This is a genomic window from Atopobium sp. BS2 (assembly GCF_000565075.1).
Taxonomy (GTDB): domain Bacteria; phylum Actinomycetota; class Coriobacteriia; order Coriobacteriales; family Atopobiaceae; genus Lancefieldella.
The window spans coordinates 1-57,671 of the sequence record NZ_JDFG01000040.1 but is presented as its reverse complement, the minus strand read 5'-3'; the positions used below and the strand labels follow the sequence as shown (position 1 = coordinate 57,671).

Sequence of the window (57,671 nt, the reverse complement as noted above, 5' to 3'; positions counted from 1 at the left end):
CTTCTTTGTAAAAGCCATGTCACTCCTTTAAATACGTTTCCAACAAAAGAAGGCGCGATCGCGGCAGATGCTGCGACCGCGCCTAAGGCGTCTATGTAACTAGAACTTAAGCAACGAACTTCTCGAAGTACTTAATGGTGCGGACCATCTGAGAAGTGTAGGAGTTCTCGTTGTCGTACCAAGAGGTGACCTGAACAAGAGTGGTGCCGTCGCCAAGGTCAGAGCACATGGTCTGAGTTGCGTCGAAGATGGAGCCGTGGGTCTCGCCGACGATGTCGCGGGAAACAATGTCATCCTCGTTGTAACCAAAGGTCTCTGGGATAGTCTCTGCATATGCCTTCATTGCAGCGTTGACCTCGTCAACGGTGACCTTCTTGTCAACAACAGCATAGAGGTTGGTGAGGGAGCCAGTTGGCGTAGGAACGCGCTGAGCAGCACCAATGAGCTTGCCGTTGAGCTCAGGAAGAACAAGACCAATAGCCTTTGCAGCACCGGTGGAGTTAGGAACGATGTTCTCTGCACCAGCACGGGAACGACGGAAGTTACCCTTGCGCTGTGGGCCGTCGAGGATCATCTGGTCACCAGTGTATGCGTGAATGGTGGTCATGATACCGGACTTGATAGTTGCGAAGTCGTTAAGACCCTTTGCCATAGGAGCAAGGCAGTTGGTGGTGCAGGAAGCTGCGGAGATGATGTTGTCATCTGCAGTGAGGGTCTCATGGTTAACGTTAAAGACAACGGTTGGGAGGTCATTGCCTGCAGGAGCAGAAATGACAACCTTCTTAGCACCAGCGTTGATGTGAGCCTGTGCCTTGTCCTTAGAAGTGTAGAAACCGGTGCACTCAAGAACAACGTCAACGTTGAGATCGCCCCAAGGCAGGTTGTTAGCGTCTGCCTCCTTGTAAATAACAATCTCGTGACCGTCAACGATGATGGAGTGGTCAGTTGCCTCTACCTTGTGATCGCGGGAATAGTTGCCCTGAGTAGAGTCATACTTCAGAAGATATGCAAGCATCTCTGGAGAAGTAAGGTCGTTGATTGCAACAATCTCGGAACCCTCGTGACCAAACATCTGCCTAAATGCAAGGCGACCAATGCGGCCAAAACCGTTAATAGCAACCTTTACTGCCATACGTAATGCTCCTTTCGGTGACCCAGAGCCATTCTCCGGATTCATTAACATTTAAACCGTACACCGAGTATTTTACCGCACTCGCCGATAACTTATGCATCTTTTTCTAAATCCTGAACGATTTTTTCTAAACGAAGCAGTCGGTGATACATGGCGGACTTGGATACGGGTGGTACAAACGACTCCCCCAACGCTGATAATGACAGCTCAGGGTTATCTTTTCGTGCAAGACAAAAATCTCTGACCGCTGGCGGTAGAGCTCTGAGTCCAACGAGTTTCTCGGCCTTTTCTATAAGCATCAACTGGTCTGCCGCTGCATTTGAAGAGCGTGTTTGATTTGCCATCTCTGCGTTGACAACTCGGTTGACGTTGTTGCGATAATGCTTTTGCACACGCGTAAACGCAATAGCGCGCGCCATAGTAGGCGCACCAATCTCTCGCAAAAACTTGATGATGTCATCAGAGCTCTTAAGGTAGACGGCATAAATTTCTCTGGTACGCATGAGCGCATTGGTATGACGGTTACGATGATTAAGACGCGCCTTGACCCCAATGGATCCCATAAGTTTTACCAGCTCAGTGGCAAATCTTTCTCCCGAGACAGCAATCTCTAAGTGAAAATCTTTTAAGGGATCGGCCAAAAATCCGCCCGCCATAAACGCTCCGCGCAAAAAAGCTCGCTGCGCCTGCTTGGTGCGGATAACGCTTTTAGGAATGCCACTTACCAGGCCTTCTCCCGGTATATAAATGCCAAGAGCGGAAAGTGCTTCTGCAAGCGAATCCTGGTTAGAAATCTCAAGCAAATAGTTGCGTTTTTTATGCATGATAGAGCGGCGGTACTCAACGGAAGTACCCAGATCAAACAGACGGCGAGAAGAACTAATAACCGTACGAGCAACCGTGCCAGTCTCAGTAACAATACGAACGGCAAATTTGCCAGGACCGTGCATCGATAATGTTCCAGAAACACGAATAAGCGCAGAAAGCTGGGCTAATTCACAGTCCGTCTGAATTTCTGGCACGCTGACCAGCTCATTTTTTACCAAGGCAGTATAGGACATGACAGACTAACTTCTACTCAGCCTGCTGAGACTTCTTCTGGGCCGCATCAAGATCGCGATGGAACAGCGTTACGCGGTAGCCCTGGCTGGTAAGGTGCTCTGCCGTAGCACGGGCGATTGCAACGCTTCTATGCTGGCCGCCTGTACAACCTACCGCAATAGAAAGCAAACTCTTGCCTTCCTGCACATAGCCAGGCATTACTACATCAAGCAGCTCAAACCAAGACTTAAGGAATTTCTTAGTAGTGCCGTGCTGAAGGACAAACTGAGCTACTGGCTCATCAAGACCGGTAAGCGGTCTGAGCTCTGGATCATAGTAAGGATTAGGCAGGAATCGCACGTCAATCATAAGGTCAGCCTCAACGGGCAAACCATTTTTGAAGCCAAAGGAAAACACGCTAACATCCATAAGCTGCTGTTCAGCAAGCTCTGAAAATGCGCGACGAAGACGACTCTTGAGCGTATTAGTGCGCATAGATGAGGTATCCAGGACAACATCTGCCAGCGCTTTTATGTCTTGAAGCTGTGCGCGCTCCTTAGAAATTGCAGATGAGAGATTTTCTCCCTCCTGCGCTAAAGGATGACGACGGCGATTCTCGCTATAGCGACGCATAAGTACTTCGTCTGAGGAGTCCAGATAGACAATCTTGTAGGTGAGCTCGTGATCTGCAAGAGACTTCAGCGCTTCAGAAATGTCATCAAAAAGACCTTGCGAGCGCAAATCACAGGTAACAGCCAGATGACGACCAACGCCCGTGTTAATGCCCACAAGGTTAGAAAGCTGCAAAATAAGAGCTGGTGGCAGGTTATCAATGCAGAAATAACCCATGTCCTCAAACACATGAAGCGCCTGCGTACGACCCGATCCAGACATACCCGTAATAATGACAATGTCGGGAATAACTGAAGATGTAGGATCGTTTTTCTTCACAGGCGCTCCTTAAATACGTGACGAGAAAACCTTACCGCTCCAAGCGTTAATCCTCAAGTGCTGCAGCAAACCAAGAAGTAATTGAAGTTGGATGTGTAATGGCTGTACCTGAAACAACTGCCCAAGCGCCTGCATCCAGAGCATCTTTTGCGTCTTGTGGTGTGTGGACGTGACCCTCGCAAATAATGGCAATACCTGGGAATTCAGTAGTTGCCTGCTGGAGAAGGGCAATGTCCGGGCCATCGTCAAGCGTTGTATCAATAGCGGCCTTGTTGTGAGAAAGTGTAGTTGAAACGAGGTCACAACCAGCGGCAACAGCGCGACGGATGTCATCCATAGTCATGCAGTCAGCCATAATCAGCACGTCAGACTCTGTACGCAGAGTTGCAACAGTCTCTTCAAAGGTTCTACCATCAGGCCTTGGACGGTCTGTTGCATCCAGGGCAACAACATCTGCGCCGGCGTGAATACAAGCACGCGCATGACGAAGCGTAGGAGTAATGTAGACACCCTCATGACCCTCTTTCCAGAGGCCAATAACAGGAATTTCAACTCTGCCTTTAATGGCAGAGATGTCAGACAAACCCTGGCACCTAATAGCTGCAGCGCCGCCAAGCTCACAGGCGCGAGCAATCTGAGCCATGGTCTCTGGATGCCTCATAGGCTCACCAGGATACGCCTGGACGCTGACAATGAGTTTTCCTTTAAGTGACTCAACAAGCTCTGAATATGCCACGGTATTCTCCTTACCAGAATGTACGTACGTTAAAAGATATCTGTCTTTGCGACATACCTAGTCAGCAAGCAATTTGCCTGCTGACATGCTTCTGCCTAAAGACGTGTCTCTAAATAGCCAGGTAGAACAAGGTTTTCTGCAGCTCCAATAAGAGGAGCTTCTCCACCAAGCGTGCCCTTCACAAGAGGCGTTGCCTGAACAGGAGGCATTGCCTGCAGCTTAAATGCAGCTTCAAGTGCCTCGTGCCAGTACTTGCCGCACTCTGCAACGGAACCAGACAGAATGATGACAGAAGGATCAAGCATGTTGCACATGCTACCCAAGACCTCACCAAGTGCGCGGCCTGAGCGCTCCTCTGCAGCCTGAGCGATCTTCTCGCCAGCAAGAGCCCTGCGGTCAATCTCTGCGCCATCAAGAGCAGAACCGTCTTCAAGCGTATCGGAGCCGCCAAGACGGACATACTCGCGAATAATGCCAGGACCTGCGGAAACAGGCTCAAGGTGAGAAGTTCCACCACAAGGGCAGTCAACGCCGGCTGCTGCTGGAGTTGCAACGTGACCAATGTGGCCAGCCTCGTCATGAGCACCCAGCATCAAAATGCCGTGGTTCACAAAGGCACCACCAATGCCCGTGCCAACCGCTACGGTTAAAACGCTGTCTTTGCCGTGACCAGCGCCGTGGCGAGCCTCACCCAGGGCATGGGCGTGAACGTCATTGAGGACGCTGCAAGGAAGGCCAAACTCGCTGGTAACTGCTGAGCCAAGAGCGGTTCCGCCCCAGCCTGGCATAAGCTCGTTTGCGTAGGTGATGTCTCCGGTGCGAGGGTCAACAACACCGGCAGAAGAAATACCCACGCCAGATATGGTAAGGCCCAGCTCTTGCGCGCGAGCAAGAGCCTCCCTAATTGCCTGCAGAACGGTAGCAAGAACTTGCTTGCCACCCTCTTTTGCATTGGTAGGAACCTTCTTTACGGACTGAACGTTTGGGGCGTCGGTGCCGTTAAGAGTGACTATGCCACAGGCGATTTTTGTGCCGCCAATATCAACGGCGCAAACATGTGTTGGATAAACAAACTTAGAGTCCATGATGTCCCCGCTTGTTTAGAGAAGGCCGTTTGCAATAAGAACCTGCTTGATTGCCTCACGGTTCTGGCCATCAAGTGGCTTAACAGGGCGAGGCATCTGGTCAGAATCAAAGATGCCCATGAGGTTAAGTGCGCACTTAAATGCACCAACGCCAGCGCCATAACCCTGAACGCCTGTGGTTACATCAAAGATGTGGGAAATCTCGTTGAGTCGGTCCTGCTCACGCTTGACCTCTGCCCAGTTACCTTCCTGAGCTGCCTTCCACATGCGGACGTAGCCCTCTGGCTCAACATTAGCAAGACCAGGAACGGAACCGTCTGCACCAGAAAGAAGAGCGCCGTCAACAACAATCTCGTGACCAGTCAGAAGGGTCAGAGGGTGACCGTTCTTCTCGTTCTCCTGAACAAGATACCTGAAGGAAACGTCATCGCCAGAAGAGTCCTTAACGCCTGCAAGAACACCCTCTGCGCCCAGACGAGCAAGCATCTTCCAAGAAAGCTTAGTGTGAACGCAGACAGGAATGTCATACGCAAACAGAGGTGCGTCCAGCTCCTGGTGAAGGATGCGGAAGTGCTCCTCAACATCAGCTGGGCCGCCAAGTGCGTAGAAAGGAGCGGTTGCTACAAGAGCGTCTGCGCCCAGTGCGAGGGCACGGCGACCGTGCTCCAAGACGCGCTCGGTCTCGGTATCAATGATGCCCACAAGAACCGGAACACGGTGGTCAACAATGCGAACAGCCTCGCGCACAATCTGATCACGACGCTCATCAGTTGCAAAAACAACCTCGCCAGAAGAGCCAAGGAAGAACAGGCCGTCTACGCCAGCCTCAATGAGACGATTAATAGAGCGCTCAAACGACACAACATCAAGCTGATGGTCTGGGGTATCTGGGGTTACAACTGGTGGAACAACACCGCTAAATGGTACGTTACTGGACATGCTTTATCCTTTCACACGTTGGAAAATCCAACTGGTTTCATACAACAATGTACTGAAGTAGCCGACCAAAGCATTGATCAAAAGCAACTTCAAAGAACCTACGTAATTATAGTCCGCTTAGTTATGACAAAGCCCTGATATAACCTCACAGAGATAGTTGATTTGCTCGTTCTCAAACTGATTAATGCGCTCGTGGCCATACTTGGGGTACACGCGCATTTCCTTCTGTCCTGGCAGGCGATTGTACAGCGCAAACGTTCCCTCTGTTGGCGCGCTCTGGTCCAGCAGGGCCGTGCCGATAAGCGCAGGCACACGCACCAGTTCTGCCGCGCACGCGCTGTCGAGAAGACCGACCGCGTCGATAGCTGTATCTGACTGCGGGGTGTCTCCGCACCCGACAACCGTACGCAGGGTTGTTGCGTTGTCGGCAAAGAGTGGGTTCAGTGCCATGGTAACGCTCACTTCCTTGGGCAGAAGCGCCGCCGTAAACAATGCTTGCGAGCCGCCTAGACCTTCTCCCCAGGTGACGATTGTGCGCCCGAGGAAGCGCGATGCAACCGCGGTAGTTACCAGCGCGTCATCGATGAGCTGCTTGAGCGTGGAGGATGCGGCGTCATCTGGGTTGATGAGTGCGTGAGCAAGCTCCTCTGCGGTAAAGGTTCCCCTCCAAGCGTCTTTGAGCTGGGGCTCGCACGGACGAGCCTCCAGGGCCACGACGGGCAGACCAAGCGCCGAGAAGCGCAAAAGGTGCAGCCAGCTGCGCACTCCCCGACCAAGATCAGAGAAGAGCACCACCGCTGGCAGCTCTGTCGTTGCTGACGGCTCAGCCGCTGGCAGGGCCTCCACTGCGGTGGTCAGCTCTGCTGCCGATGCGGCTGCTGGAAGGATGACGCGAGCACGCAGCTGCGTCTGGTCAGTTGAGGTGAATGTGATGCGCTTAAACGTTGCCACCTGGGTAGCAGACGGAAGCTCAACCACACTTTTTACCTGCGCATTTTGTGCAAACGTTACCGACGTCTCCCAAAATGATTCAAAGTTTGATGGTCTAAGCCACGCACCGCGATAAGAACGGGCATCTTCAAGCCTTTGTGTTAAGCCTCTCATGCTTTCACCTCGCCTTCTGCTTGAGCAGGAAATGACGAGTCCAACTCTTCAAGAGCTTGCTCTCCCTTGTCTGAGCAGAAGAAATCAATGATCTTATCGTCAAAATCGCCAATCTCTTCATGCGCATATCCGGGATAAAGAAGATGTCTCTTTGGGCAGGTCAAGGCATTGTAAGCCGCAAACTGAGCCTCGGGAGGAACTACCGGATCATCAAGTCCGGTGCCAAAAAGCACAGGACAGGTAACCAGGCGTGCAAAATTAGCTGAATCAATATAGGCAAGCTTTGCAAAAACCTCATCAACGCGAGAACCATCTGCGTCAAACCAGCGGGAATAATAACGGATGCCCTCGTAGGCAACCTCATCAGCATTAAGCTCCCACACACACCTAAAATCAGTGAGGAAGGGATAAAGAATTGCTGCCCTATTAATCAGCTCTTGATTGAGTGCGCAGGTAGCAAGACCAATACCGCCTCCCTGCGAGGCGCCGTTGACAAAAACGCGATCTGTATCAATTCCTTCAAGCTGTCTAACAATTCTGCAGAGCAAGCGAATGTTCTGATACAGATGAACAAAGTAAAGGTCCTCTACAGGTCCATCCAGTCCAAGCACCAAGTGACCAGAGACGGTAGTGCTCTTGTACGAGCTTCCGTCCAAACTACGGCCACCCTGCCCAGGATTATCAAGCGCAATCAGCGAGCAGCCCAAGCCCAAAAATGAGCTCTGCTCAAACCAACTGCGAGAAGATCCTGGATAGCCATGAAACTGTAAAACAAGCGGAGTTTGTACATCTAAGGCAGTCTGTGGACGCAGGTACTTTGCGTAGACTTCTGCGCCATCAATACCCACAAACGTTAGGTCAAAAAAGTGAGCTGAAGCAGTTGACGTGACCTCTGTTGAAGGAACAATCTGCCAGCTTAAAGGAGCATTATCTGCTTCCTCCATACGTGCCTTCCAAAACGCCTCAAAATCTGGAGGATAGGGCGTCAGAGCATGAGCTGCCTTCAATTCTGCAAGCTCAAGCGTTTCTTGGTGCATTTCTCCACCTAACAAGCTAAAAGAGCGCAGCCTAAGCTGCGCTCTGGTCAAACAAAAACGTAAGCGCTACTCACCCAGTTTAGGATGAAGCAGAGATGGTGCAGCACCCAAAAGCGTCTTAGTGTAAGGATCTGTTGGATGCTCAAAGACCTGCTTAGCAGGACCATCTTCCATGATCTGGCCGTGGTTCATAACAATGATGCGGTCAGAAACATAGCGGACAGTCTGGATATCGTGCGAAATAAAAATCATCGAGAGACCCAGCTCAGACTTGAGGTCTGTAAGCAGGTTCAAGATCTGCGCGCGAACAGAAACGTCTAGTGCGGAAGTAGGCTCGTCAGCAATGATTGCCGATGGATTCAGAGAAAGCGCACGTGCAATTGCAACACGCTGACGCTGACCACCAGAGAGCTGACCAGGAAGGGCGCGAAGTGCTGAATGTGGAAGTCCAACCAGTCCAACAAGCTCATTGATACGGGCTTCTCGCTCCTCTTCTGTTCCTACCTTATGCACGAGCAGTGGATCCATGAGCTGATCTTTAACAATCATGCGAGGGTTAAGAGCAGTTGCTGGGTCCTGGAAAACAACGGAGACAACGCGGCCAATCTGCTTTCTGAGCTCTGGAGTACGCTTGGTAACATCCATTCCCTTGAAGTACACATGACCGGACGTCGGTGACTGAAGGCCACACATGACATTTGCAGTAGTGGACTTTCCGCAGCCAGACTCACCAACAATACCAATGGTCTCGCCAGGCATAAGCTTGAGAGAAACATTCTGTACTGCGTGAACCTTATTAGGCTTAAAGATTGAACCCGTACGTGTTTTAAACGTAACCGAAATATCATCGAGGAAGATAATTGGCTGTTCTTCAGTTGTTGTAGCCATTTACCTCACCTCCTTTTGAGAACGCTCAAGGTAAGGCACAAGACCATGCTCCTTCAGATACTCATCAGGCAGCTCGGAGAAACGATGGTGCTTACCAGGAATCTCTTTAATAACAGGATGTACCTCAAGACCCAAGTCTGGGTGGCTTGAACGAGGAGCAAACCTATCGCCTGTTGGGAAGTCCTCTGGAGAAGGAACAGAACCTGGTACCTGGTGAAGCCTGGTGCCGTCCTGTGCACCTTCCTCAATGGAAAGAACAGAGCCGAGAAGACCGCGGGTGTACTCGTGAACAGGATTGGTCAGAAGCTCAGTAGTAGCTGCCTGCTCAATAACCTGGCCTGCATACATAACGGTAATCTCAGAAGCAACCTCTGCAACAAGTGCAAGGTCGTGGCTAACAAAGATCATTGCGAAGCCAAGACGACGCTGAAGGTCATTCAAGAGCTTGATAACCTGCTTCTGAACAGTAACGTCCAGAGCGGTTGTTGGCTCGTCGCAGATAACCAGTGAAGGATCGCGGGTTAATGCCATAGCAATCAGAACACGCTGACGCTGACCACCAGAAAGCTCATGTGGATAAGACTCGAGCGTACGCTTTGGATCCAGGCCTACAAGCTCCAGAAGCTCCTCTGCGGAACGAGTGCCTCCCCTACTGGTTAGCTGCTTCATCTGAGAAGAGATAAGCATGGAAGGGTTCAGTGAAGACAGAGCATCCTGGTACACCATTGCAAGCTCGTGACCAAGCAGCTTGCGGTGCTCTTCTTTGGAGAGCTCCAGGAGGTCTTGGTCTTTATAGAGAACCTGACCAGTAATGGTTTCCTTTGGATCAGTCAGACCCATGATGACCTTGGTGGTAATTGACTTGCCGCAGCCAGACTCGCCAACCAGTGCCATGCACTGACCAGGACGAACATCAAAGCTTACGTGGTCAACAACCTTAACGTCTCCGTGAGACTCAAAGCTGATGCAAAGATCTTTAACACTGAGCAATGGAGCAACATCAAAGTCTGGCTTACGTCTGTCTGTTCTAGACAGCTCAACCTCTTTGAGTGCATTAAGCCTGCGCTCAAGGGACTCTGCCTGCTCTGCATATGCACGAACTGGATCAGATGCCAAGATGTCATCTGCACGCCTGGAGTCAGAGTTCTCTGTATCTACAGGAGCTCCAGGTGCTGCTGCCATAGCGTCAGTAAGACCCTCGGAGAGGATGTTCAGTGCCAGGCAGGTCATCATAATAGCCAGGCCTGGGAAGAATGCTTGCCACCAACGGCCAGCAAGAACGCCAGCACGGGCATCAGCCAGGATATTACCCCATGTAGGAGTTGGCTCTGCAATACCAGCGCCAATAAAGGTCAAAGATGCCTCAAAGATAATTGCATCTGCTACCAGTGTAACGGTAAAGACCATGATGGGAGCAATGCAGTTACGAAGAACGTGCTTCCACAAAATCCAAGGTGCACGAGCACCAGAAACAATGGTTGCCCTTACGTAATCCTCGCCGTACTCACTTACGATGTTTGCACGAACAATACGCGCAATCTGTGGCGTGTACATAAAGCCAATGGCAAAGATGATTGAAGGAACGCTGTTACCAAGAATAGAAACAAAGACTGCTGCAAGAGCAATGCCTGGGAACGACATAATAATGTCGAGCACACGCATGATGACCTCAGAGACAGCCTTCCTAGAAACAGCGGCAATAGCACCAATAATTGAGCCACACAGTAGCGCCATACCTGTAGCACCAAAACCAATGACCAGTGAATACTGACCACCATGGAACATACGAGAAAGAATATCGCGGCCCTTATCGTCAGTACCAAAAATAAATCCATTGCCTGGAGCCTGACGAGCGTTAAAAATCTCAAGTGGGTTATGTGGAGCAATAAAGTTTGCAAAGACAGAAGCAAGAACAACAAAGACAAGAATGACAAGAGCAATCTTGGAAGCTGTCTTCATCTTCTTAAAGCCACCAAAGGTTGAACCCTTTGCAGCAGCTTCTTCGAGCTTCTCGACTTGTTTTTTTCTCATTTGTACCATCGCACTACACCGTCCTAATGCGTGGGTTAATCAAGATGTACAACATATCAACAACAATGTTGATGATGATGAAGGACAGTGCAACGACAACAACAACGCCCTGAACAAGCATTGCCTCGTTACCCTGGATGCCCTCAAGAATTGCGGTACCCATGCCAGGAAGGTTAAAAATAACCTCAATGACAACGGCGCCACCCATGAGGTAACCAATCTTCAGACCAAGCGTGGTTACAGGGGTAATAAGAGCGTTGCGAAGTACGTTTCTTGCGATGACAATTCTCTCTGGAATACCAGCGCCGCGAGCAGTGCGGACGTAGTCCTTATCCAGCTCCTCAACCATTGCGGTACGAACAATACGGGTCATCTGACCAGACATTGGAACCGCAAGTGCAAATGCCGGCATAATCATACGAGCAAAGTAGCCGCCAAGATTTACCGTAGGATCTGGTAGTGCTCCAGAGGCTGGTAGCAGTTTAAGCGTAGACGCAAAGACCAGAATCAAAAGAACTGCCAACCAAAATGATGGCGTTGCAAGACCGGCAATTGAGAATACGCGGATGATTTGATCGGGCCATTGATCTCTATAGAGAGCCGCAATAACGCCCAACGTAAACGAAACTATTGCGCCAATAAAGAGACCCATAAAGGTCAACTGCATAGTTACTGGCAGAGCCTTTGAAATTCTTTCAGCAACTGAATAGTGAGAAGTGCCGTAGGTACCCAAGTTTCCATGAGCAACATCACCGATATAGCGTACATATCTCACAGGCCATGGGTCATCAAGGCCATTCTCAATGTGATACTGCTGGATAGCTTCTTCAGAAGCAGACTCTCCCAAGGCATTGTATGCAGGATCAACATGCGAGAAAGACATTAGGAAGAATACGAGAAAGGTGACGCCTAAAGCCATAATCGGCAGCGCAATAAGACGGCGTCCGATAAGACGTAATAGGTTGTTCACTATCTCCCCCTCTCTCTTTAAAACAAACCGTACAAATAAAATTTGATGAGACTTTGTGCACCTCAAGACTAAATTTTGAGCACAAGAGCCCGAGCGTTATAAGTAAAACGCTCGGGCCCCAATGTATGAGATGCTAAGCGCGTGACGACAACAAATTAGCTAGCAGTAACTGTGTTGACATCAATGAAGGACATACCGGTAGTTCCGATGCCCTTGAAGCCCTTGAGAGCAACGCCGTTGCTGTTTGGCTTCTCGCTCCAAGAAGCGGTGAAAGTCTTAGCAAAGAGAACTGGGTACAGAGGTACGTTCTCAGCGATGATGTCGAAGCACTCGTTCCAAGTGGACTGCTGATCAGCACCAGACTGGCCAAGAGCCTTGGTCATAAGGTCGTGGAGCTTGGTCCACTCAGCAGACTCCTTCCATGGGCAACGCTTGGTCATCCAGACGTTATCGCCATACCACCAGTTAAGCAGCAAGTCGACGTCTGCGCCGAAGCAGGAAGGATCGCCAGGGGCAAGCAGGATATCCCAAGAACCGTCAACTGCGTCGATTGCAGCATAGGTTGCAGGAGAAGTATCGGAAACGATGCTTACGTTAAAGCCAAGTGCGTCGAGATCGTTCTTGACCTGAGTTGCCATGGACTTAACCTGCTCGTTATCGGTGGTGCGGAGAACAACATCACCTGGGGTAATACCGGACTCAGAAATGAGCTTCTTAGCCTTATCTACATCGTGTGCATAGACAGTAGATGCCTTGTGATAGTTAGCAAAGGAAGAAGGAAGGTAGCTGGTAGCAACCTCTGCCTGACCAGAGAATGCGTTTGCAAGCATCTTATCTGTATCAAGTGCATAGAGGCATGCCTGGCGAACCTTAACGTTGTCCCAAGGAGCCTTGCCAAGGTTGAACATTGCAAAGCGGACACCAAAGCCCTGAACAGCGTCAACGGTGCAGCCTGCGCCCTTGAGCTGGTCTACAGCGTCTGCAGGGACCATTTCCATAGCAAGGGTGGTTCCGTCCTGCTGTGCGGTCAGACGAGCGGTTGGATCCTTAAGGACGTCATAGTGGAGCTTATCGTCCTTAGCAGGAGTTGCGCCGTTGTAGTTTTTGTTAGGAACAAGGTCAAGAGTGTTGTCAGAGATGGACTCATACATCCATGGACCAGAACCAACTGGCTGCTTCTTCATCTCATCCTGGGAGCTGCTTGATGGAACAACGCGAACAATGGACAGGCGCTCCTTGAGGAGGGAGAAGTTAGCAATAGTAGTCTTAACGGTGACAGTCTTGTCATCCTTCTTCTCTACGGAAGCAATTGGAGAGAGCATTGGGACGTAAACGCTACCCTTAGCAGCGGAACGGTTGAAGGACTCAACAACGTCATCTGCCTTTACCTCGTTACCATCAGAGAACTTTGCGCCGTCACGGAGGGTAATCTCAAAGGTGTAATCGTCAACCTTCTTAGGATCAGCAGTAGCAAGCTCATTGAAGGTGGAATAGTCGTGGAAGTTAAGACCATAGAGACCCTCAACTACCTGCCAGTTAACACCAAGGGCAAGTGCTGATGAAGTAGTAGATGGATCATAGTTCTGGGTTGAATAAGCGGTACCAGCAGTAATTGTGCCGCCGCCTTCCTTTCCAGATGGAGCCTCAGCTGCCTTCTGCTGCTGACCACCGCAAGCGGTGAGACCAAGGCCAGCTGCAACAGTTGCTCCACCAAGGAAGCCGCGACGCGAAAGTGGACGGTTAATAAACTCGCTCATTTCTGCCTCTTTCTAAAAACTCTCCTTGCCACAACGTGGCACCAATGCCACTTGTGTGGCTTACATCTATATAACTATATGAAGAAAAGATATTTCCTCTGAACACAGTTCGCCCAACGGTATTAATTTCTCGCCCATTGGCTGCTCAAAATATGAAAACGTGTTTTGTTGTATTATTTACTGCATATAAATCTTAATAGCAGCTAAGAAGGCCCGCAGTTAGCGGGCTTTACTATTATTTTACTTTGTATAATATATAAATTATTTAACTAACTACACAAGTAGTAAGCAAAGTCAACTACCGTTTACCGATGTTTTACTACCGTTTGCCTTTAGAAATTACGGATATGTTGTGAAGATTAAACAAGAGTCAGCCCAAATTGAACTGACTCTTGTTTTAGAACAGCGAAAACACCGCAAAATTACTTGGTTAAATCCAGGATTCGTTCAGGATTTGCCATAAAGTCCAAGTGTTCTTCCCCTAATCGGAAGCTAATAATTTCCGATACGTGATATGCATCTTCTTTTATAACTTCGAAATCTCCGTCAGCTGGACTATAGCGGCCATAATAACCATCTGATCGGTAGCTTGGAGGCCATCCATTTTCTCCTGCAACTGACCAAACCAAGCACGGTAATTTTTGCTTATTCATTTCTTGTAACAGCCCAGCATTCCTTGTTTGAATCCACAGTTCTGATGAAGATCCCGTAAATGCGCTTATAGCAAAGACTCCCAAATCTTGCTCAACAGTTCCAATAAGAACTCCATGAGAACTTATTGTCCAATAGAGCGTTATGTTCATTACTACTGGGCCATCTTTGCTAACGCCCAAAAACGGGCCAGCAATCTCTGTATCTTCCAAGTTAATGTTATCAACAGAAGTAAAATCTGACTTTGAACCGTTTTTACAAGCATTATATTGTTGCACAACATACTGAGCTGCCTGCTTTTTTAACTCTGGCAGTCTCATAGTATTCAACTTAAAAATCCAGTTATTTATCAGCAAACCACAAATAACAAGAACTACCAATAATGACAGACCTTTTATAAATCTTTTTCTACGCTGCATCATCAGTTACCTCACTTAAGTCTGTAGTTGGCGCTAACACGGGAACAATATTTGGATTTAAGACTTTTCTAGCAATGCCTTTTTGATCAAATTCATACACAACACCGTCTATTCTTGCCTTTTGTCCAACTACCATTGAACCCTTAGGTCCACCGAAAGGAACATTTTTCTCAGTTCTAAAGAAGAGAAAACACCTCGAAATTACTTAACTAAATCTACAACACGCTCAGGATTTGCCATAAAGTCCAAGTGTTCTTCCCCTAATCGGAAGCTAATAATTTCCGATACGTGATAATCTTCTTTTATAATTTCGAAATATCCGTCATCTGGGCTATAACTTCCTAAATAACCATCAGCTAGATACGGTGGCGGCCATCCACTTAACCCTAAGCCACAAAAACTTCTAACTAGACATCTATAATTTCTATTATGCATTTCTTGTAACAGCCCAGCGTTCCTTGTTTGAATCCACATTTTTGGAGTTCCAAAATAAGACCCAATGGCGAATAGCCCCAAATCTTGCTCAACAGTACCAACAACCGTTTCTTGAGAGCTTATTACCCAATATAAATCTACATTCAACATAAGTAGGTTAGCTTGACTGACTCCTAAAAATGGCCCAGAGATAGTAGCGGTCTCTAAATCAATATTTTCTGCGGACCCAAAATCAGACTTAAGACCATTTTTCTTATTCTCATATTGTTGCACAACATACTGAGCTGCCTGCTTTTTTAACTCTGGCAGCCTCATAGTATTCAGCTTAAAAAACCAATTATTTATTAGCAAACCACAAACAACAAGAACTACTAATAATGACAGATCTTTTACAAACCTTTTTCTACGCTTCATCTGCTGTCACCTCATTAGAACTGCTTGTAGCAACTGAAGTAAAAGTAATAACTAGGTAGCTCTAATAATATTCTGTTCGAGTATGCTTTAACAGCTAATCTGTCGGCCAATGGCTATATTTCAGCGTTGAATGAAAAAATAAGAATGGCATAACAACACTTCATAGCTGCCATTCTTATTACAAATAACTCAATTGTTTGATTTGGTTTTAGAGATTGTGCTTCTTCATCCTTTGCTCAAAGAGCTCGTTGATAATCTTTGCCATCTCTTCAACTTGTTGAGCACTGGGTTCATCCTCAAATGCAGCGTAAAGCTCTGGATACTCCTGAGCAATATACTCACAAGACTTTCCCGTTGCGTGACCACGAACAAAGAACGGAATACGCTTAATGTATTCTGGATTCACGAGTGCCAAGATCTTCTCGTCTGCTGTTTTACTCATGAGTTCCTCCCCTTGCATCTAACTTCTCATGTACAGTCGTGGAAGATTCTTCCCAAGCTTTGAGCTCTTCATAAATAGTTTCTGCCAAGTTCACAGAAACACCTTTTACCTGAGAGATGTCCTCAACACTTGCAGCCTTTAAGCGCTTAAAAGAGCCAAAATGGCGCATGATATCTTTTTTGCGTTTAGGTCCTACACCAGGGATTTCGTCCAGAATAGAGACGGTCATTGCCTTATCTCTAAGCTCACGATGGAACGTAATTGCAAAACGGTGAGACTCATCACGGACTTGCTTGATGAGATACAGAGAAGCTGACCCCGTAGGCAACACAATTGGTGTGTCGTCCCAAGGTACAAAGACTTCCTCATCAGACTTAGCAAGGCCGCAGACAGGAATATCCAACCCCAGCTCATTAAGCTGGTTGATGGCAGCGGTCAACTGAGGCTTACCACCATCAACTACCAGCAAATCAGGTCGTGAGCCAAAGCGCTCATCTGCCATGCGTTCCGGGCTATACCTTCTGCCCAGGACCTCTGTCATTGAGACAAAGTCGTTTGCTTCATCAAGCTCAGCACGGATCTTAAAGCGTCGATACTGGCTTTTATCAGCCTTTCCGTTAGTAAAGACCACCATCGAGGCAACGGTAAAGTTGCCATGAAGCGTAGAGATATCAAAGCACTCAATGCGCAGCGGCGGCGCATCAAGCGCAAGTGCGCTTTCAAGCTGAAGAAGCGCCTGGTTAGTGCGGTCATCAGCATAGCCCGTGCGAATCATGTGTCGCATCAGCGCATGGCGAGCGTTAGCAGAAGCCATCTGGAGAAGACGGAACTTCTCGCCACGTTGTGGGTGGTGAAGTACGCAGTTGTGACCTCGTTTTTGCGTCAGCCACTCGGACAAAACCTCTGCGTCGAGAAGATCGATGGGCAGGTTAACCTCTGCGGGAATGTCAGCGGTTTCGTCGTAGTAGCGCTTTAGGAAGCCCGAAACCAGCTCTTCCTCGGAAACGTCCAAGCCTTTGTCCAGGATAAACTCAACTGAGCGGATGGTACGACCTTCTCGCACAACAAAAACGCAGGCAGCGGAGATAGTTTCTTCTCGATAAATGCCAATGAGGTCAATGTTGACCGAGGTAGGAAACGTGACTTGCTGGCGGTCATCAAGATCAGAGAGTGAAGTCAGGCGGGACTTGAGCCTAGCCGCCTTCTCAAAATCCAGGTCAGCGGCAGCTTCTTGCATCTGATCTTTGAGCTCAGAGACTATCTCAGAGCGATTTCCGCGGAGGAAGTTTTCTACCTGCCTGACGTTCTTTGCGTAGGAAACGGTATCAATGGCGCCAACGCACACGCCAGGTCCCTTGCCTACGTGGTAATCAAAGCAGGGACGTCCCTTCTTTGCCAGCAGCAAGTTAGCAACAGCCGCCCCATCAGGGTCTTTTTCGAGCAAACGCTTAGCACGCTTCCACTCCACGCACGTAGCGGAGCAGATAGGCACTACTTTTCTGAGCGTCTCAATGGTCTGGCGAGCGGCGTTAGAATCAGTGTAGGGACCAAAATAGCGCGTACCCTTCTTGTGTTTCTCGCGCGTGTATTTAATTGCTGGGAAGGTATCTGACTCGGTAATGGCAATGTAGGGATAGCTCTTATCGTCTTTGAAGTCCACGTTAAAGTACGGACGATACTGAGCGATAAGATTGCGCTCCAGCACCAGTGCTTCGTGCTCGTTTTCTACCACAATGTAGTCAAAACTACGCACGACCTGCATCATCAGTGGAATCTTGGCTCGATCATCTTGAAGTGTGACGTACTGCCTCATGCGAGCACGCAGGTTCTTAGCTTTTCCTACATAGATAACCTTGCCAGACCCATCTTTCCAGAGGTAACAGCCTGGATCAGTTGGCACCTGATTAACCTGCTCTCTGATGGATACCAGATCATCTGAAGGCTCGGAAGAAAATGACGGCGCAAGTCCCGGCGCCCCCGAAGGCACGTAGTTGGGATCAAGGTTGTTCTGAGAGCTATCTTTGCTACTTATAGCACCGCTTCTGGCCATACTATGACCTTACGCGAGAAACCAGTGAACGCAGCATGACAGACTCTGGTGATTTAAAGAGAATTGCCAAGCCATAGGTAACTAAAACAGCTGGAATACCTGCAAAGATGCAATACAGCACGCCGTAAAGTGCTCGTCCATCTGGTGCGCCCATAACGGCACGCAGACCCACCATAATCAAAAGCGCCACCGCTGATCCTGCCAGACCAAAAAGAATTGAGCGGACAAACGCAAACACCATGGACTTAAGTCCAATTTGACCAAGGTGCTTACGCAGGCTAATCAACATAATGGTGTCAATGACCACGTAGAAGATGGCCGAGGTAGTTGCTACAAACATCATGCCAAAGTGAGAAGTACCCACCAGCAGTACCAGAACCTGTACAACAGAACCGAGTGTTGCAGATACTGCATAGAGCGTCATGCGACGCATAGCAGAACAGACTTTTTGCAGGTACATACCAATGCCATACAGAGGCAAAGCAAGCGACTGACCAATCAAGAATTGCTGGGTTAACAGCAGTTGATCTTCAGTAAACTTGCTTGCTCCAATAATAGAAACAAGGGGCATCGAGAAAATCATCAGATACATCATGAATGGCACGGTAAAGAAAAGAATCTGGTTAATACCGTGCTTAAAGTCCTTCTTGAACTGATCCATATTCTCTTTTGCCCAGCTATCAGACAGCTCCGTAAAGAGGGCTGTGGTAATAGGTACCGTCAAAATGGAATATGGCAGCGTATACCAAAGGCGAGCGTACGCCGCAATGGATGCACCAGACGCGGAAACGCTGAGCTGCGAACTTGTCTGAACCGACATAGTTACAAACGTGGCAACCACAACGATCAGAGCAGGTGCACCAATCTTAAGCGTCTCTTTAAGTGCGGGGTCTTTGAGGTTAATTCTCCACGAGAGCTTAATCCCCTTGCGTTTAAGTGACGGAACCTGAATCAGAACCTGAATTAAGACGCCCAGCGGATTTCCCAGTGCAAGAATCAAAAGACCCAGCTCAGGGTTTGTGTTAACCAAGAAAGCATACGCAAAGAACGACGCCGTAGTCACAAAGTTATTAAAAATAGGTGCTGCGGCTGGCCAGAGGTAGTCTCGCTCTGCATTCAAAACACCAGAGAAAATGGTGGAGAAACAATACAGCATAACCTCAATAACAAAAAACCTAAAGAAGTACACTGCCAGCGTTGGGTCAAAATCAGCACCTGCCGAGAAGGACTGTGTATACACCACTTCTGCAGCAAAGAAGAAACCTAGAACAGCAACAAGTCCAGTTGCGACAACAACAATGGAAAGCAGGTTGGAAGTGTAGGCATTTGCCTCATCCTGTCCAACCTTCTTCTTAATAGAGAGATATACTGGCAAGAAAGCCGTGGTGAGCATTCCCGCGCCAACAAGTTCATAGAGCTGGTCAGGAAGAGTATTTGCAATGGAATAGCAGCTTGCAAGAACGGTAGCACCCATAGCAAATGCCTGAGCCCAGGTTCTTAAAAAGCCCGTAATACGGCTAATCAGGACAAGCACACTCATCATAGAGGTAGAACGACTTAGGTCTTTTTGTTTAGAGACATCCTCTTCATCAGAAGAAGCCTCTTCACTATAAGAATTACCTGCGTCGAAGTTACCGTCTGACACAGAGCTGTTATCTGCCTCAGAGTTATCCTCTTCAACAGCGGCCTCTTCGAGTTTCTGACTTACAATCTGCTCAAAGGCTTCATCCTCAATTGGTTGATGAAACGTCTCCGGAACAACAATGGTGTCCACTACAGGAGGCTCATCGAAGGTCTGATCAAGAGCCTTGCTCAGAGTTTCTTCAGATAAGGTTCCATCAGAAGACTCTGCTGAAAGTCGCATATGTTTGGGCTGATATGCCACTAGTGCACCTCGCGAACAATATCTGCAAACGTAGCCGATACAAATGAAGCTAGATCTTCTGGAGAAAGCGTCAAACTAAGTCCACGTTTTCCACCAGAGATATGAATGAGCTCAAAAAGCTGAGCAGTCTCGTCAATTATAGTGGGAAACTGCTTTTTCATACCAACGGGAGTGCAGCCGCCACGAACATAGCCCGTTAAGCCCTCAAGCTCTTTAACAGGCAGCAGGGAAAGGTTCTTTTGACCGGACGCGGCTGCTGCTTTCTTAAGATCAAGCTCTTGATCTACAGGAATACAACACACCACATGCTCTCCGCTTGAAGACACGCAGACAAGCGTTTTGAACGCAGCGTCTGGATCTTCTCCAAGCATCTCAGCAATATGAGTTCCCAACTCACCAGAAGGAACGTCTTCGTCTACCTCGTAAGATTGGAACTCGTAAGCAATGCCGGCAGCATCAAGCTCCCTCATGGCATTTGTCTTTTGAACCTTTGCCGTTTTTCTCGCCATGTTATGCGCGCTTCTTCTGAGCTTTTTTCTCTGCAGCTAGGCGTGCGTTATCGCGGTCAAGAATTTCTTTAAGGAACTTGCCGGTATGACTTTCTGGCGTTGCCGCAACCTTTTCTGGCGTACCGGAAACAACTACGGTTCCACCACCATCGCCACCCTCTGGACCCATGTCAACAATACGGTCAGCCATCTTAATGACATCCAGGTTGTGCTCAATAACAAGAACGGTGTTACCTGCATCAACAAGACGCTCAAGAACAACAATAAGCTGCCTGACATCCTCAAAATGAAGGCCAGTTGTTGGCTCGTCCAGAATATAAAGAGTTTTACCAGTCTGCTGACGGTGAAGCTCTTTTGCAAGTTTGACGCGCTGTGCCTCGCCACCAGAAAGTGTGGTTGCTGGTTGACCAAGGTGAATGTAACCAAGACCAACATCGTGGAGAGTCTGCAGCTTGTTCTTAATGCGAGGAATGTTTGCAAAAAACGCTAGTGCCTCATGAACCGTCATGTCAAGGACGTCAGAGACAGACTTGCCGTGATAGAGAATCTCGAGCGTCTCACGGTTATAACGCTTGCCGTGGCAGACCTCACAAGGAACATAGACGTCAGGCAGGAAGTTCATCTCAATCTTGATCTGGCCGTCGCCCTTACAAGCCTCGCAGCGGCCTCCCTGGACGTTAAACGAGAAACGACCAGCCGAGTAGCCGCGTGCGCGGGACTCTGGGACTGAAGCGTACAATGCGCGCAGGTCGTCCCAAAGGCCAATATAGGTTGCTGGGTTAGAACGAGGTGTTCTTCCAATAGGACTCTGGTCAATATCAATGACCTTATCGATAAGATCTACGCCTTCAAGCTTTTTATACTCTCCCACCACGCGCTTTGAATGCTGAACTGCATTGGTAAGCGCGGGAGCAAGGGTATCGGTAACCAAAGAAGACTTACCAGAGCCAGAAACACCTGTGACTACTGTCAATGTGCCCAGCTCGATAGCGGCGGAAACGTTCTTAAGGTTGTTAGCGCTAGCTCCTGTAATCTTGATTTTTCCACGACCAGGCTTACGACGAGCCTCTGGTAGCCTAATCTGCTTCTTTCCCGTGAGATACGCACCTGTGATGGAATCAGGGTTTTCAACAATCTCTTCTGGAGTGCCAGCAGCAACAACGTGACCACCAAGCTCACCGGCGCCGGGACCCATGTCAATAACGTAGTCAGCTGCACGAATGGTATCTTCATCGTGCTCGACCACAAGTACGGTATTACCGCGGTCTCTGAGCTGCTTGAGGGTCTCAATGAGGCGGTTGTTGTCTCTTTGATGCAGACCAATGGAAGGCTCGTCCAAAATGTAAAGGACGCCCATGAGACCAGCGCCAATCTGAGTTGCCAAGCGAATACGCTGGGCCTCTCCACCAGAAAGCGATGCTGCTGCGCGAGAAAGCGTGAGGTAATCCAAGCCAACGTTAACCAAGAACTGTAGCCTTGCCACAATCTCTTTGACAATAGGACCTGCAATAACCTTCTGACGGTCAGTAATAGTCAGCTGCTTGAAGAACTGGAGCGACTCTTTACAGGAAAGTTCACAGATCTCCCAGATGTTTTTCTCGCCAACCGTAACGGAGAGAATTTCTGGCTTTAAGCGAGCTCCGTGACAAGTTGTACAGGGCATCTCACGAATGTACTTCTCAAGATGCGTCTTCATATTCTCTGACGTGGTCTCTTGATACTTGTCAAAAAGAATCTTTCTGACACCAGAGAACGTGGTAAACCAGTGTGTATTGCGGCCGTCTCGCGTTTTGTAGTCAACGCGAATCTTAGTTGAACCAAGGCCACCGAGAAGGGCATCTTGCACCTTCTTAGGCAGCTTGTTCCAAGGTGTTGTATCAGACACGTCAAAATGTTTGCAGACTGCAGACAGAATCTGCGGATAGTAATTGGAGTGGCCAAAGAGGCTTCCAAAAACGCCCTCTGATACGGACAGTTTTGGATCAGCAATGAGTGCTGCAGCATCAATAATTTTACGAGTTCCTAGACCATCACAGTCAGGGCAGGCGCCGTAAGGAGCGTTGAAGGAGAAATCGCGAGGCTGCAGGTCATCCATAGAGTGACCGTGAATAGGACAAGCAAGCGCCAGCGAATACTGCAAGAGCTCTTCTGGCGTAGTCTCTGGATTGGATTTATCGGCCAGGAGCAATATGCCTACCTTGCCCTGGGCAAGCTTGGTTGCCTGCTCAACACCCTCAACAATGCGGCCCAAAGAATCAGGACGAATGACAATACGGTCTACAACCACCTCAATATCGTGTTTGAGGGTCTTTCCCAGCGTGATTTCTTCATCAAGCTCACGCACAACACCGTCAACACGAACGCGAGAAAATCCTTCTTTGCGCAAGTCTTCAAAGAGCTTGACGTACTCGCCCTTGCGACCCAAAACAACAGGAGCCAGGACATAAGCTCTACGTCCCTGACCAGCCTCGAGGATTTTATCGGCAACCTGATCTGTTGTCTGGCGCTCAATAACGCGACCACACTCAGGGCAGTGAGGAGTGCCCATGCGAGCATATAAAAGGCGCAGATAGTCGTAGATTTCTGTAACGGTACCTACGGTAGAGCGAGGATTTCTAGAAGTTGTCTTCTGATCGATGGACACCGCTGGAGAAAGACCGTCAATAGAGTCAAGATCTGGCTTATCCATCTGTCCCAAGAACTGACGGGCATAGCTGGACAAGGACTCAACGTAGCGGCGCTGTCCCTCTGCGTAAATGGTGTCGAAGGCAAGGCTCGACTTGCCCGAACCAGAAAGTCCCGTAATAACTACCAGCTGATCACGAGGGATATCAATATCAATGTCTTGCAGGTTGTGCTCTCGTGCACCACGGATAGCAATTTTGCTTGAAGCCATAGTTCCTCACATAACCAGTTTGACATGCGCATTTCTTTTACGCGCCAACTGCCAAACAATAGAAAACAACATCAGTACACACCGATACAATTTGTGCGTACTGATGTTCTAGTATACCCAAGATAGTGTCGCCAAAACACGGCAAGCGCGCTTCCCTATTTAATGCGAACCTTCATCACGGCTTTTTTGAGCTTTGAGCCAGATTTCTCCAGCGTACAGCCTGGTTTGTGAGCATCAGATGGAGGTGTCACTAGAAAATCACCAGCGTGCAAGGTAACCCATGTCTCTTCCCCAGGATTGGTATAAGCACCAAAATCAGCATCAAAATTAAAGTCACCCTTAAGAACACACTGCTCAAGAGGGGTAACAGCGATGCTTTCGGTGCCAGAAATAACCACATGAATATCAGCGTAAATCTTATGAGCCTCATAGTCCTTCTCGCCAGGCAGTGCTGGCTCAAACTCCATGACGTTCACAAAAACGTTATCTCCATCAATTTCTGTTTTGCCCAAAGGCAGCTCATCCAGATTGTGGGTTGCTAGAAACTTCGCAGCACAGGCCATATATTTCTGACCAAAGTCATTCTCAGATAAGTTTTTAATTGACGAGAAAATCATGTGAACCTCCTACGTTCAGCTAAAGTGCGCCGAAAAGATTATAGCTATCTCGTTTGCCATAAAGTTCTATGGGTAGAATTAAGTAGTTACTGCATACAACTGCTACATAAGGAGAGACATGGCAGACGTAGATATTGATCGTGAGGCGCTTCGCAAAGAGATTGACGCTGCACTTCACGGCAAAAAGAAAGAGCCACAGCCACCAGCGGGCTTTGAACTTAATCAGCACTCAAGCGTGAAGCACGTTATTGGCATTGTTTCTGGTAAGGGTGGCGTTGGCAAGTCTTTTGTCACTGGCATCCTTGCAACTAACCTTGCTCGCGCAGGTAAGCGCGTTGGTATTCTTGACGGCGATATTACCGGACCTTCAATTCCTCGTATGTTTGGCATCTCTGATGAGCGCTCTTACGGCGTTGAAGAGCAGCTTATTCCTATCGAGGATGCAAATGGTATCAAGATTATGAGCGCTAACCTGGTGCTTCAAAACGAGACCGATCCTGTTCTCTGGAGGGGCCCTGTTGTTGCTGGTGCTATCCAACAGTTCTACAGCCAGTGCAACTGGGGTGACCTTGATTACCTACTCATCGACATGCCTCCAGGAACGGGCGATGTTGCTCTGACTGTATTCCAGTCCCTTCCTGTTGAGGGCGTTGTAATTGTTTCTTCTCCACAAGATCTTGTTCAGATGGTTGTGGGCAAGGCAGTGCGCATGGCAGAAATGATGCATGTACCTGTACTTGGTTTGATTGAGAACATGGCATATATCACCTGTCCTCACTGCGATGAGCGCATTGAACCTTACGGTCCATCAAAGCTTGCCGAGACCGCAGCAGCATTTAACCTCAAGCCTTTGGGACAGCTTCCTATGGATGCAACCTTTGCGCAGATCGCCGATAAAGGAACCTTTAGCACCGAGCTTCCTCAAGGTCTTGTTCCTGACGCAACACAGAGCGTTCTTGACCTGTAAGTCCTAGAAGCTGGTGCTTACACAATACAAAAGGTAATTCTTACTATGGCTCAAACAACGCGCATTAAAGAACGACAAGCAGCACAGGCTCAGCGTATTAAGCAAGCTCAGGCGTTCATGGTGCCAGACAACATTGATGTAGCAATTTTAGGTGGCGGCGCGGCAGGACTCTGCGCTGCCATCACTGCTGCCGAGGCTCTTGGTGCCAATAAGCGCGTTGTTGTCTTTGAAAAAGCACTGGAGAGCGGCAGAACCATCCTTGCAACAGGCGGCGGTCGCTGTAACTTTACCAATGCAGATTTGAGCTTTGAGAATTTCTCTCATCCAGAGTTTGTTCAGGCTGTCTGCAAAGACAAGGACACGTTTCTTGCGGACATCCTAACTTTCTTTAGGTCCAGCGGTCTTGCTTGGGCTACAGAAGACGAAGGCAGAATGTACCCTCTTACCAGGCAAGCAAGCTCCATCCAATCATTGCTACTCAAGCGAGCCCAAAAAGCTGGTGTCCAATTTGCCCTGGGACGAGAAGTCACATCGGTAAATCCGCAGCACAATGGCTTCACCGTTGCCTTTCAAGAATGCTTTAGTGGCGAGAAAACCCACAAGGTCCATGCATCATCGGTAGTTCTAGCCACTGGCGGACTCGCAACCACAAATCTTGCAGAGAGCCTTAACTTGCAGACCACTTCACTGCGACCTGGGCTCTGCGCGCTCACCTGCACCCCTGAGCCTCCTGCAAGCCTGGATGGCAAACGTGTCCGTGCGCATGCAGTTCTTTTGAGAGATGGCAATGTCCTTAAACAGGAACCGGGCGAGCTGCTCTTTAGACCATTTGGACTCTCGGGCATCATGATTTTTAACTTGTCCCGCACCGCTCTTCCAGGTGATGTGCTTGAGATTGACCTTCTCCCCCAGCTTACAGAAGAAGAGGTTTCAGCAGCTGTAGAAGCTCACACCACCGACGGTCTTCTAGACCCACAAATCGCCGCTTATCTAGGTGCTCATGACTCAGTAGAGAGTACTATTACCAAGGCTCACAAAATAGCATTTACCGTAACAGGTACATCCGCCAAAGTTGTCCCACAGGTCTGTGTTGGCGGTATTTCCGTTGAACAGGTGAGTACAGACACACTTGAGGCGCGCAGCATTCCAGGTCTGTTTATCGCTGGAGAAGCTCTTGACATTGATGCTCAATGTGGAGGATTTAACCTCTCGTGGGCGTGGAAGAGCGGTATGGTTGCCGGTCTGGCTGCCGCAAAAAGCGCTGGTCAGAATTGCGAATCTCTGAAAGAGGACAACTAACATGCTGGAAGTATCAAACATTAAAGTTCATGTTGCTCCTCTTCGTAAGCATCCTGCTAAAGAATCAAAGGCGGGGTTTGATGCGCTGCTTCACGCTCTCCGAGTCTCTGCGGATGAGGTTACCTCATATGAGCTGCATAAACGCTCAATTGATGCGCGTAAAAGAAATGATATTGTTCTTATCCTTACCTACCACGTACACCTTAAAGGTGGGTCCGCAGCGGAACAAAAACTCCTTAACAAGATTCAAGGCAAACCTGCGGCAAAGCATATCAAGCTTGCTGAGGCAAATGCTTTTACACTTCCCAAAGCGAAGCAACCTGCTCCCTCAGAGAATCGTCCCGTTGTTGTAGGAGCAGGATGTGCAGGCTTGTTCTGTGCGCTGACGCTTGCCAAGGCTGGTCTTAATCCCCTGCTTATCGAGCGCGGAGATGATGCAGTACGAAGAACTGCAGCGGTAGAGCATCATAACCAAACGGGTCAGCTAGATATTGAGAGCAATATCCAATTTGGTCTTGGTGGTGCTGGTACATTCTCTGACGGCAAGCTCAACACGGGTACCAAAAGTGCTTCTCACCGCTTTATTCTTGAGACTTTTGTAAAAGCAGGTGCACAGAAAAACATTTTGTGGGATGCAAAACCCCATGTAGGAAGTGATGTTCTTCCCGCTGTTGTGACCAACATTGTCACAATGATTGAAGAGGCGGGTGGAACCGTTGCATTTAGAACAAAACTCGCCTCCCTAGAGCGAGCCTCAGATGGCTCCCTTTCTGCAATTCAGATTGAGAAGACCAATCCAGACGGCTCAACTCAAGCTGAAACCATAAAGACTCGCACAATGATTCTTGCGACTGGTCACTCAAGTAGAGACACGTATGTCATGCTCAAAGACAAAGGTATTTCTATGGAGAGAAAAACCTTTGCTATGGGTGTGCGAATTGAGCATCTTCAGTCTCAAATCAATAAATCGTTGTACGGTCCCGAAGCAACCAATCCCGTACTTGGAGCGGCCCCCTACAAGCTTTCTGTTCATCTTCCCTCTGGTAGGAGTGCTTTCTCATTCTGCATGTGTCCTGGTGGCTATGTTGTATCTGCAGCTAGCGAGAAGGACGGCGTAGTCACAAACGGCATGAGCCTGTCTGACCGTGCGGGCAAAAATGCCAACTCCGGCCTGTTAGCTAACGTCTATCCAGAAGATCTACCAGGGGACGACGTACTTGCTGGCATTGAGCTGCAACGCTCTTGCGAGCAGGCGGCCTTTAAAGCAGGCGGCGGCTCTTATGTTGCTCCTGCTCAGCTGGTTGGTGACTTCCTAAACAAGAAAGCTTCTACTGGACCGCGTTCGGTAAAACCAACGTATCCGCGTGGTGTTACCTGGACCTCACTTGAAAACTGTCTGCCTCCCTACATCCTACAAACCTTGCGAGAAGCCCTTCCAATTATGGACAAAAAGCTTCATGGCTTTGCTCATCCCGATGCAGTTCTTACGGGTGTTGAAACAAGATCAAGCTCTCCTGTAAGAATTACCCGCGATGAAACAGGACAAAGTATTAACACACCTGGTGTGTGGCCTGTAGGTGAAGGTGCCGGCTACGCCGGTGGCATTATGAGCGCCGCAGCTGATGGCATTAGGATGGCCGAGCTTGTAGTAGAGCACTACAACAACGCCTAATGTTTGCCTCTATAGCGTCTGCGAGTTGCGTGAGCGCTGCCTTTTCTAGCACCAGTTTTAAGCCTCTTGATAACATCATCTGAGGTAGTGCCTTCGAGCTGACTTCTAATGGCAACAATCTGATCTCTGAGTTCTGCTGCATGCTCATAATCCATAGACGCAGAAGCTTCTGCCATCTCTGCTTCCATTCCAGAAAGCATTGCTTCAACCTCTGTGCGAGGAAGATTTTGTAGCTCTTCAGCAAGCAACTCTGCAGGCATTTCAAGAATTGATTCTTGCTGCTCTTCAAGCGAATCTTCATCATCTGAGGCGGTGTAGAACTCTCCATTTTTGCGCTTGCGTTTATCAATGTTCTCTGATGCCTCGGCAATAAAACCTGCAATATCTGTAATAGATTTCTTAACGGTTTTAGGCACAATACCGTGCTCTTTGTTAAACGCTTCCTGAATTTCTCGACGCCTTTTTGTCTCATCTATGGCAATGCGCATAGAATCAGTGATTTTATCAGCGTACATAATGACCTGGCCGGAAGCGTTTCTTGCGGCTCTACCCATAGTCTGAATAAGAGACCTTCTGTTTCTTAAGAAACCCTCTTTATCAGCATCAAGAATAGCTACGAGAGAAACCTCTGGAATATCAAGTCCTTCTCGCAAAAGGTTGATTCCAACAAGCACGTCAATTTTTCCCTGACGCAAATCTCTAATGATTTCTACACGGTCAAGTGTAGCTGTATCTGAGTGCATGTAGTTGACTTTGATACCCTCGTCTAACAGGTGATCTGTAAGATCTTCTGCCATTCGTTTAGTAAGCGTGGTAACAAGAACGCGCTCTTTTTTTGCCACTCTCTCTTTGACCTCTGAAATTAGATCATCAATCTGACCTCTTACTGGTCTGACATCAATCTTTGGATCGAGGAGGCCAGTTGGACGAATGATTTGCTGCACCTGTTGCTGAGCAACCGTCTCTTCATAATCTCCAGGAGTTGCGGAAACGTAAATGAACTGTGGAATGCGTCCTTCAAACTCATCAAATCTGAGCGGCCTGTTATCAAGTGCAGAAGGAAGTCTAAATCCGTGATCTACCAGCGTAACCTTACGAGATCTATCACCCTCATACATACCTCTAATTTGAGGAACCGTAACGTGAGACTCATCGATAATGCAAATCATATCTTTAGGGAAATAATCAATGAGCGTATAGGGAGGCTCACCTGGAGCACGACCATCCAAATGGCGCGAATAGTTCTCAATACCATTGCAATAACCCATAGTCTCAAGCATCTCTAAGTCATAGTTTGTTCTCTGAGCAAGACGCTGAGCTTCAAGTAATTTATCGTTTTCTTTAAGCTCTTTAACACGAGCTTCCATCTCTTCAGAAATGGTTGTAAGGGCGTGGGTAATCTTTGGACGCTCAGTAACATAGTGAGATGCAGGCCAAATGGGAATAGCATCAAACTCTCTCAGTACTTCTCCCGTTACATTGCTAACCTCTGAGATGCTTTCTACTTCATCCCCAAAGAACTCAATACGCAGCGGGTTTTCTGCATACGGTGGGAATACATCAACAACGTCTCCACGCACCCTAAACATACCGCGCTGCAGGTCATAATCATTTCTATCGTACTGAACATCAATAAGATCTTTAATAAAATCATCACGCTCAAGAGGAACGGATTTATCTACATTAGGAGCAAGACCTGCATAATCTTGAGGGCTACCAATACCGTAAATACACGATACAGATGCCACAACAATGACATCACGCCTAGACAAAAGTGACGAAGTTGCCTGGTGACGGAGCTTCTCTACCTCTTCATTAATAGAAGCATCTTTTTCTATGTACGTATCTGATTGCGGAACATATGCTTCTGGCTGGTAGTAGTCATAGTACGAGACAAAGTACACAACTGCGTTGTTAGGAAAGAGCTCCTTCATCTCTGAGGCAACCTGGGCAGCCAGTGTTTTATTGGGCTCCATAATAAGCGTGGGGCGGTTGAGCTTCTCGATAGTTTTAGCCATAGAGAAGGTCTTACCCGAACCCGTAACACCTAAGAGCGTCTGGTACCTAAGCCCGTCTTCAATTCCTTGGGCAAGCTTTTCTATTGCCTGTGGCTGATCACCTGCGGGTTCAAAAGGAGATACTACCTGAAGCTTCTCTTCTCCTGCTTCACGACCAAATCGGCGCAGTTCAGCACCTATATATTCTTTATGTTGATCTTCAGCATGAGATGCATTCATGAGATTCTCCTTTTCTTGTGAAAGTAGTATACCCCACTTCTCAAAACTGAAACACTTGTTCTATACTATTTATAAATTGCAGTATAGTTTCAAAGTGTGACGGGTAATAAATACATTACCTATATGCGTTAAACTAGCATTTAAATAAACAAGTTACATCAGATAAAGGAGATACCTTGGGCGTCTCAGATCTTTTCTCGCTAAATAAAGCTTCAAAGCAACCTCAGGGTTCTACCCTAGAGAAGATTTTACTGCGCTCAAATAATGTCATTGCCGCTCTTAAAGACCTTGTTGCAAACAATCAGATTGCAGAGGCTGGTCTTCAAGAGATGCTGATGCGCTCTAAAAATCTCGAGAATACCAATCTGCCCAAGGGCGATGTTCATAAGCTGGACAGAACGGGTCGCTGGTGGTTCAACGCTAACACGATGGAGTGTGCACCGGAAGAGTACGATGCATTTATTGCAACTGAGGCTATTCTCAACATTTCACAAGATGTTGAAGCCCTAAAGAATACACATGCTTCTGAGACAGATCTTCAGCTTGTTCGTACTAGCCTTTCGCAGGTAGCAAGCCTCATGCCCAAGTCAGCTTCCCTTTCTGAGCAAGTTGCTCCTTTTAGTGGTAACGCTGATGGCAGCTCAGACTGGATGAAGCGTCTCTGGTTTGCCAACTATGTTGAGAACACGCCATTCCCTTTTAGGATGGTATACAACTTCTCTTACAATCCACAACTTGATATTTTGGTATTTGAGTTCTTTGTAGCTCGTCCTCGCTGCTTTAGCTTCTTATCTGCAGAAAAGTCAGAGCAAATTGCGGCAGCACGCGCTTACGCACTACGTGCTTCTCTTTGCGTGGCTCGTATGGCACTTCAGAGCTGCAAAATCTCTCGCGTCTGCATCAATGGCAGCTTGCGCGGAGAAGAGCGTATTGTTCTATCCATGGACTTAAACGAGGCTGCACTGGCACGCCTGCTGCCTACTGCAGCAAACACTCAAATTGACGGCAACAGCTTCCCACAAGATCCAGCGCTCAGAGTTTCTTTTGACTCTGAAGGTTGGTTTAGCGAGGTTGAGCCTTTTATGAAGCAAACGGACGAGTGGGTTTCTCCTCGTAGCTTCTTTGAAATGCCAGACCTTTCTGATCGCCCCTGCTCGCCAGCAGTTACTGCTGTTTGTGGAGCCCAAAAGGTAAGTGATCTTGGATACTCTGAGGCATCTCATCGCATTAGGCTTTGGAACACCACTCTCAACAACATCCCAAAAGATGCCTCTACCGCAGATGCAGTTGGAAAATTTGAAGAAGCAAAAGCTTCAACTTCTGATATTTACGCCATTGAAGGCTTTGATAGAGTCATCCATGGCCTGGTTGAGGGCACTATTGATTTCTCGGACAGAAGGTCTATGGCCGAGAAATTCCTCTTTGGTTCGCCTTTGCAAAAAACGCTTCAATCCATAAATAACATCATGGATGGAGAGCCAGATGCAGACGCTCTAGAAAAGGTGCTTACAGAGCTTGAGTCTCAGGTTTCACCAACCCTTGATATGGGTCTGTATCTGGATGACTCTGATTCTATCTACAGATATTTTGATTCCCTCTCAGAGCGCGTAGCTTATAACCTTGCATTCCCCAATGAGCCAAGAAAACTGGTGCTTATTCCAGACACCTATTTTATGTCTTTAGCAAGAATGGCTCGCGCCTACAACCTGCTTGAACAGCCAGAAAAAGCAGAACGCTATGCACAAGAAGCCCATAGAATTTCTCCTTTGGGAATTGATGCAACGCTGCTATTGGTAAGAACATTAGAAGATCAGTCAAAGGTTTTTGAGGCTGCAAAGCTGCTCAAAGACCTTATCGCACACATTTTCTCTAGTTCAGATGTTGCTCTGGTGTACTATCGCCTGGCCTATATGGAGTGGAAGCTAGGACGCTCTGACCTTTGTGCAGCTTGCTATCAAATGGCAATAATTATCGGCGGCAGTGTTGCTCAACCAGCAAAAGAAGAGCTTGAAGACCTTCTCAAGGCAGATGCTTCTGTTAAGAAACTGGATACCCCTCAAGAAGTCTTCTCGTTCCTTAAGCAAAATGGTGTTCCTGTCTTTGACCAGAAAGCTGTGTTTAACAAGGCAGTTGCTATTGGCAGCGCATGTGTTAACGATGGCATTTATTGTGTTGGCCAAAACATGCTCAAGAACTGCCTTGAAATTACCTTTGACGATGCAGCTGCCAAGGTAGAGAGTTCACTGAGGACGCCCTTCTAGAGACCGCGCATGTAAGCTATAACTTATTGCTCTGAATGCTGATTAAACCGAGCGTTTAACCAAAGCTCTACCTGTGCTTTAAGATCATCAAGGCCTTCAGAGTTTACAAACACCGTATCTGCCTGATTACGCAAATACGTATCGGAAGGCTGATGCGCTATACGTTGCTCAAACTCTTGGCGAGAAGATCCTCGCTGTTCAGCTCGCTCTGCTCTCAGCTCCAAAGGCGCTACAACAACGACAACTTCATCAACCAGCTCAAGCAAGTCTTCAACGCGGTCAAGCAGCGGAACCTCTACAAAGCAGAACTGAGCATCTACAGCAGGAGCCTCTTTTGTAAGGAATTGACGCATATATTCCCTGATAAAAGGCATCTCAAGCTCTTCTAAGAGCTCAGCAGATTCTCTAGTGGCAAAAGCCCTACGACCAAGCTCTCGCCTATTAATCTCATGAGTAACGGGGTCCAACAAATCGTTACCAAAAGCCTCTGCCACACGATACGTACACTCGCATCCAGGTCTCAGAAGTCTACGAGAAACCTCATCAAGGTCAAAGCGCAGACCACCTGCTGCTTCAAACATTTTAGAAACAGTTGATTTACCAGACGCCATTCCGCCGGCGAGAATTACCTTGTACATGTAGCTCACTCCTATAACTGCAGTGCTGTATAAGAGCCTAGCAGTTTTACTTCTTCAGGAGTATGAGTTACCCAAATTACAATTTTTGATTCAATAAACGGTTTGACAGAGGCAATAACCTGCTGCTTAAGCGCTTCGTCTAATCCCTTGAGCGGCTCATCAAAGAGCAAGATGTCAGCATCTGCAAAGAGTGTACGTAAAAGAGCAACGCGTCTCTTTTGACCACCGGAAAGCTCAGAAACAGGCTTGTTTTCTGTTCCTTCAAGTCCTACCTCACAAAGCGCCTCTTTAATACGCTCTCGAGCGCTTTGTTTTTGCTCCTTTGAGTGCAACTGTATAGCAAGCATGATATTTGCCATAACGCTCAAGTTTTCTAGCAGTCTATCTTCCTGAAACATCATGACCGTTTTAGTGTCAGGCGCTTTAAGCACTGTGCCTGAATCAGTCACTTCAAGACCACAAAGAATACGAAGAAGTGTTGTTTTACCTGCTCCAGAGGGCTCAGAGAGTACGTACACTCCCCTCTCAAATTTGTAGGAAAAATCATCAAGCACAACCGTATTACCAAACGATTTAGTGATGTTTTTTACCTCAAGCAACTGCTCGGTTGCATAGGCACAATTAGTTGTATTCATACTCATGAGCAGCTCTTTTCTAGCCTTGCAGCGGCCCATGAAACTAACCGCATCACGATCTTCTCGCCAAGTGCGCTCATCACAATAACCACAAGCGTCCACGCAAAAAGGGCTGGCGTATCCAAATACACTTTAGCGTTATAGAGGTGCTCGCCAATGGAGAACGCGGGAAGGCCAATGACCTCGGCAGCAATTCCTGACTTCCAGCAAAATCCCATGGCAAGTGAGGTGGCTGTCTTAAGCGAAGGCATAAGCTGCGACAAATAAATTGCTTTAATGCGTTGCCAACCGTGAATTTGGTATACATCAGCCATCTCAATAAGCTGCTGGTCAGTGCTGAGAAGCCCCTCAAGTACCGCAATGTAGATGATGGGAAGTGCCATCAAAAATGAAATTGAAATTGAGAGATAGGGCGTGCGAACCCAGATTAGTAGCAAGATAACAAAGGATGCCACGGGAATTGATTTGATTGTAGAAATAAGCGGCTCAAAAAGAATCTTGATCAGCTTGTACTTAAAACTCAAAAACGCCAGCAAGGAACCAACGGTAAAAGCAAGTGCTCCACCAGCAAAAATACGCAAAAGAGAAAGACCAATAGAAACCCAAAACTCGCGTAGTTGAGCTAGCGAGAAAAGCGTCTGAATGGTCTGAATAGGTGAAGTTAAAACAATATCCTGATTGATGACAACCGCAGCTATCTGCCACACGACAAGCCAAAATACCAGTGCGCCTAAACGTGCTCCCCAGCTAGAAGCAACTTTGCGCACAGTCGGTTTGCCTTGCACGCGGCCCGCACCTTGGGTCTGACCTGCGCTTTGGGCCTGATCGTTTTTCTCGACAGAAAAATCTGCCGAGGCAGCGCCTTTCTCGGCGCTACCTCGGGCAGAAATACTATCTTTTATGTGCGGGTTATGCGCCAAAGTAGAAATCGTCTCCAGGGACCTGTCCGCCTACTGCCTGAGAATTAGCCTCAGCCAGAATACCTAAGTAACTTGAAAGTGCGCTCTTCATATCTGCACCATCAATATACGTAATATTACACTTAGGCAGCGCAACCTTGGCAATAGGCTCTGGAACAATACCGTATTTGCCTACAAGCGTGGCGGCATCATCTGGATGATCAACCGCAAATGCAACAGAGTCTTTGTAGTGAGAAAGCAGGGCCGTTACCGCATCTGGAGAATCTGAGATGAGCTTTGAAGAAATAATAGTTACGCCGGCAATCAGCTTGCTCTGAGGATTGACAGCCTCCCACTCAGCACCAAGGTCGATTGCAACGCGAATCTGATTGTTCTTGGTTTGTGCCACCGTAACAAAAGGCTGTGGGAGCAGTGCAATTCCCTCTGGATCTTGAGCTAGAGCAGCAACACACTCGGTATGTTCGCTCTTCCACTCTACCTGGACGTCCTCACCAAGTGTCATGCCATTTTTGCTCAGCAGGTAGGACAGTGTGTACTCTGGGACAGCACCCTTACCAGAAGCGTAGAGCGTCTTTCCCTTGAGGTCAGTAAGCTTAGAGATAGCGCTACCCGTCTCAACAATGTAAAGGACGTTCAATACGTTAAGACAAGCTACCTTATAGGCACCTTTGGTCTTGTTAAAGAGCGTAGCTGCAAGGTTTGCAGGAATAGATGCAACGTCAACGTCACCCTGAGCAACCTTAGCAACTACCTGATCAGGAGCATCCAAAATCTCAAACGAGTAGTTGTTATCGGTGATGTTTTGTGCCTCAACCTCACTCATGAACTTAACTAAGCCCATGGCAGTAGGACCTTTGAGCGTTGCAACTTTTACCGCAACAGGCTCAGATTTCTTAGCCTCATCTTTTGTGGCGTCCTGAGACTTCTCTTGGTCTGTTCCCTTGCAGCCAAACAGTGCTGTAGCTGGAATAAGACCTGCAAGCTTAAGGAACGAACGTCTATCCATGAATCACTCCTGACTCGAAAAGTTAACTGAGGCTACCTTATCATGTCTACGGCAAAATTCACACGATATACAGCATATCTTACAAACTATTTGATACATCTGTGAGAACAAGACGCACTCATGGCGAGAAAAACTAGTTTTTCTCGCCATATCCAAGGACGTACGCACGACACAGGTTCTCGGTGCCGATAATTGCATCGATGTGGCAGCGCTCACGACCGTGAGTGTTGAGACATGCTGGACCAAATGCGCCGCTCTTAAGATCGTTGCCGGAGAAATATGCAGCGTTAGCATCAGTTGAGAAGTGGAAGGCAACCTGCTGGTTCCACTTTTCTGGCTCAACAACCTCCTGTGCACACACAATAAGTTTGTTGGAAACTTCCCAATCGTAAGGCGAGCGAATATCAGAAACAATGATGCCTACGTGGTGTTCATTTGAATTGTAATCTGGACCAATGAGGGTAATGTCCAGCGATACGTACTCATCTACCTCAACAGGCAAGAATGCGCCGCCGTGACCAATCTCCTCGTACATGGGGAATGCAAACAAGGTGTTATAGAGGGGTTTCTCGCCAGACTGTGCAAGCCAACGGAGCGTATGAAGCTGCGCTGCAACACAAGCCTTATCGTCAATAAAGCGAGAAACCATATAGCCGTTGTCATACATCTCAAAGTGTGGATCAATAGCAATAACTGCGCCTTCGGAAACGCCCAGTGCACGAGCTTCCTCAGGGGAAGAAACGTCAGCGATAAGCGAGATGGACATGTTGTCCTCGTTGCGCTCCATGGTTCTAGCGTCTTCAAAAACGTGGACAGAGTGGTGGTTACAGATTACCTGGCCGTCAACAACGGAGCCGTCTCTACAGACAACATGGCAGGTCTCGCCCTCAATGCTGTGATAGTTGATACCGCCCAGCTGACGAACGCGCAGTGTACCGTCTGAGTTGAAGCCGCGGACAATCAGGCCAATGGTATCAAGGTGAGCATTAACGCCAACAGTCTTGCTGGTATCCTTGCCTTCTACCAGGACGTATGCAGTAGCCTTATTGTCAATTTGAAGCTCATAGCCCGCCTCGGCAACAAGCTCTCGAAGCAGCTCATGGATGCGCTCGTAGTAGCCAACAGGGCTATCGCACTCAACAAGCTTCTTTGTAGTATCAATCAAATACTGTGTATCAGTTTCAAAATGAGTCATGACTATCTCCTAGTTTTGTGGGTGAGTATAGAGCTCTACCAGGTGCTCAAGCATGTCAACCATGCTCTCAAGCTCGGGGACAGGAACAAACTCTCTGACACCGTGAGCATTGTAGTAGCAGGCAGAAAGATTAGCGCAAGGGAATCCCCTAAAGGAAAGTTGTGATCCGTCGGTACCGCCACGCATTGGAATGCAGGTCATCTCTACGCCGACCTTCTCGTATGCAGTGCGTGCATTCTCGATTAAGTGCGCATACTCAGGCTTTAATACGATGTCAGCCAAGTTGTGATACTGGTCGTGAATCTCAACGGAAAGTACCTCAGAGCCAATCTGCCTGTTTACATACGCCGCAGCGTCAACCATCAACTGCTTGCGACGCTCAACCTTTGCCTGATCGTGATCACGAATAATGTAATCAGCGCGAGCAGACTCGCAATCACCATTGACGCGCTCCAGATAGAAGAAGCCATCATAGCCCTCAGTGAACTCAGGACGCTCCGCAGGTGGAAGCAGCTCGTGGAAGCGCATGATTGCCTCAGATGCATTAATCATCTGGCCTTTTGCGGTACCTGTGTGAACCGAAAGTCCGTGAGCGCGCACAAACACCTCAGCAGCATTGAACGTCTCGTAGCAGAACTCACCAAAGGGGCCGCCGTCAATGGTGTAGCCATAAGCTGCGCCAAAGGCATCAAGGTCCAGAAGAGCGGCGCCGTGGCCAATCTCCTCATCAGGAACAAACGCAAGTGCAATACGTGGGTGCTTGAGCTCTGGATGCTCCTTGTAGCGAGCAAGCAAGCTGACCAGCATTGCAATGCCAGCTTTGTCATCGCCGCCAAGCAACGACGTGCCATCAGTGGTAACAAGCTGCCAACCAACCATGTGCTCAAGCTGAGGATTTGTCTCCGGGCTAATGTAGACCTCTCTGCCCTCACGATCAGAACCAACTACTAGCTTGCCGCCCTCATACGTAACAACCTGAGGATGAACGGGGTTGCCCCAAGACTGCCAAGCCGTATCAATGTGGCAGCAGAAACCAAGAGTTGGAAGGTCCTCCAAACCCTTGCTTGCCGGCCAGTGAGCAACCACGTAGGCGTGCTCATCAACAACTACATTCTCTGCGCCAAGCTCACGAAGGTCAGCCGCAACAACCTCAGCCATCTGGTGCTGAGACTCAGTTGAAGGAACGGCATCTGCCGTCAGAGGATTAGACTGAGAAGAAACCTTGCAATACGCAATAAATCTATCTAGAACGTCACTCATAAAACTCCCTTACAAAAAACTGCGCTAACCAAATAGTTAACGCAGTTTAGAGTATCAATGTATTAACGAGAAGACCGTGAGGCTCGTGAAGCTGTAACAAAGGATTTCCAAAGTTCACAATCAGCTTTGCTGTATTGCCAACCATACTCTGGATGCCACTGCACACCTAGAGCAAACGTCTTGCCCTTGACCTCGGCTCCTTCAATAATGCCGTCTGAAGCATAGGCAACTACATTAAGCTCAGCGGAAACCTTTTTCAGGGCCTCATCGTGATACGAGTTTGCTTGAATGTCTTCAACCTTACCCAGGGCGTTGTACAGCAAAGAATCTTTTTGAACATGAACAGCATGAGCTGGATGGTACAAATTTGCCGAATGAGTCCAGAATGCATGATTTTCTGTTGGTTCAAGGGTGTGCAAATCTTGTACAAGCGTACCGCCCAGCACAACGTTTAAAAGCTGAAGGCCACGGCAAATAGCAAGTAAAGGTTTATCTGCAGCAAGTACCTGCTTTACCAACTCAAACTCAAGCGCATCTCGTATAGGACACAGACGATTAAGATCACGTGGTTCTTCTCCCCAATTACGCGGATCAACATCATGACCACCGGTAAGGCAGAAGCCGTCACACATCTCAACAAACTGAGCAATAATCTCTGGGTCATCAGTCAAAGGCACCATGATAGGAATGCCGCCAGCTGCAAGGATGGCGTCAAATTGGATCTGTCCGACAGAAGCAGAATCAGAAAAATTTTCTTCAGGCATCCAGCGAGGAGTCACACAGATAAGAGGACGCTCAGAAGCAGGAAGATCTGGAACATCATTGAATGCATCTTTTACGATATCTGGAATAACCACAAAACCCTCTTATCAATTAGTACTTTTATCCAAACTCACGTTAAAGGTATACCCTTAATGAGTCTATGACTTTATCGCTTTTACGTTCTTCATGCCACCCTGACAACTCTTCCTTCACAATGTTTTTTCACTCATGAAACATTTTTCTGTATTGCATACAATTAATTTGGGTATTAAAAAGCCAGTTCTTTACATTTAAACTTCATGTTTTGAAGATACAAACGGAAGGCGCCCTATGAAAGAGCACGTATTTACTAATCTTTCCCGTAAAACATTCTTACGTGGATCTTTGGCGGCTGCCGTTGCTGCCGGTTCTGCTTCACTACTTTCTGCTTGTGGCGGTTCAACTGGCGGAGACAGTGATAAAAAAGTTTTGCGCTTTGGTGTAAATAATCCAAAGGTAACCTTTGACACTCAGAAGACCTCTGGCTCTGTTGGCGTATCTGAGGCAGTTGCAGAATCCTTGCTGGTGCTTAACCCAGACACAAAAGAAATTGAGCCAAACCTGGTAACTGGCCTTCCTACCGTCTCTGATGATGGCCTTACCTACTCATATGAGCTTAAGGATGGCATCAAATTCCACAATGGAGAAACCCTTAAGTCCTCTGACGTTAAATACACCCTAACACGTATGTTCTTGCCTGCTACCAAGGCAACCTCAATTGACTCGTATGCGTACATTGAGGGCGCTAAAGACATCATTGCCGGCACAACAGAAGAGCTTTCTGGTGTTGTTATTAAGGATGACCGTCACTTTGATATTAAGCTGACACAGCCTTATTCAACCTTTAATGCAATCATGGCTCAGTTCTACGCTGTTATCTACCCAGAGAAGGCTTGCAAAGAAGCCGGTGAGGCTTGGGGCACTGAGACCAACTTCATTGGTACCGGTGCTTACAAGCTTGTCTCTAATGACAGCACCACAGAAGTTGTTCTTGAGGGATTTGCTGACTACCATGAGGGCAAGCCTGGTCTGGATGAGCTCAGATTTGTCTACATTGACGACGCTAACACCCGTATTCTTAACTACAAAAACAATGATGTTGACCTGGTCTTTATTTCTCAGTCTCTTATCCAGCAGTACCAAAATGATGAGTCTATTTCCAAAGAGATTGTCAACTACACACCTGCATCCACGCAGTTTGTAAACCTGAACCTTAAGAGCGAGAACCTCAAAGATGTTCGCGTTCGTCAGGCTCTCTCTATGGCAATTGATAGAGACACCATTTGTAGCACCATTCTTTCTGGTGTTGCAAAGCCTGCTAAGTCATTTATCCCATCTTCTGAGACCGGCTACAACGAGTCCGCTCCAGAGTTTGAGTACAACGTAGACAAGGCAAAGCAGCTTCTTGCACAGGCAGGTGTTTCTAACCTCACTCTTAACGCACAGGTCAGAAGCCAGGATCAGAACCTCATGGTTGCCCTTCAGGATGCTTGGTCAAAGATTGGCGTTACCTGTAACGTAAGCGTTATTGACTCTGGTGTTTGGAGCGACGCACGTACTAACGGTGACCTTGAAGTCACTCTTGTTACCTGGTCTACCCTCTCCTTCCAGGGTGTTGAGCACATGGGCTCCTACTTCCGCTCTGACCGCGCCGCAAAGAAGTCTTCCTTCTACAACAGCACCGAGTTTGACAACCTGGTTGACCAGGCTCGCCTTACCGTTAACAACAACGACAAGGTACTTGAACTCACCCGTCAGGCAGATAGCCTCATGACTCACACTGACTACGCATGCCTGCCTATCGACTGGCCACAGATGCCTTACGTCTTGAAGCCAGAGTTTACCGGCCTCAGCGTTTTGGTTAACCCTCACTTCGATAAGGTTAAGAAGAAGTAAGGTTTCCTACACCCAAAAACAAAGGCGAGAAGATCGATTGGTCTTCTCGCCATTTTTGTGTTTGTATGCCGTTTTAAGACACGACAATAAGATGCGCTACTCGGAAATCTTCTCCTCAAGGCGCGCTTCTTCTACGGCCTTCTGAGCCGCCTCAATAGCATGAGCCACCTGTGGTGTGCGGTCTCCATCCGTAAGTGAGGTGTTATACAGATGGCAAGCGCAGAAATGACCTGGCTCAGCCTCGATGCGATTAGGAATGCGCTCGGAGCAAACCTTCATTGCCTTAGGGCAACGCGTGTGGAATACGCAACCTGAAGGTGGATTTGCAGGGCTTGGAACATCGCCTTGAAGAATGCGCTTTTCCTGGATACGCTCGTGGCGAATACGAGGAATAACGTCCAAAAGTGCCTGAGTATAGGGGTGCAGAGGATGCTCAAAGAGGGCGTCTTTGGTAGCAAACTCCATCTGGTGGCCCAAATACATGACCATAACAGTATCAGCAATGTGGCGAACAACGGAAAGGTCATGGCTGATAAAGATGTATGCCAGACCGTGGTCCTTCTGAAGCTCTTCAAGCAAGTTGATTACTTTTGCCTGAACAGAAACGTCCAAAGCAGAAACAGGCTCGTCGCAGACAACAATTTCTGGTTCAAGCACAATAGCGCGAGCAATACCAATACGCTGGCGCTGACCGCCCGAGAACTCATGAGGGTAGCGGTACTTGAACTCAAGGTTAAGGCCAACTTCCTCCATAACCTCTTCAATGCGAGCATCACGCTCTGCCTTAGTCTTATAGGTGCCTGCAATATCAATAGGCTCACCAATGATATCCATGACCGTCATACGAGGGTTCAGTGAGCTGTAAGGATCCTGGAAGATAAGCTTCATCTTCTGACGGGCTCGCTTGAGGTCTTCTCCCTTAAGTGAGGTGAAATCTTCCCCATCAAGCTCAACCGTACCAGAGGTTGGCTCGGTAAGGCGCAGCACACACTTGCCGGTTGTAGACTTTCCGCAGCCAGACTCACCAACGATGGCCAAGGTCTCTTTGCGCCTGAGCTCAAACGAAACGTCCTCAACAGCATGAACGGAAGCGTTAGAACGACCAAATACCCCGTTTTTGATGGGGAATCGCTTAACCAAGTTCTTTACGGACAAGATGGTTTTCTCGCCAGAAAGGTCTTTGACGTCTGTGTTCTTCTCTTCTGCCATGACTACTCACCCCACTCATCAGTGTATTTCCAACAGCTGACAGTATGGCAATTGTCTTCACCAACAGCAGTCAGGCCAGGACGACGTTTCTTACAAATGTCCTTAGCAAACGGACAACGTGGATGGAACGGGCAGCCAGAAGGCATATGAGAAAGCATAGGAACGCTACCAGGAATTGCATAGAGTTCCTTGGTACGCTCGTCAAACGATGGAATGGACGCAATCAAGCCCTGAGCATAAGGGTGCAGAGGGTTAGTAAAGAGCTCTGCAGACTGCGCATACTCAACGCGATGACCAGCGTACATGACAAGAACCCAGTCAGCCATCTCGGAAACAACGCCCATGTCATGTGTAATCAACATGACAGCGGTGCCCAAATCTTGCTTCATGCGATCGATAATCTGCAGAATCTGTGCCTGAACCGTTACATCCAAAGCAGTTGTTGGCTCGTCGCAGATAAGCAGTGATGGCTGGCAGGCAAGTGCCATAGCAATCATGACACGCTGACGCATACCGCCAGAAAGCTCATGTGGATATGACGAGAAGATCTTCTCTGGTGCAGGAATGCCCACCAGCTTAATCATATCAAGAGCCTTCTGATCTGCCTCCTGTTTGCTCATGTTGGGATTATGAACAAGGATGCCCTCACGAATCTGTAGACCAGATTTCATGACAGGATTCAAGGAGGTCATGGGCTCCTGGAAAATCATACCAATGCGATTACCGCGGAAGTCACGCATGCCACCACGAGGAAGCTGCGTTAAATCAGTTCCCTCAAAAATAATTTCTCCGCCAGTAATCTGCGCAGGAGGTGTAGGAAGCAATCCCATGACTGACAATGCCGTCATGGACTTACCGCAGCCAGACTCTCCTACTACCGCAAGAGTCTCGCCTTTACGCATAATAAACGAGAGGTCACTTACTGCAGGAAGTGCGCCATCTTCGGTGAAAAGCGTAACATCAAGATGATTAACGTCGAGAAGGACGTTCTTCTTGCACTGCTCTTCTCGCTCTTTTTGAGCGGTTTCTTGTGCAAGCTTGCGCTCCTCAAGACTACAAAACTTCACAGCCTGTCCATTTGGACCTTCAATGGCATGCTCAAATGTTGCATCTGTATTTTCTGCCATAAACGTAACCTCCTTTCTAAGAACGCATCTTTGGATCAAGGGCGTCGCGAAGGGCGTCGCCAAGCAAGTTGAAAGACATAACCGTAATGATGATGACAATACCTGGAGCAATACTGTAGATAGGCTGTGATGCAAGGAATGGCTGAGAAGCTGCAATCATTTGACCCCAGCTTGCATCAGGTGGCTGAACGCCCAATCCCAAGAACGAAAGCGTTGCCTCAGAAAGAATTGCACTTGGAATACCCAGGGTAGAAACAACGATCAGCGTAGAAATGCAGTTAGGAAGCAAATGCTTCATGATGATGCGGAAGCTGTTACCACCAGACAAAATACAAGACTGAATGTATTCAGAATTCTTCAGGCGCATGACGTCGCCTCGAATCAGCCTTGCCGTAGTTGTCCACATCAGAAGACCCAGTGCAATATAGAGGTTAATAAGACCTGGGCCCATAACAAACATAATCAAAATTGCAAAAAGCAAGAATGGGAAGCTGGAGAAAACCTGAATGATAAAGGAAACAACTGCATCAACCCAACGGCCATAATATCCGGCTGCAACTCCCGCAACAAAGCCAATAAAGAGAGCAATAGCCTGCGAAATAATACCAACAGACAGAGAAATCTGGCAGCCATAGATGATACGAGAAAGGATATCTCTGCCGTACTCATCGGTGCCAAGCAGATGTGCAAACGTTGGATTCTGATTCATAATTGCAAGGTTTTGATCCTTGTAGCTGTAAGGAGCAATCACAGGAGCAAGAATTGCAATAATCGCAAGGGCCAAAACAATGCCTAAGCAAATCATGCCCAGTTTATTTTTCTTAAAGATGTTCCAGCTAACCTGCCAATAGCTCTGCGCACGGACTTTTCCCGTGGCAGCCTGTTCTGCTTCTTGAGCCTTGGCGGCATCTTCAAGTACAGCTTCAGTCTTTTGGACCTTCTCGCTATTTTTATCGCTCGTAAACAAAGCCATTACTCTGATGCCTCCTCTCCAAGACGAATTCGTGGATCAACTACTGCGTACAAAATATCAACAAGTAAATAAATCACAACGCAGATAATTGCCACGTACATGACACTACCCTGAATCAACGGCAGGTCACGAGCATTAATTGCATCAATAAGCAACTTACCCATACCGTTCATATTAAAGATCTGCTCAATGATGATGGAACCAGTAAGGATGTCTCCCAGCTGAGATCCAGCAATGGTAATGATTGGAATCAGAGCATTTCTGAGCGCGTGCTTCAAAACAATAGCGGAGCGCTTTAAGCCCTTAGCTTCAGCGGTTCTAATGTAGTCCTGATTTAATACGTCCAGCATGCTGGTCCTGGTAACGCGGGCAATACTTGCTGCGTAACGAGAGCCCAGCGCAATAACAGGAAGAACGTACGCGGATGGCGTTTTAACACCAGACAACGGGAACCACTTAAGCGTCATAGCAAAAATAATCTGCAGTACAAGTGCCACCCAAAACGATGGAGCAGAAATACCAAAGATTGCAGCTGACATAAGTGTTCTATCAAGCCATTTTCCATGGTTTACTGCGGCGAGAATACCCATCAAAAGACCAAATACTATGGCAAAAAGATACGCAAACACTGCTAAGCGTAGCGTAACTCCCAAAGCCTTAGTCAGAAGTGCAATGACAGGTCGCTTCTGAGTGTAAGAAGTTCCAAAATCTCCACTAAGCATTTTCACAAACCAGTTTGCGTACTGCTCTGGAATTGGCTTATCAAGACCCATGGTGTGACGGACCTGTTGAACAGTAGCCTCATCAGCCATATCGCCCATCATGACTCGTACTGGGTCACCTGGGACAATGTTCAAGACAAAAAACGTTAAAGCAGAAATACAAACTACAACGCTCACTGCTTGAAGGATTCGTTTGATTAGAAACGATCTCACTCTTGAGCTCCTCTCCCCTCAAGAAAATGAAGCGGCATCCAAGAATCTTAGATGCCGCTTTAAAGTTTATAGCAAGTTTGCTACTTAGTCCTCTGGAACGGTGTAATCGGAATTAGATGTATCAATATCGACATCAAAGAAGTGATAAATCAAGTTTCCAACCTTAGCGTTCTTGACGTACTTTTTAGCGACAAAGGAGTTCTTTGGCCAATACAGAGGAAGTGTAGCAAAGTCTGTACGAGTCAGCAGGTTATCTGCGTCCTTGTAATCCTCTGTTCTCTTATCCTTGTTGGACTCAGAGCGACCCTCAACAAGAAGCTTGTCAAACTCTGGGTTGTTGTAGAAGGAAGACTTCTTTGCAGCGTTAGTGCTGTAGAAGTAGGTGTACAGGTGCTGGTCACCATCGGCAAACAGTGGATACCAAGCAAGGGTAGTAATCTGGAGGTTACCAGCGGCCCAGTCAGTATTCCAGACTGCGTTGTCCTCTACCTGAACATCAAGGGTAACGCCAACCTTGCTCCAGTACTCCTGAACAGCAACAAGGAGTTTTTCGTAAGACTTTCTAACCTTTGCAGAAAGCTTAAGGTCAGATGCACCAGCCTCAGCAAGAAGAGACTTAGCCTTCTCTGGATCGTACTCAAACGCAGGTGCGCTCTTGTCGTAACCAGGGGTTGCTGGTGCGAGCCAGCCACTTGCAACGGTACCGTTACCAGAAGCAATGTTATCAACAAGCTCCTGACGGTTGATTGCCAGAGAAAGTGCCTGACGAACCTTAGGGTCAGTCAGACCCAGACCCTCTTTGAGGTTAAGGTTGATGAAGTTAACACCAAGGGTCTGATATGCAGTGATAAGATCCTTGACGTCAGCATCGCTTGAATACTGCTGATACAGAGAAGATGGAAGATCGCAGAAATCGATGTCGTTGTTCTTGAATGCAAGCAGCTGAGTGTTGGTGTCATCGTAGTAGTGAATACGAATCTCATCCAGTGCAGGCTTGCCGTCATGGTAGTCATCAAAGCGCTCGAGAACTACCTCAGTGGTGTCATCGTTGCTCTTAATCTTGTACTTACCAGTACCAATGAGGTTAGTACCAGTGCCCCAATTAGCGCCAGCAGCCTCACAAGCCTTCTCTGGGAAAATGCAAGCATAGGAGATACCAAGAACGCTTACAAAGACAATGTAAGGCTCAGAAAGCGTAAAGGTGAAGTGAGTATCATCCTGAACAGTCAGGCCCTCAAGCTCAGTTGCCTTACCGGCAAGCATCTCTGGAGCACCCTTAATCTTGTCAAAGAAGCTGGTGGAGAGAGCCTTAGTTTCTGGCTTAAACATACGCTCAAAGGTGTACTTAACATCCTTTGCGGTCAAAGTAGTACCGTCGTGGAACTTAATGCCCTCTTTGAGCTCGCACTTAAGAGTAAGACCGTCAGACTCAAAGGTTGGAATCTCTTTAAGCAGACATGTGACAAGCTCATTATCCTCAGTCCAACGAAGCAAAGACTCGCAAACAGAGTCTGCAACACATGCGGACTGGGAGTTATTTGCACGCTGCATATCAAGGCCCTGCTTAGAATTTGCGGAGCCATAGCGAAGAATCTTCTTCTTATCAGATGCCTGAGGAGTATCAGTGGAGGAAGGATTGCAGCCAGCCAGCATCATAGATGCGCCACCACCAGCCGCTACCATACCTGATGCCTTCAAAAAATTACGACGGCTTAGTGAGTTCTCCAGCATGTTAACCCTTCTTTCTTATTAAAACGATTTATAAGACAACCCTGCTGGGGTCAGATAACTATACAAAACAATTACCAGCATCTACCTATATATACCTAGGATGAAATAGACATGAAACATTAAATTGCGACGATAACAGCAAAATCTATTTACCTGCACTTTTTGTCTAACCATATAGGAATTACCTATATTGAAACATAAAAATTGACTAAGCATTTTTGGACAGTTGTCCATTTTTCCATAAAAATATTGGCAGGTACTAAAGAGATACCTGCCAATACAAATGCATGTAACGAGAAGAACTCTCTGTCTTAGTGCTTACGCTTCATAAGACCTGCGGCTGTCAAAGCAGCTCCACCCATAACCATAAGAGGCATTACCAGAAGCTCTTCACCCGTATTTGGAAGCTGTGCTTTCTTCTTCTTTGTCTTCTTCTCTTTTACAGGAGAGGCAGGGTTAGAAGGCTCTTCTGGAGCTGGAGTTGGTGCTGGAGTTGGAGTATCAGACTCAACAGTAAGGGTAACTGTCTTTGCTGCCTCATAGTCATTACCTGCAGCTGCGGCATTACCATTGAAGTAATAGTAATAGGTGACGGAATATGCGCCTGGAGTCTTAGAAATCTCTTCTGTCTTCTGAGCAACAGTTGCTGCATCCATAGTTGCTGTATCAAGTACAACTGTACCGCTCTGATCAACAACCTTAACGCGAGCGTCAGCAGAACCAGCAGCAGGGGTAACCTGACCAGCGCTGTGATCAACCATAGCATCAAGGTTATCAAGAATAGTCCAGGAATCCTGATTGGCGGTAATAGTACTGTCGTGTGCCGTAACTACCTGCCTAAGCTCTGTATAAAGAGGAGAGATAACGCCGTTATTAAGATCAAGCTCGTCAGTTGAATTCTCAGAAGCATTGATGACAAGGTTGCCGCTAGAAAGAGAAGTGTACGAATACTCCTGATACACATCATCAGTAAGGTCATTATCAACAGCCAGCTGCCAGCCAGGAAGATTGAGGTACAGCCCCCTATTGGAATTTCCAGTATGAACTGAATAGCCATAATCCCTCATGGCATTCTTAATGTTGGTCAAATCAATGTAGTACGCACCGCCGGTATACAGAGCATCGTTCTCCGTTGCGCTGTGGCGATCTTCATACAGGATATTGTCAACGTGAATATCACTTGCAGAAATAGTTGGCATGTAATTCCACTCGTCCTGTGGGATAGCGTAATAGCTACCGTCAGGCCTAATAATTACGCCCAGATATTTCTTATTGCTGCTAAGAATGGAATTGTTTGTTCCCTCTTCCAGGACCTGCCTTGCAAACCTAACTGAAACACGAGGGTTTCCGTAAGAGGTTCTGTGATCAAGCAGATACTGGGTAAGACCCACATAGTTGGTACCGTACAGATTGAGAGTAGAGCCATTGGTAAGTGTCAGAGGAACAGTAAGCGTAATGGTCTCACCAGCGGCCAGAGTACCAGAGACAGAAACGGAACGCATCTCAGCATTGTCCTGACCAGCTGCCTGGTATGCAGCATAAGCATTAGCTGCAGGCTGAGAGCCAGAACCACCGTTCAGTCCACTAATGTTCAGATTAATTGCAGTTGCTGTATTAGTTGACGAGAAGGTAAATCCAGTTGCACGCAAATCAGGATTAGGGCTTGAGCTGACATAGTAAGTAAGTGGCAGCTGCATAACCTCGTTTACAGAAACTGGAGATGAAGAGATGTTGGTAATCTTTACCACTGCCTGTAGATTCTGATACTTATCAATATCTACAATGGAGCGGTTCATCTGAGTGGTGTCATTATCCTTATAAGCGTAGTTAGATGTCTGACCAGAAGCATCTGTAAAGTAAATAGAACGCTCAATAAGGCCATCTGCACTCACAGATGGAGACACGTTAGTAGTAGTGCCGTTATAGAACGAATTGTTACTTGCAGCGTATGCAATATTTGGCATAAAGATTAAAGCTGCCAAAAATGCAAACATAACAGCAAGAAAACTGCGGCCCTGCATCTTTGATGTCATAGGCGTATTCCTCCTCAGAATAAAAACTTAGCGTTATATTTTCGCATTAACACCCTGTTGAAGGAATGGAGATATTTGTTACTTACATAAAAAGAGACGCCATCTTTCGATGACGTCTCTTGACAAATCTCTAGATGCGCAAAGTGCTCTACTCTGCAGCCTCTTCGGTTGCCTGTGTGTTAGCCTCAGACTCAACAAGGTGAGCCTCAAGATCAGCCTCAGCCTCAGCTGCTGCTGCCTCTGCTGCTGCACGCTCCTCCTCTGGAAGTGGAGTGACCTCAATGTCAATACCAAGGGTCTCTGCAGCTGCCTTCATAGATAGGGAGATGCGACGACGGTCAAGATCAATCTCCATGACCTTTACCTGTACAACGTCGCCAACCTTGCAGACCTGAGATGGAGCGGTAACGTGCTGCTTAGCCATCTCGGAGATGTGGACAAGGCCCTCAACGCCGTTGCCAAGGTCAACAAATGCACCGAAGGTAACAAGCTTGGTGACAGTGCCCTCGATGATAGCGTCAACTGGGTACTTGGAAACAAGTACACGCCATGGATCCTCGGAAGTCTGCTTAAGACCAAGGGAGATACGCTCACGGTTAAGGTCAACGTCGAGAACCTGAACCTCAACCTCCTGGCCAACCTTAACAACCTCAGATGGGTGGTTAACGTGGTTCCAAGAAAGCTCGGAAATGTGAACCAGGCCGTCAATGCCGCCAAGGTCAACAAATGCACCAAACTCAACGATGGAGGAAACAGTACCCTTGAGCTTCATGCCAACCTGGAGCTTGCCCAGGATGTCCTGACGCTCTGCCTTACGAGCCTCCTCAAGAACAATACGGCGAGAAAGAACAACGTTGTTGCGGTTGCGATCCATCTCGATAACACGAGCCTCAATACGAGTGCCCATGAATGCACCAAGGTCCTTGACACGACGGAGGTCAACAAGGGATGCAGGCAGGAAGCCACGGAGGCCAATGTCAAGAATCAGGCCGCCCTTAACAACCTCGATAACCTCGCCCTCAACGGTCTCACCAGCGTTGAACTTATCCTCAACTGCCTTCCAAGCGCGCTCGTACTCAGCACGCTTCTTGGAGAGAACCAGACGGCCCTCTTTGTCCTCTTTCTGGAGAACAAGAGCCTCGACGTCCTCACCCAGGGAGATGACCTCTGCAGGGTTAACGTCTTTACGAATAGAAAGCTCACGAGCAGGAATAACGCCCTCAGACTTGTAGCCAATGTCTACGAGGACCTCATCGCGCTCAATCTTGACGACGGTGCCGTTGACAAGATCTCCCTCATCAAAGTCGGTGACAGTGCCGTCGATCAGGCTGTTCATTTCCTCATCGGAAATTTCATCCAAAGAGAAGATGGACGAGTTCTGAATCTCACTCAAAGGTGGACCCCTTCCAAAACGGGGCCCCGGTCAACATGGTTGCTGCCAGAGTGCCAATACGCGGGCTTCTCTACTCGGAAACTTACATGCTCTCGGGGGCCAACAGATACAGTGCATAGCTTGACGCCATACGGGCAATAGGATAGCGCTCTTCGGCTGATTAAACAAGCCAAAGAGCGCTACTTTGCACAGCTATTACGCAAGTTTTACAAAATTTCTTCAAAGTTTGTTTCTTACGAGATGGTCTTGTTGTGCTTACGCACGAAGACGATAGCCCTCTTTCTCTACGGCAGCTCGGTACGCATCGACATCAATCGGATTTTTGCTGAGGATACGTGCCTGACCACCAGCTAGAGTAACCTGCGCCCATGTTCCCTCAATACTATCGAGAGCTCGAGTCACATGATTGACGCAGTTCTGGCAAGTCATACCACCAATCTCAAATGTTTGAACATAAGGGTAATGAGATTCATCTTTGTCTTCTGGACCATCTGCAGCAGAAACCTGCTCTGTGTTACAGGTGGTAACACCTGTTCCCTCATCAGAGCAGCAGCCTTTTTTACCTGCAGCAATTCCGTAAACACGATAAACCGCAAAACCGCAAAGCGCTACAACAGCAAGAATAACAATAATATTGATTGGTGACATACAAACTTCCTTTCTGTTGCTGTTTTACTACCCACCATTTTCTAGATTATTCAAAAAATGATGTTTTTCTCGCCAAATTTTTCAGCAACAGCAAAAATCGTAATGCAGCTTAAGCAGAAAGCTTTGCACCAAGGCCGCGAAGAGCCTCGAGAGCATCGTCATCTGGCTCAAGGTTGCAGATAAAAGTCTCAACAACGTTGACGCCCTCTGCTTCAGCATTCTGCTTCCAAGTCTCCATCCAGTCGCCGGTTCCCCAGTCGTAAGAACCAAAGAGAGCGGTTGGCTTCTGACCAAGCTTGCCTGCGCAGTCATTGAAGAGCTCCTCAAAATCAGGATCAAGCTCCTCGTCACCCATAGCAGGGCAACCAAAAGCAAATGCATCGTACTGATCGCACATATCTGCAGAGAACTCAGAAGACTCAATAGCCTCGGTGTCTGCAGCACTTGCAAGCTCTTTTGCCATTGCCTCAGTATTGCCCGTCATGGACCAATACACAACTGCTACTTTACTCATACATTTCCTCCTTCTGTGTCCAGGTTCCCCCTGGAAAACTACACATTACTTTCAATACCTCAACAAGAAATCCAAGCACACCCCTTATGCAACCTGACATTTCTTGGTATTGCCATACGATGAGAGAATCTGAGCTAAAGATTCCCCTTGATAAAAACGATGCTTACACTGGTCTTCTGCATCTTTAAGTCTCTCGAGACGAAGGCGAGTTTCTTCCGTGTTGTCATAGACTTTCCAAGCACCAGTAAAAAGCTCAGACTGTCCATTCATAAAGCCCTGAACATCAGCAAGTGGATAGCCCAGTACCAGTCCAATCTCGTGCGGAAACGCGGCTTTTCTTGCATGGAAGGCAAAGATTTTTGAGCGCATGCTCTTCATCAACGCTTGCACCGACTCAGTGGAATGGCCAAACGTAGCCAAGAACTCACAGTGCTCTGGTTTGGCGAGAATATCCTCAACAAGCTCAGGTCTATACGCAACGAACGATACCTTTCCACCCGAAATAGCAGAGGTGGCAAGGAGCGTTACCCCAAACAACGAGAGCTCGTGCGTAGCGTTGCAGAGAAATGCCCTCAGTGTTGGATCGGTGCAAATAAGGCTTGTACAAGAACTGCAAGACTTGTGGGACGCAAATGAAAAGAGTGCAGCTGGCTTGACGTGAGCAATAACACCAGCGGCACAGCGAACAAACGTTGTCGCAAAATCATGACAAAGTTCAGGCGTATAAGCTCTTTCACTTCCGGTAGAAGCAAGCTTTTTATCAGCGGAATATACATAGGGAGAAGTAACGTCAAAAAGCGATGAATTCTCAAAAGAAGTAAGACAATCCATACCGCACTTGCTCCCTTCTTAAAAATGCGCCGTCGACTAAAAGGGAGCCGACGGCGCCTGGATTCCGGACCCTTGGAGAGGGGAAAGGTTCCGGGCTGATAAAGCAATTTTGTTAGAACTAGCTCCTGTTATATAAAAACCTTAACAAGTTAACCTCTTCTAACTATTTAAAGTGTAAGCCATAGCTAACTAAATGCAAGAGAAAACTCAAAATATTTTTACTTTTTGACAATTCAAGACAGAAAAAAGCTCTCGCCTCTTACGAATAAGAAACGAGAGCTCTAACGCGATCTAAAAACACTTTGTTGACGCACAAGTGCGTTCTAAGCAATCTGTCCTTCAGTCAAGAGCATCTTTACCTCAGAAGGAACATTAGGGTTATGAGCTGCAGTGGTAAGCAGCGACCTTGTGTTTGCAAGCGTTACCATAAGTGTCAGAAGATTGTGCATATATGCAGCAGCACTTACGGTAATAAGACCTGCAACACCTGCAGCAATGAAGGAGCTGTTCAGCGCAACAATCGTGCGATAGTCGGCGTGAATCCTCTTCATTACCTGCTGGCCTAAAAGACGCATGATTACCAAAGATTCAAGCGAATCATTCTTAATTGAAATATCCGCAACAGCACGAGCAATATCAGTTGCATCAGAAAGCGCCAGTGAAACATCAGATACGGCTAGTGCAGGTGAATCGTTGATACCATCGCCTACCATTGCAACGGTGTAACCCTCCTGCTGGAACTTCTTAACATACTCACACTTATCCTCTGGGAGAATCTGTGCGACGTAGTCATCAAGACCAAGCTTCTTAGCAACACTTGCTGCAACGTTTTCTGAGTCGCCGGTCAGCATAACCATACGCTTAACACCAAGAGCACGGAGCTGCGTAATAGTTGCTGCTGCATCTTCCCTTACAGGATCGGTAATACAAATTGCTGCAATAAGTTTTGAATCCTCGGACATAAAGATAATGGACGAGGTTGGAGCAATCTGTGCAAGGTCGTCCTGAATTCCCTCAGGCATTGGGGTCTTCTCGTCATCAAAAATGAAGTGAGCAGAACCAATGCAGACCTCTTTGTCGTTAACCTTGGTACGAATACCGTGAGCAACAACATACTTAACCTCTGCGTGGAACTCGTCTTTGTGCTTGAGGCCACGTACCTTTGCTTCGTTCACAATTGCACGAGCCATGCTGTGTGGGAAGTGCTCCTCAATACATGCAGCAAGGCGCAAGAGCTGGTCCTCGGTACGATCGCAGAAGCTGACAATACATTCAACGTGTGGAACTGCCTTTGTCAGCGTGCCTGTCTTATCAAAGACGATAAGATCTGCTGCAGCGATCTTCTCGAGGTATTTGCCGCCCTTAACCGTCATGCCAAACTTAGCTGCCTCATCCATAGCGCTACCCACTGCAACAGGAGTGGAAAGCTTAATGGCGCAGGAATAGTCAACCATAAGAACGGTCATAGCCTTAGTGATGTTTCGGGTGATACCCCAAATACCAAAGAAGGCAAGGAAGCTGTAAGGAACCAGTGCATCAGAAAGGCGCTCTGCCTTAGACTGTGCGCCAGCCTTAAGCTCAGCAGACTGCTCAACCATATCAACAATGTTGTCGATACGAGACATTCCTGGAGGAGCAGTAACGCTTACCATAAGGTCGCCGTCTTCAAGAGCGGTGCCTGCGTAAACGGTTGAACCAGGCTCTTTGGTAACAAGGCGAGACTCACCTGTCATGGCAGCCTCGTTCATCTGGCCGATGCCTTCAACAACTTTGCCATCAACAGGAAGAACGCCACCAGCACGCTGGTGCAGAATCATACCCTTCTCAACCTCAGAAAGGGCAATCATTACGTCCTTGCCGTCAATACGAGCCCAGACGTTCTCAGAACGAGTGATTAGGCCATCACGAAGTGCAAGACGTGCTCGGCTTGCCACGTGGTTCTCCATAGCAGCAGACAGCTCAAGCAAGAACATGACCGTAGATGCATCTGCCCACTCATTTCTTAGAATTGAAGTGGTGATAGCAGTTGCGTCCAAAACCTCAACAGTCAGCTCTTTCTTAAATAGGCGCTTAACGCCTTCCACGACAAATGGAATGGCGCGGAGAATGACATACGCGTAGTTAGCAACTGCAGGCAGTGGCAAAGAACGCATAATCCAGCGGCGTGCGAATGTGGTCACAACCTCCATCTGGAAACGATTGTTCTCAAGAGCCATCTCGATTGAGCTGCAGAAGTCTTCAAGGCCTGCCTCTTCTTCTCGCGGCAAGTTCAAGACATCAAAAGCGCCAACAGCCGCAAGTACCTGATCTCTCTTGAGAGGATCAAACCTTAGCAAGAGAGAACCGTTTGCCATGTGAACTTCTGCGTGACGAACACCGTCAACACGCATCAGCTCATAGGAAATACCACGGGCTTCAGCCTCATCAATATGACCCAGGTCGCATTTTGCACGAATGCGACCTGAGATTTCATTAGTAATTGTGAAGCGCATGAATTATGCCTGTGCGCCCTCTGCGTCGACCTGCTTGGTAACCTCAGCGCGGATACCCTCCTCGAGCTCAGCAAGGCGAGCGCGAACTGCAGCGTCAATCTTGGACTCACGACGAGCCTCTGCAACAACGTCGTTAGCCTCGTCAACGACGTTCTGAGTCTCTGCGGAAACGCGGTCAGTTACGCGAAGACCACATGCAGTTGCCTTGACAGCTGCCTTGTGAAGAGTGCCGTTAGAAGCAAGACCAGCAACAACGCCAGCAAGTGCAGCGCCACCGGCTGCAAGACACCAATTGTTCAGTTTCATAAAAATCCCCCATCTGCTATTTGCAAATTAATCGGTTAATGACCTATTGAAGATAAAATTATTTTACGAAAAAAACAAGTGAAAATCATTACTAATTAGTTATCCTAATAAAACAATTGCACACAAGTAATTTCTTACCTGCGAAAACGTTTCCTATGGTTAGCCATGGTATACATATAAATTTTGTGAAGATGCCGCTCTGAGGCGTTACTTAAATTATTGATATTTGTTCGTATAGGTTAACAACTAAATGAAAATAACAACTATTCTGTGTCGTTACTATGAAAAATAAATTGTGTACAATTTATTTGTGTTAGGTTACAGCTGCTGGGGTACACTACCCAATACACAAAGCCATCCAATGCTTCGGACAATCCGCGGCTCGTTGAAAGGAACATCATGGCAAACTCCAATATCTATGACCTCTCCGTAGAAGAGCGTGACGGCTCCCTAACTTCCCTCTCCTCTTTTGATGGAAAGGTTCTTCTGATTGTCAACACTGCAACCGGTTGCGGCTTTACCCCACAGTATGAGGACCTTGAGCGCATTTATGCCGCATACAAGGACCAGGGCTTTGAGATTTTAGACTTCCCTTGCAATCAGTTTGCAGACCAAGCCCCAGAGTCCGATGAGGAGATTCACCAGTTCTGCACTATGAAATTTGGCACCGATTTTCCACAGTTCAAGAAGGGCGACGTCAACGGAGAGACCGCAAATCCTCTCTTTGAGCGTCTTGCAACAGCTTTCCCCTTCCAAGGCTTTGGTAGGGGCATCAAGGCCCTTGCGCTGGATAAATTTGCGAAGGCAAACAACAAGAAGTTTGGTGACAAGGCCTATATCATGTGGAACTTCACTAAATTCCTTGTAGACCGCCAGGGAAACGTTGTTGCACGCTTTGAGCCAACCACCGATATGGCAGAAGTTGAGTCTGCAATTAAAAACCTTCTTGCCTAAGGCGAGAGGACCGGTCTACTCATGAGTTCTTCTCAGAAAGAAATGCAGTCCGTCACAGCCGCCAGCACGTTTGCTGGCGGCTCTTCTACACTCGACAACTCCCCCGATATCCCCGAGCTTCTCCTCAAAAACCAGCTCTGCTTCCCGCTCTACAGCGCCTCAAAAGAAGTGGTACGAAGGTATACGCCGCTACTTAAGCCCTTTAATCTGACGTATACGCAATACATTGCCATGATGGCGCTTTGGGAACATGAATCCTTGGATGTCAAAACCTTAGGTGAGCTTTTATTTCTTGATTCAGGCACCTTGACTCCACTTCTTAAAAAGCTTGAGGAGAAGAGCCTTGTACTGCGTCAAAAAACAAACAAAGACGGACGTCAGCTGATTGTTTCCCTCACCCAAAAAGGCAAAGACCTTAGGCGAGAAATGCAAATAGTCCCACATCAGATTGGCTCATGCGTTAATCTCTCGCCCGAAGAAGGCGCTGAGCTTAAACGATTGCTTTTAAAGGTTCTTTCTAACGTTACAGAAAGCTAGATTTACTATGACCCAATCACAGGTAACCATTACCTCTTCTGAACGTGAAACCGCCATTGTACGCACTAGCGCCATAGGCATTACAGCCAATGTTGCTCTTGCGGCATTCAAAGCAGCTGTGGGCATTTTATCTAACTCAATTGCCGTTACTCTTGATGCAGTGAACAATCTCTCCGATGCAATCTCATCAATCATCACCATTGTGGGAACTAAACTCTCTAACAAAAAAGCTGATCGCGAGCATCCTTTTGGTCACGGACGTATTGAATACATCACTACAACAGTAATTGCTGCAATCATTATGTATGCAGGTATTTCTTCACTTTTTAAATCTATCCAAGACATCATGAATCCTGTTACTCCAGACTACAGTCCCCTGTCTTTAGTCATCATTGCAGTAGCTGTGCTGGTAAAGATTATTTTGGGTCGCTACGTCCGCTCTGTAGGTAATCGCGTAAACTCCGACACCCTTATTGCGTCGGGTTCAGATGCACTTTTTGACGCCACACTCTCTACTTCTGTTTTATTAGCTGCGCTTATCTTTATCTTTACAAAAATCAGTCTTGAAGCATATGTGGGCGTTATTATCTCTGTGTTTATCATTAAAGCTTCAATTGAGCTGTTACAGGGATCTATCAAAGAAATTATTGGTATGCGTCCTGACGCTGCTCTTTCAACACTTATTTACAACATTGTGAAAGAGGATCCAGACGCAGAAGGCGTCTACGACCTTATTATCCACAGCTATGGCCCAGATAAATTTGTTGGCTCATTCCACACTGAGGTTCTTGATACCACTTCAGCTATTGAGATTGATACGATGACTAGGCGTCTGAGTACAGAGATTTACAAGCAGACATCAGGCAAAATAATCATTGCTGCTATTGGTATTTATGCGAGAAACACCACCGATAATCGCATTGTAAAGATGCGCACTGAAGTAACTGAAATGGCTTTAGCTCATGAAGGTGTTCTTCAAGTTCATGGTTTTATTGCTGACATTGAAAATCAATTTATGGCCTTTGATGCAGTCATTGAGTTTGGCTATGACGGTAAGCAAATTGTCCACGATATTATTCATGAAGTAGAAACAGCCTACCCTAATATGAATGTCTCGGTTCTTTTGGACCGCGATACAAGCGATCTTTCTGAACATGAAGAAGACAGAGACTTGCACTAAAAGCAAGTAAATACATCCTAAAAAAGGGGCGA

Annotated in this window: 50 protein-coding genes (1 of these 50 running past the window's edge); 8 read left to right on the top strand and 42 right to left on the bottom strand. The window is 47.6% G+C overall.

What is annotated here, in order from left to right:
* The 22 genes from HMPREF1492_RS05690 to HMPREF1492_RS05590 form a co-directional block, all read right to left on the bottom strand.
* On the bottom strand, window positions 1–18 hold the 5' portion of the coding sequence (locus tag HMPREF1492_RS05690) for a phosphoglycerate kinase (RefSeq protein ID WP_035427291.1). It extends 1,173 nt beyond the left edge of the window; the window shows 18 of its 1,191 coding nt (coding positions 1–18); it begins with the start codon at window positions 16–18; the stop codon falls past the left edge of the window.
* A gap of 88 nt (window positions 19–106) precedes the next feature.
* Entirely contained in the window at window positions 107–1,132 is a 1,026-nt protein-coding gene (gene gap, locus HMPREF1492_RS05685; RefSeq protein ID WP_035436831.1) for a type I glyceraldehyde-3-phosphate dehydrogenase, read from the bottom strand.
* A gap of 92 nt (window positions 1,133–1,224) precedes the next feature.
* Complete coding sequence (gene whiA / locus HMPREF1492_RS05680; RefSeq protein WP_035436828.1) at window positions 1,225–2,193, bottom strand: DNA-binding protein WhiA; 969 nt, start codon at window positions 2,191–2,193, stop codon at window positions 1,225–1,227.
* Window positions 2,194–2,206: 13 nt separating this feature from the next.
* A complete protein-coding gene (gene rapZ, locus HMPREF1492_RS05675; protein WP_035436825.1) occupies window positions 2,207–3,124 on the bottom strand; it encodes an RNase adapter RapZ in 918 nt (305 codons plus the stop codon).
* A 46-nt stretch (window positions 3,125–3,170) separates the two neighbouring features.
* Window positions 3,171–3,860, bottom strand: a complete 690-nt coding sequence (locus HMPREF1492_RS05670) for an N-acetylmannosamine-6-phosphate 2-epimerase (protein WP_035436823.1) — start codon at window positions 3,858–3,860, stop codon at window positions 3,171–3,173.
* Between the two features lie 95 nt (window positions 3,861–3,955).
* The gene (locus HMPREF1492_RS05665; protein ID WP_035436820.1) at window positions 3,956–4,945 is read right to left on the bottom strand and encodes an ROK family protein; all 990 of its coding nucleotides are present in this window, start codon (window positions 4,943–4,945) and stop codon (window positions 3,956–3,958) included.
* A 15-nt stretch (window positions 4,946–4,960) separates the two neighbouring features.
* Window positions 4,961–5,884 carry a dihydrodipicolinate synthase family protein gene (locus HMPREF1492_RS05660; RefSeq protein ID WP_035436817.1) on the bottom strand — a complete coding sequence of 308 codons (924 nt, stop codon included), beginning with the start codon at window positions 5,882–5,884 and terminating at the stop codon, window positions 4,961–4,963.
* Window positions 5,885–6,001: 117 nt separating this feature from the next.
* Window positions 6,002–6,988 (bottom strand): acetylxylan esterase, encoded by a 987-nt coding sequence (locus HMPREF1492_RS05655; protein WP_051479422.1) that lies wholly within the window; start codon window positions 6,986–6,988, stop codon window positions 6,002–6,004.
* Window positions 6,985–8,025: an acetylxylan esterase gene (locus HMPREF1492_RS05650; RefSeq protein WP_035436814.1), complete on the bottom strand. Its 1,041-nt coding sequence runs from the start codon at window positions 8,023–8,025 to the stop codon at window positions 6,985–6,987. The genes HMPREF1492_RS05655 and HMPREF1492_RS05650 overlap by 4 nt, the downstream gene beginning before the upstream one ends.
* Before the next feature lie 66 nt (window positions 8,026–8,091).
* A complete protein-coding gene (locus HMPREF1492_RS05645; protein WP_035436811.1) occupies window positions 8,092–8,913 on the bottom strand; it encodes an ABC transporter ATP-binding protein in 822 nt (273 codons plus the stop codon).
* A complete protein-coding gene (locus HMPREF1492_RS05640; protein WP_035436808.1) occupies window positions 8,914–10,953 on the bottom strand; it encodes a dipeptide/oligopeptide/nickel ABC transporter permease/ATP-binding protein in 2,040 nt (679 codons plus the stop codon). It abuts the gene before it with no gap.
* 4 nt (window positions 10,954–10,957) lie between these two features.
* Window positions 10,958–11,914, bottom strand: a complete 957-nt coding sequence (locus tag HMPREF1492_RS05635) for an ABC transporter permease (RefSeq protein ID WP_035427308.1) — start codon at window positions 11,912–11,914, stop codon at window positions 10,958–10,960.
* Window positions 11,915–12,069: 155 nt separating this feature from the next.
* Window positions 12,070–13,671 carry an ABC transporter substrate-binding protein gene (locus tag HMPREF1492_RS05630; RefSeq protein WP_035436805.1) on the bottom strand — a complete coding sequence of 534 codons (1,602 nt, stop codon included), beginning with the start codon at window positions 13,669–13,671 and terminating at the stop codon, window positions 12,070–12,072.
* Window positions 13,672–14,093: 422 nt separating this feature from the next.
* Window positions 14,094–14,744: a hypothetical protein gene (locus HMPREF1492_RS05625; RefSeq protein WP_035427312.1), complete on the bottom strand. Its 651-nt coding sequence runs from the start codon at window positions 14,742–14,744 to the stop codon at window positions 14,094–14,096.
* A complete protein-coding gene (locus HMPREF1492_RS07640; RefSeq protein WP_156095542.1) occupies window positions 14,731–14,877 on the bottom strand; it encodes a hypothetical protein in 147 nt (48 codons plus the stop codon). Before HMPREF1492_RS07640 ends, HMPREF1492_RS05625 begins: the two co-directional genes overlap by 14 nt.
* Before the next feature lie 65 nt (window positions 14,878–14,942).
* Window positions 14,943–15,590 carry a hypothetical protein gene (locus tag HMPREF1492_RS05620; RefSeq protein WP_035436803.1) on the bottom strand — a complete coding sequence of 216 codons (648 nt, stop codon included), beginning with the start codon at window positions 15,588–15,590 and terminating at the stop codon, window positions 14,943–14,945.
* A gap of 208 nt (window positions 15,591–15,798) precedes the next feature.
* Entirely contained in the window at window positions 15,799–16,032 is a 234-nt protein-coding gene (locus tag HMPREF1492_RS05615) for a hypothetical protein (RefSeq protein ID WP_035432232.1), read from the bottom strand.
* Window positions 16,025–18,082 carry an excinuclease ABC subunit UvrC gene (gene uvrC, locus HMPREF1492_RS05610; RefSeq protein WP_232215624.1) on the bottom strand — a complete coding sequence of 686 codons (2,058 nt, stop codon included), beginning with the start codon at window positions 18,080–18,082 and terminating at the stop codon, window positions 16,025–16,027. Before uvrC ends, HMPREF1492_RS05615 begins: the two co-directional genes overlap by 8 nt.
* Before the next feature lies 1 nt (window position 18,083).
* Window positions 18,084–19,967, bottom strand: coding sequence for a murein biosynthesis integral membrane protein MurJ (gene murJ / locus HMPREF1492_RS05605; RefSeq protein WP_232215623.1), 1,884 nt, complete (start codon window positions 19,965–19,967; stop codon window positions 18,084–18,086).
* Window positions 19,967–20,476, bottom strand: coding sequence for a Cys-tRNA(Pro) deacylase (gene ybaK / locus HMPREF1492_RS05600; protein ID WP_035436801.1), 510 nt, complete (start codon window positions 20,474–20,476; stop codon window positions 19,967–19,969). Before ybaK ends, murJ begins: the two co-directional genes overlap by 1 nt.
* A gap of 1 nt (window position 20,477) precedes the next feature.
* The gene (uvrA, locus tag HMPREF1492_RS05595) at window positions 20,478–23,372 is read right to left on the bottom strand and encodes an excinuclease ABC subunit UvrA (RefSeq protein ID WP_035436799.1); all 2,895 of its coding nucleotides are present in this window, start codon (window positions 23,370–23,372) and stop codon (window positions 20,478–20,480) included.
* A 155-nt stretch (window positions 23,373–23,527) separates the two neighbouring features.
* Complete coding sequence (locus HMPREF1492_RS05590; RefSeq protein ID WP_035436796.1) at window positions 23,528–23,989, bottom strand: NanQ anomerase/TabA/YiaL family protein; 462 nt, start codon at window positions 23,987–23,989, stop codon at window positions 23,528–23,530.
* Window positions 23,990–24,107: 118 nt separating this feature from the next.
* On the opposite strand from HMPREF1492_RS05590, the gene HMPREF1492_RS05585 reads away from it, so the two are divergent.
* The 3 genes from HMPREF1492_RS05585 to HMPREF1492_RS05575 are packed head-to-tail and all read left to right on the top strand — an operon-like array spanning window position 24,108 to window position 27,927.
* The gene (locus HMPREF1492_RS05585; RefSeq protein ID WP_035436793.1) at window positions 24,108–24,956 is read left to right on the top strand and encodes an Mrp/NBP35 family ATP-binding protein; all 849 of its coding nucleotides are present in this window, start codon (window positions 24,108–24,110) and stop codon (window positions 24,954–24,956) included.
* A gap of 45 nt (window positions 24,957–25,001) precedes the next feature.
* Entirely contained in the window at window positions 25,002–26,255 is a 1,254-nt protein-coding gene (locus tag HMPREF1492_RS05580; RefSeq protein ID WP_051479421.1) for an aminoacetone oxidase family FAD-binding enzyme, read from the top strand.
* A gap of 1 nt (window position 26,256) precedes the next feature.
* On the top strand, window positions 26,257–27,927 hold the full coding sequence (locus HMPREF1492_RS05575) for an NAD(P)/FAD-dependent oxidoreductase (protein WP_035436790.1): 1,671 nt from the start codon (window positions 26,257–26,259) through the stop codon (window positions 27,925–27,927).
* Here the strand turns inward: HMPREF1492_RS05575 and uvrB are convergent.
* Window positions 27,924–30,164, bottom strand: a complete 2,241-nt coding sequence (uvrB, locus tag HMPREF1492_RS05570; RefSeq protein WP_035436787.1) for an excinuclease ABC subunit UvrB — start codon at window positions 30,162–30,164, stop codon at window positions 27,924–27,926. The two genes, HMPREF1492_RS05575 and uvrB, sit on opposite strands and share 4 nt — an antisense overlap.
* A 176-nt stretch (window positions 30,165–30,340) precedes the next feature.
* On the opposite strand from uvrB, the gene HMPREF1492_RS05565 reads away from it, so the two are divergent.
* Complete coding sequence (locus HMPREF1492_RS05565; RefSeq protein ID WP_035436784.1) at window positions 30,341–32,425, top strand: tetratricopeptide repeat protein; 2,085 nt, start codon at window positions 30,341–30,343, stop codon at window positions 32,423–32,425.
* A gap of 23 nt (window positions 32,426–32,448) precedes the next feature.
* On the opposite strand, the gene coaE is transcribed toward HMPREF1492_RS05565, so the two are convergent.
* From coaE to HMPREF1492_RS05530, 7 genes are all read right to left on the bottom strand, one after another.
* Window positions 32,449–33,063: a dephospho-CoA kinase gene (gene coaE, locus HMPREF1492_RS05560; protein WP_035436781.1), complete on the bottom strand. Its 615-nt coding sequence runs from the start codon at window positions 33,061–33,063 to the stop codon at window positions 32,449–32,451.
* Between the two features lie 11 nt (window positions 33,064–33,074).
* On the bottom strand, window positions 33,075–33,704 hold the full coding sequence (locus HMPREF1492_RS05555; RefSeq protein ID WP_198014348.1) for an ATP-binding cassette domain-containing protein: 630 nt from the start codon (window positions 33,702–33,704) through the stop codon (window positions 33,075–33,077).
* On the bottom strand, window positions 33,701–34,618 hold the full coding sequence (locus tag HMPREF1492_RS05550) for an ABC transporter permease (RefSeq protein WP_051479420.1): 918 nt from the start codon (window positions 34,616–34,618) through the stop codon (window positions 33,701–33,703). Before HMPREF1492_RS05550 ends, HMPREF1492_RS05555 begins: the two co-directional genes overlap by 4 nt.
* A complete protein-coding gene (locus HMPREF1492_RS05545; RefSeq protein WP_035436778.1) occupies window positions 34,608–35,624 on the bottom strand; it encodes an ABC transporter substrate-binding protein in 1,017 nt (338 codons plus the stop codon). The genes HMPREF1492_RS05550 and HMPREF1492_RS05545 overlap by 11 nt, the downstream gene beginning before the upstream one ends.
* A 133-nt stretch (window positions 35,625–35,757) precedes the next feature.
* Window positions 35,758–36,819: a zinc-binding metallopeptidase family protein gene (locus tag HMPREF1492_RS05540; RefSeq protein ID WP_035436776.1), complete on the bottom strand. Its 1,062-nt coding sequence runs from the start codon at window positions 36,817–36,819 to the stop codon at window positions 35,758–35,760.
* A gap of 9 nt (window positions 36,820–36,828) precedes the next feature.
* Window positions 36,829–38,079 carry a peptidase T gene (gene pepT / locus HMPREF1492_RS05535; protein WP_035436774.1) on the bottom strand — a complete coding sequence of 417 codons (1,251 nt, stop codon included), beginning with the start codon at window positions 38,077–38,079 and terminating at the stop codon, window positions 36,829–36,831.
* A 62-nt stretch (window positions 38,080–38,141) separates the two neighbouring features.
* Entirely contained in the window at window positions 38,142–38,936 is a 795-nt protein-coding gene (locus HMPREF1492_RS05530; protein WP_051479419.1) for a gamma-glutamyl-gamma-aminobutyrate hydrolase family protein, read from the bottom strand.
* 235 nt (window positions 38,937–39,171) lie between these two features.
* On the opposite strand from HMPREF1492_RS05530, the gene HMPREF1492_RS05525 reads away from it, so the two are divergent.
* On the top strand, window positions 39,172–40,776 hold the full coding sequence (locus HMPREF1492_RS05525) for an ABC transporter substrate-binding protein (protein ID WP_035436772.1): 1,605 nt from the start codon (window positions 39,172–39,174) through the stop codon (window positions 40,774–40,776).
* A 96-nt stretch (window positions 40,777–40,872) separates the two neighbouring features.
* Here HMPREF1492_RS05525 and HMPREF1492_RS05520 read toward each other — a convergent pair whose 3' ends face one another.
* From HMPREF1492_RS05520 to HMPREF1492_RS05465, 12 genes are all read right to left on the bottom strand, one after another.
* A complete protein-coding gene (locus HMPREF1492_RS05520; protein ID WP_035436769.1) occupies window positions 40,873–41,985 on the bottom strand; it encodes an ABC transporter ATP-binding protein in 1,113 nt (370 codons plus the stop codon).
* A 2-nt stretch (window positions 41,986–41,987) separates the two neighbouring features.
* The gene (locus HMPREF1492_RS05515) at window positions 41,988–43,112 is read right to left on the bottom strand and encodes an ABC transporter ATP-binding protein (protein ID WP_051479418.1); all 1,125 of its coding nucleotides are present in this window, start codon (window positions 43,110–43,112) and stop codon (window positions 41,988–41,990) included.
* A gap of 16 nt (window positions 43,113–43,128) precedes the next feature.
* On the bottom strand, window positions 43,129–44,085 hold the full coding sequence (locus HMPREF1492_RS05510; RefSeq protein WP_035436766.1) for an ABC transporter permease: 957 nt from the start codon (window positions 44,083–44,085) through the stop codon (window positions 43,129–43,131).
* On the bottom strand, window positions 44,085–45,020 hold the full coding sequence (locus HMPREF1492_RS05505) for an ABC transporter permease (protein ID WP_035436763.1): 936 nt from the start codon (window positions 45,018–45,020) through the stop codon (window positions 44,085–44,087). The genes HMPREF1492_RS05510 and HMPREF1492_RS05505 overlap by 1 nt, the downstream gene beginning before the upstream one ends.
* 84 nt (window positions 45,021–45,104) lie before the next feature.
* Window positions 45,105–46,751 (bottom strand): ABC transporter substrate-binding protein, encoded by a 1,647-nt coding sequence (locus HMPREF1492_RS05500; RefSeq protein WP_035436760.1) that lies wholly within the window; start codon window positions 46,749–46,751, stop codon window positions 45,105–45,107.
* A gap of 311 nt (window positions 46,752–47,062) precedes the next feature.
* On the bottom strand, window positions 47,063–48,784 hold the full coding sequence (locus tag HMPREF1492_RS05495; protein WP_035436757.1) for an LPXTG cell wall anchor domain-containing protein: 1,722 nt from the start codon (window positions 48,782–48,784) through the stop codon (window positions 47,063–47,065).
* A gap of 148 nt (window positions 48,785–48,932) precedes the next feature.
* Window positions 48,933–50,177 (bottom strand): 30S ribosomal protein S1, encoded by a 1,245-nt coding sequence (gene rpsA, locus HMPREF1492_RS05490; RefSeq protein ID WP_035436753.1) that lies wholly within the window; start codon window positions 50,175–50,177, stop codon window positions 48,933–48,935.
* Between the two features lie 255 nt (window positions 50,178–50,432).
* Window positions 50,433–50,825 carry a heavy-metal-associated domain-containing protein gene (locus HMPREF1492_RS05485; RefSeq protein WP_035427336.1) on the bottom strand — a complete coding sequence of 131 codons (393 nt, stop codon included), beginning with the start codon at window positions 50,823–50,825 and terminating at the stop codon, window positions 50,433–50,435.
* A 109-nt stretch (window positions 50,826–50,934) separates the two neighbouring features.
* On the bottom strand, window positions 50,935–51,339 hold the full coding sequence (locus tag HMPREF1492_RS05480; protein WP_035427338.1) for a flavodoxin domain-containing protein: 405 nt from the start codon (window positions 51,337–51,339) through the stop codon (window positions 50,935–50,937).
* A gap of 84 nt (window positions 51,340–51,423) precedes the next feature.
* Complete coding sequence (locus tag HMPREF1492_RS07290) at window positions 51,424–52,170, bottom strand: DUF3793 family protein (protein ID WP_051479417.1); 747 nt, start codon at window positions 52,168–52,170, stop codon at window positions 51,424–51,426.
* Between the two features lie 323 nt (window positions 52,171–52,493).
* On the bottom strand, window positions 52,494–54,662 hold the full coding sequence (locus HMPREF1492_RS05470) for a heavy metal translocating P-type ATPase (protein ID WP_035436750.1): 2,169 nt from the start codon (window positions 54,660–54,662) through the stop codon (window positions 52,494–52,496).
* A 3-nt stretch (window positions 54,663–54,665) separates the two neighbouring features.
* A complete protein-coding gene (locus HMPREF1492_RS05465) occupies window positions 54,666–54,968 on the bottom strand; it encodes a hypothetical protein (RefSeq protein WP_035427342.1) in 303 nt (100 codons plus the stop codon).
* 399 nt (window positions 54,969–55,367) lie between these two features.
* Here HMPREF1492_RS05465 and HMPREF1492_RS05460 point away from each other — a divergent pair, with 399 nt between their 5' ends.
* Genes HMPREF1492_RS05460 through HMPREF1492_RS05450 form a run of 3 tightly spaced genes read left to right on the top strand, consistent with a single transcriptional unit; the run spans window position 55,368 to window position 57,639 of the window.
* Window positions 55,368–55,922 (top strand): glutathione peroxidase, encoded by a 555-nt coding sequence (locus tag HMPREF1492_RS05460; protein WP_035436747.1) that lies wholly within the window; start codon window positions 55,368–55,370, stop codon window positions 55,920–55,922.
* A gap of 21 nt (window positions 55,923–55,943) precedes the next feature.
* Window positions 55,944–56,459 carry a MarR family winged helix-turn-helix transcriptional regulator gene (locus HMPREF1492_RS05455; RefSeq protein ID WP_084054993.1) on the top strand — a complete coding sequence of 172 codons (516 nt, stop codon included), beginning with the start codon at window positions 55,944–55,946 and terminating at the stop codon, window positions 56,457–56,459.
* Window positions 56,460–56,466: 7 nt separating this feature from the next.
* A complete protein-coding gene (locus HMPREF1492_RS05450) occupies window positions 56,467–57,639 on the top strand; it encodes a cation diffusion facilitator family transporter (protein ID WP_051479416.1) in 1,173 nt (390 codons plus the stop codon).
* The last annotated feature ends 32 nt before the right edge of the window (window positions 57,640–57,671 follow it).

Coding starts and splice junctions, on each gene's coding strand:
- HMPREF1492_RS07640 (WP_156095542.1), bottom strand. CDS start 14,877: ATGGTAGTTGGACAAAAGGCAAGAATAGACGGTGTTGTGTATGAATTT.
- HMPREF1492_RS05525 (WP_035436772.1), top strand. CDS start 39,172: ATGAAAGAGCACGTATTTACTAATCTTTCCCGTAAAACATTCTTACGT.
- HMPREF1492_RS05455 (WP_084054993.1), top strand. CDS start 55,944: ATGAGTTCTTCTCAGAAAGAAATGCAGTCCGTCACAGCCGCCAGCACG.
- HMPREF1492_RS05460 (WP_035436747.1), top strand. CDS start 55,368: ATGGCAAACTCCAATATCTATGACCTCTCCGTAGAAGAGCGTGACGGC.
- HMPREF1492_RS05510 (WP_035436766.1), bottom strand. CDS start 44,085: ATGGCTTTGTTTACGAGCGATAAAAATAGCGAGAAGGTCCAAAAGACT.
- gap (WP_035436831.1), bottom strand. CDS start 1,132: ATGGCAGTAAAGGTTGCTATTAACGGTTTTGGCCGCATTGGTCGCCTT.
- pepT (WP_035436774.1), bottom strand. CDS start 38,079: ATGAGTGACGTTCTAGATAGATTTATTGCGTATTGCAAGGTTTCTTCT.
- HMPREF1492_RS05575 (WP_035436790.1), top strand. CDS start 26,257: ATGCTGGAAGTATCAAACATTAAAGTTCATGTTGCTCCTCTTCGTAAG.
- HMPREF1492_RS05515 (WP_051479418.1), bottom strand. CDS start 43,112: ATGGCAGAAAATACAGATGCAACATTTGAGCATGCCATTGAAGGTCCA.
- uvrB (WP_035436787.1), bottom strand. CDS start 30,164: ATGAATGCATCTCATGCTGAAGATCAACATAAAGAATATATAGGTGCT.
- HMPREF1492_RS07290 (WP_051479417.1), bottom strand. CDS start 52,170: ATGGATTGTCTTACTTCTTTTGAGAATTCATCGCTTTTTGACGTTACT.
- HMPREF1492_RS05655 (WP_051479422.1), bottom strand. CDS start 6,988: ATGAGAGGCTTAACACAAAGGCTTGAAGATGCCCGTTCTTATCGCGGT.
- HMPREF1492_RS05645 (WP_035436811.1), bottom strand. CDS start 8,913: ATGGCTACAACAACTGAAGAACAGCCAATTATCTTCCTCGATGATATT.
- HMPREF1492_RS05590 (WP_035436796.1), bottom strand. CDS start 23,989: ATGATTTTCTCGTCAATTAAAAACTTATCTGAGAATGACTTTGGTCAG.
- HMPREF1492_RS05625 (WP_035427312.1), bottom strand. CDS start 14,744: ATGATGCAGCGTAGAAAAAGATTTATAAAAGGTCTGTCATTATTGGTA.
- HMPREF1492_RS05500 (WP_035436760.1), bottom strand. CDS start 46,751: ATGCTGGAGAACTCACTAAGCCGTCGTAATTTTTTGAAGGCATCAGGT.
- HMPREF1492_RS05450 (WP_051479416.1), top strand. CDS start 56,467: ATGACCCAATCACAGGTAACCATTACCTCTTCTGAACGTGAAACCGCC.
- whiA (WP_035436828.1), bottom strand. CDS start 2,193: ATGTCCTATACTGCCTTGGTAAAAAATGAGCTGGTCAGCGTGCCAGAA.
- HMPREF1492_RS05640 (WP_035436808.1), bottom strand. CDS start 10,953: ATGGTACAAATGAGAAAAAAACAAGTCGAGAAGCTCGAAGAAGCTGCT.
- HMPREF1492_RS05585 (WP_035436793.1), top strand. CDS start 24,108: ATGGCAGACGTAGATATTGATCGTGAGGCGCTTCGCAAAGAGATTGAC.
- uvrC (WP_232215624.1), bottom strand. CDS start 18,082: ATGGCCAGAAGCGGTGCTATAAGTAGCAAAGATAGCTCTCAGAACAAC.
- HMPREF1492_RS05615 (WP_035432232.1), bottom strand. CDS start 16,032: ATGAGTAAAACAGCAGACGAGAAGATCTTGGCACTCGTGAATCCAGAA.
- HMPREF1492_RS05520 (WP_035436769.1), bottom strand. CDS start 41,985: ATGGCAGAAGAGAAGAACACAGACGTCAAAGACCTTTCTGGCGAGAAA.
- HMPREF1492_RS05650 (WP_035436814.1), bottom strand. CDS start 8,025: ATGCACCAAGAAACGCTTGAGCTTGCAGAATTGAAGGCAGCTCATGCT.
- ybaK (WP_035436801.1), bottom strand. CDS start 20,476: ATGGCGAGAAAAACGGCAAAGGTTCAAAAGACAAATGCCATGAGGGAG.
- HMPREF1492_RS05495 (WP_035436757.1), bottom strand. CDS start 48,784: ATGACATCAAAGATGCAGGGCCGCAGTTTTCTTGCTGTTATGTTTGCA.
- coaE (WP_035436781.1), bottom strand. CDS start 33,063: ATGTACAAGGTAATTCTCGCCGGCGGAATGGCGTCTGGTAAATCAACT.
- HMPREF1492_RS05465 (WP_035427342.1), bottom strand. CDS start 54,968: ATGAAACTGAACAATTGGTGTCTTGCAGCCGGTGGCGCTGCACTTGCT.
- HMPREF1492_RS05665 (WP_035436820.1), bottom strand. CDS start 4,945: ATGGACTCTAAGTTTGTTTATCCAACACATGTTTGCGCCGTTGATATT.
- HMPREF1492_RS05480 (WP_035427338.1), bottom strand. CDS start 51,339: ATGAGTAAAGTAGCAGTTGTGTATTGGTCCATGACGGGCAATACTGAG.
- HMPREF1492_RS05485 (WP_035427336.1), bottom strand. CDS start 50,825: ATGTCACCAATCAATATTATTGTTATTCTTGCTGTTGTAGCGCTTTGC.
- HMPREF1492_RS05540 (WP_035436776.1), bottom strand. CDS start 36,819: ATGACTCATTTTGAAACTGATACACAGTATTTGATTGATACTACAAAG.
- HMPREF1492_RS05580 (WP_051479421.1), top strand. CDS start 25,002: ATGGCTCAAACAACGCGCATTAAAGAACGACAAGCAGCACAGGCTCAG.
- HMPREF1492_RS05630 (WP_035436805.1), bottom strand. CDS start 13,671: ATGAGCGAGTTTATTAACCGTCCACTTTCGCGTCGCGGCTTCCTTGGT.
- HMPREF1492_RS05545 (WP_035436778.1), bottom strand. CDS start 35,624: ATGGATAGACGTTCGTTCCTTAAGCTTGCAGGTCTTATTCCAGCTACA.
- HMPREF1492_RS05555 (WP_198014348.1), bottom strand. CDS start 33,704: ATGAGTATGAATACAACTAATTGTGCCTATGCAACCGAGCAGTTGCTT.
- uvrA (WP_035436799.1), bottom strand. CDS start 23,372: ATGGCTTCAAGCAAAATTGCTATCCGTGGTGCACGAGAGCACAACCTG.
- HMPREF1492_RS05620 (WP_035436803.1), bottom strand. CDS start 15,590: ATGAAGCGTAGAAAAAGGTTTGTAAAAGATCTGTCATTATTAGTAGTT.
- HMPREF1492_RS05660 (WP_035436817.1), bottom strand. CDS start 5,884: ATGTCCAGTAACGTACCATTTAGCGGTGTTGTTCCACCAGTTGTAACC.
- HMPREF1492_RS05470 (WP_035436750.1), bottom strand. CDS start 54,662: ATGCGCTTCACAATTACTAATGAAATCTCAGGTCGCATTCGTGCAAAA.